63 protein-coding genes are annotated in these 54,084 nt (G+C 60.9%); 13 read left to right on the top strand and 50 right to left on the bottom strand.

Features of this window, described 5'->3' with window-relative positions; translation table 11 throughout:
• Window positions 1–31 precede the first annotated feature (31 nt).
• The 6 genes from panD to pcnB all read right to left on the bottom strand — a co-directional run bounded on the left by panD (window position 32) and on the right by pcnB (window position 4,775).
• Window positions 32–412 (bottom strand): aspartate 1-decarboxylase, encoded by a 381-nt coding sequence (gene panD, locus B0T39_RS07610; RefSeq protein WP_081545533.1) that lies wholly within the window; start codon window positions 410–412, stop codon window positions 32–34.
• 22 nt (window positions 413–434) lie between these two features.
• Complete coding sequence (gene panC, locus B0T39_RS07615; RefSeq protein WP_081545534.1) at window positions 435–1,268, bottom strand: pantoate--beta-alanine ligase; 834 nt, start codon at window positions 1,266–1,268, stop codon at window positions 435–437.
• Between the two features lie 25 nt (window positions 1,269–1,293).
• On the bottom strand, window positions 1,294–2,085 hold the full coding sequence (panB, locus tag B0T39_RS07620; RefSeq protein ID WP_081545535.1) for a 3-methyl-2-oxobutanoate hydroxymethyltransferase: 792 nt from the start codon (window positions 2,083–2,085) through the stop codon (window positions 1,294–1,296).
• A 192-nt stretch (window positions 2,086–2,277) separates the two neighbouring features.
• Window positions 2,278–2,913: a deoxynucleoside kinase gene (locus tag B0T39_RS07625; protein WP_081545536.1), complete on the bottom strand. Its 636-nt coding sequence runs from the start codon at window positions 2,911–2,913 to the stop codon at window positions 2,278–2,280.
• 14 nt (window positions 2,914–2,927) lie between these two features.
• Window positions 2,928–3,416, bottom strand: a complete 489-nt coding sequence (gene folK / locus B0T39_RS07630) for a 2-amino-4-hydroxy-6-hydroxymethyldihydropteridine diphosphokinase (RefSeq protein ID WP_081545537.1) — start codon at window positions 3,414–3,416, stop codon at window positions 2,928–2,930.
• Window positions 3,417–4,775 carry a polynucleotide adenylyltransferase PcnB gene (gene pcnB / locus B0T39_RS07635; RefSeq protein ID WP_081545538.1) on the bottom strand — a complete coding sequence of 453 codons (1,359 nt, stop codon included), beginning with the start codon at window positions 4,773–4,775 and terminating at the stop codon, window positions 3,417–3,419.
• 204 nt (window positions 4,776–4,979) lie between these two features.
• Here pcnB and B0T39_RS07640 point away from each other — a divergent pair, with 204 nt between their 5' ends.
• The 5 genes from B0T39_RS07640 (at window position 4,980) to B0T39_RS07660 (ending at window position 9,606) form a co-directional block, all read left to right on the top strand.
• Entirely contained in the window at window positions 4,980–5,738 is a 759-nt protein-coding gene (locus B0T39_RS07640; RefSeq protein ID WP_081545539.1) for a hypothetical protein, read from the top strand.
• A gap of 328 nt (window positions 5,739–6,066) precedes the next feature.
• Window positions 6,067–6,366, top strand: a complete 300-nt coding sequence (locus B0T39_RS07645; RefSeq protein WP_081545540.1) for a hypothetical protein — start codon at window positions 6,067–6,069, stop codon at window positions 6,364–6,366.
• Window positions 6,367–6,515: 149 nt separating this feature from the next.
• Complete coding sequence (locus B0T39_RS07650) at window positions 6,516–7,922, top strand: MATE family efflux transporter (protein ID WP_081545541.1); 1,407 nt, start codon at window positions 6,516–6,518, stop codon at window positions 7,920–7,922.
• Window positions 7,919–8,944, top strand: a complete 1,026-nt coding sequence (gene murB, locus B0T39_RS07655; protein ID WP_081545542.1) for a UDP-N-acetylmuramate dehydrogenase — start codon at window positions 7,919–7,921, stop codon at window positions 8,942–8,944. Before B0T39_RS07650 ends, murB begins: the two co-directional genes overlap by 4 nt.
• Before the next feature lie 44 nt (window positions 8,945–8,988).
• Window positions 8,989–9,606 carry an HAD family hydrolase gene (locus B0T39_RS07660; protein ID WP_081545543.1) on the top strand — a complete coding sequence of 206 codons (618 nt, stop codon included), beginning with the start codon at window positions 8,989–8,991 and terminating at the stop codon, window positions 9,604–9,606.
• Window positions 9,607–9,608: 2 nt separating this feature from the next.
• Here the strand turns inward: B0T39_RS07660 and B0T39_RS07665 are convergent, their stop codons facing one another.
• Together B0T39_RS07665 and B0T39_RS07670 are read right to left on the bottom strand one after the other, a co-directional pair.
• The gene (locus tag B0T39_RS07665) at window positions 9,609–9,989 is read right to left on the bottom strand and encodes an MAPEG family protein (RefSeq protein WP_081545544.1); all 381 of its coding nucleotides are present in this window, start codon (window positions 9,987–9,989) and stop codon (window positions 9,609–9,611) included.
• Between the two features lie 316 nt (window positions 9,990–10,305).
• Window positions 10,306–10,980 (bottom strand): energy-coupling factor ABC transporter permease, encoded by a 675-nt coding sequence (locus B0T39_RS07670; protein WP_081545545.1) that lies wholly within the window; start codon window positions 10,978–10,980, stop codon window positions 10,306–10,308.
• A 100-nt stretch (window positions 10,981–11,080) separates the two neighbouring features.
• Between B0T39_RS07670 and nadC the strand changes: the two genes are divergently transcribed.
• Both nadC and B0T39_RS07680 read left to right on the top strand, forming a co-directional pair.
• Window positions 11,081–11,926, top strand: coding sequence for a carboxylating nicotinate-nucleotide diphosphorylase (gene nadC / locus B0T39_RS07675; RefSeq protein WP_081545546.1), 846 nt, complete (start codon window positions 11,081–11,083; stop codon window positions 11,924–11,926).
• Window positions 11,927–12,016: 90 nt separating this feature from the next.
• Window positions 12,017–13,897, top strand: a complete 1,881-nt coding sequence (locus B0T39_RS07680) for a sensor domain-containing diguanylate cyclase (protein WP_081545547.1) — start codon at window positions 12,017–12,019, stop codon at window positions 13,895–13,897.
• Here the strand turns inward: B0T39_RS07680 and B0T39_RS07685 are convergent.
• The 3 genes from B0T39_RS07685 to trxA all read right to left on the bottom strand — a co-directional run bounded on the left by B0T39_RS07685 (window position 13,875) and on the right by trxA (window position 16,445).
• A complete protein-coding gene (locus B0T39_RS07685; protein ID WP_240937482.1) occupies window positions 13,875–14,573 on the bottom strand; it encodes a CoA pyrophosphatase in 699 nt (232 codons plus the stop codon). The genes B0T39_RS07680 and B0T39_RS07685 overlap by 23 nt on opposite strands.
• 165 nt (window positions 14,574–14,738) lie before the next feature.
• On the bottom strand, window positions 14,739–15,995 hold the full coding sequence (gene rho, locus B0T39_RS07690; protein WP_081545548.1) for a transcription termination factor Rho: 1,257 nt from the start codon (window positions 15,993–15,995) through the stop codon (window positions 14,739–14,741).
• Between the two features lie 123 nt (window positions 15,996–16,118).
• Complete coding sequence (gene trxA / locus B0T39_RS07695) at window positions 16,119–16,445, bottom strand: thioredoxin TrxA (RefSeq protein WP_081545549.1); 327 nt, start codon at window positions 16,443–16,445, stop codon at window positions 16,119–16,121.
• 226 nt (window positions 16,446–16,671) lie between these two features.
• Between trxA and fabI the strand changes: the two genes are divergently transcribed.
• Complete coding sequence (fabI, locus tag B0T39_RS07700; RefSeq protein WP_081545550.1) at window positions 16,672–17,460, top strand: enoyl-ACP reductase FabI; 789 nt, start codon at window positions 16,672–16,674, stop codon at window positions 17,458–17,460.
• A 260-nt stretch (window positions 17,461–17,720) separates the two neighbouring features.
• Here the strand turns inward: fabI and B0T39_RS07705 are convergent, their stop codons facing one another.
• Window positions 17,721–18,116 (bottom strand): nuclear transport factor 2 family protein, encoded by a 396-nt coding sequence (locus tag B0T39_RS07705; protein ID WP_081545551.1) that lies wholly within the window; start codon window positions 18,114–18,116, stop codon window positions 17,721–17,723.
• Between the two features lie 289 nt (window positions 18,117–18,405).
• Between B0T39_RS07705 and B0T39_RS07710 the strand changes: the two genes are divergently transcribed.
• Window positions 18,406–19,161, top strand: a complete 756-nt coding sequence (locus B0T39_RS07710) for an AraC family transcriptional regulator (RefSeq protein WP_081545552.1) — start codon at window positions 18,406–18,408, stop codon at window positions 19,159–19,161.
• A 124-nt stretch (window positions 19,162–19,285) separates the two neighbouring features.
• On the opposite strand, the gene B0T39_RS07715 is transcribed toward B0T39_RS07710, so the two are convergent.
• Entirely contained in the window at window positions 19,286–20,689 is a 1,404-nt protein-coding gene (locus B0T39_RS07715; protein WP_081545553.1) for an NAD(P)/FAD-dependent oxidoreductase, read from the bottom strand.
• A 102-nt stretch (window positions 20,690–20,791) separates the two neighbouring features.
• On the opposite strand from B0T39_RS07715, the gene B0T39_RS07720 reads away from it, so the two are divergent.
• Window positions 20,792–21,358: a GNAT family N-acetyltransferase gene (locus B0T39_RS07720; protein WP_081545554.1), complete on the top strand. Its 567-nt coding sequence runs from the start codon at window positions 20,792–20,794 to the stop codon at window positions 21,356–21,358.
• 152 nt (window positions 21,359–21,510) lie between these two features.
• Window positions 21,511–23,100, top strand: coding sequence for a hypothetical protein (locus tag B0T39_RS07725; RefSeq protein WP_081545555.1), 1,590 nt, complete (start codon window positions 21,511–21,513; stop codon window positions 23,098–23,100).
• Between the two features lie 33 nt (window positions 23,101–23,133).
• Here the strand turns inward: B0T39_RS07725 and B0T39_RS07730 are convergent, their stop codons facing one another.
• The 13 genes from B0T39_RS07730 to B0T39_RS07790 form a co-directional block, all read right to left on the bottom strand.
• Window positions 23,134–23,433 carry a putative quinol monooxygenase gene (locus B0T39_RS07730; RefSeq protein ID WP_081545556.1) on the bottom strand — a complete coding sequence of 100 codons (300 nt, stop codon included), beginning with the start codon at window positions 23,431–23,433 and terminating at the stop codon, window positions 23,134–23,136.
• 481 nt (window positions 23,434–23,914) lie between these two features.
• A complete protein-coding gene (locus tag B0T39_RS24895; RefSeq protein ID WP_141111120.1) occupies window positions 23,915–24,745 on the bottom strand; it encodes a hypothetical protein in 831 nt (276 codons plus the stop codon).
• A gap of 194 nt (window positions 24,746–24,939) precedes the next feature.
• Window positions 24,940–25,488 (bottom strand): GNAT family N-acetyltransferase, encoded by a 549-nt coding sequence (locus B0T39_RS07740; protein ID WP_081545558.1) that lies wholly within the window; start codon window positions 25,486–25,488, stop codon window positions 24,940–24,942.
• 655 nt (window positions 25,489–26,143) lie between these two features.
• Window positions 26,144–26,542, bottom strand: a complete 399-nt coding sequence (locus B0T39_RS07745; protein WP_081545559.1) for a hypothetical protein — start codon at window positions 26,540–26,542, stop codon at window positions 26,144–26,146.
• A complete protein-coding gene (locus tag B0T39_RS07750; protein ID WP_081545560.1) occupies window positions 26,542–27,063 on the bottom strand; it encodes an N-acetylmuramoyl-L-alanine amidase in 522 nt (173 codons plus the stop codon). The genes B0T39_RS07745 and B0T39_RS07750 overlap by 1 nt, the downstream gene beginning before the upstream one ends.
• A gap of 66 nt (window positions 27,064–27,129) precedes the next feature.
• Window positions 27,130–27,405 (bottom strand): phage holin family protein, encoded by a 276-nt coding sequence (locus tag B0T39_RS07755; RefSeq protein WP_081545561.1) that lies wholly within the window; start codon window positions 27,403–27,405, stop codon window positions 27,130–27,132.
• The gene (locus tag B0T39_RS07760; protein ID WP_081545562.1) at window positions 27,402–27,782 is read right to left on the bottom strand and encodes a putative holin; all 381 of its coding nucleotides are present in this window, start codon (window positions 27,780–27,782) and stop codon (window positions 27,402–27,404) included. Before B0T39_RS07760 ends, B0T39_RS07755 begins: the two co-directional genes overlap by 4 nt.
• Window positions 27,783–27,797: 15 nt before the next feature.
• On the bottom strand, window positions 27,798–28,085 hold the full coding sequence (locus B0T39_RS07765) for a DUF5658 family protein (RefSeq protein ID WP_141111121.1): 288 nt from the start codon (window positions 28,083–28,085) through the stop codon (window positions 27,798–27,800).
• The gene (locus tag B0T39_RS07770) at window positions 28,082–29,698 is read right to left on the bottom strand and encodes a tail fiber domain-containing protein (RefSeq protein ID WP_081545564.1); all 1,617 of its coding nucleotides are present in this window, start codon (window positions 29,696–29,698) and stop codon (window positions 28,082–28,084) included. The genes B0T39_RS07765 and B0T39_RS07770 overlap by 4 nt, the downstream gene beginning before the upstream one ends.
• A gap of 214 nt (window positions 29,699–29,912) precedes the next feature.
• Window positions 29,913–30,269, bottom strand: a complete 357-nt coding sequence (locus tag B0T39_RS24900) for a hypothetical protein (protein WP_141111122.1) — start codon at window positions 30,267–30,269, stop codon at window positions 29,913–29,915.
• A gap of 4 nt (window positions 30,270–30,273) precedes the next feature.
• Window positions 30,274–34,026 (bottom strand): host specificity protein J, encoded by a 3,753-nt coding sequence (locus B0T39_RS07780; RefSeq protein ID WP_081545565.1) that lies wholly within the window; start codon window positions 34,024–34,026, stop codon window positions 30,274–30,276.
• Complete coding sequence (locus tag B0T39_RS07785) at window positions 34,026–34,592, bottom strand: tail assembly protein (protein ID WP_081545566.1); 567 nt, start codon at window positions 34,590–34,592, stop codon at window positions 34,026–34,028. The genes B0T39_RS07780 and B0T39_RS07785 overlap by 1 nt, the downstream gene beginning before the upstream one ends.
• Window positions 34,585–35,292 carry a C40 family peptidase gene (locus tag B0T39_RS07790; RefSeq protein WP_081545567.1) on the bottom strand — a complete coding sequence of 236 codons (708 nt, stop codon included), beginning with the start codon at window positions 35,290–35,292 and terminating at the stop codon, window positions 34,585–34,587. The genes B0T39_RS07785 and B0T39_RS07790 overlap by 8 nt, the downstream gene beginning before the upstream one ends.
• Before the next feature lie 124 nt (window positions 35,293–35,416).
• Between B0T39_RS07790 and B0T39_RS07795 the strand changes: the two genes are divergently transcribed.
• A complete protein-coding gene (locus B0T39_RS07795; RefSeq protein ID WP_081545568.1) occupies window positions 35,417–35,905 on the top strand; it encodes a surface-adhesin E family protein in 489 nt (162 codons plus the stop codon).
• 5 nt (window positions 35,906–35,910) lie between these two features.
• On the opposite strand, the gene B0T39_RS07800 is transcribed toward B0T39_RS07795, so the two are convergent.
• The 24 genes from B0T39_RS07800 to B0T39_RS07910 all read right to left on the bottom strand — a co-directional run bounded on the left by B0T39_RS07800 (window position 35,911) and on the right by B0T39_RS07910 (window position 53,572).
• Window positions 35,911–36,600 carry a phage minor tail protein L gene (locus B0T39_RS07800; RefSeq protein WP_081545569.1) on the bottom strand — a complete coding sequence of 230 codons (690 nt, stop codon included), beginning with the start codon at window positions 36,598–36,600 and terminating at the stop codon, window positions 35,911–35,913.
• Complete coding sequence (locus B0T39_RS07805; RefSeq protein WP_081545570.1) at window positions 36,597–36,938, bottom strand: phage tail protein; 342 nt, start codon at window positions 36,936–36,938, stop codon at window positions 36,597–36,599. Before B0T39_RS07805 ends, B0T39_RS07800 begins: the two co-directional genes overlap by 4 nt.
• A 2-nt stretch (window positions 36,939–36,940) precedes the next feature.
• The gene (locus B0T39_RS07810; protein WP_081545571.1) at window positions 36,941–39,619 is read right to left on the bottom strand and encodes a tape measure protein; all 2,679 of its coding nucleotides are present in this window, start codon (window positions 39,617–39,619) and stop codon (window positions 36,941–36,943) included.
• 2 nt (window positions 39,620–39,621) lie between these two features.
• Window positions 39,622–39,966, bottom strand: coding sequence for a DUF1799 domain-containing protein (locus B0T39_RS07815; protein WP_081545572.1), 345 nt, complete (start codon window positions 39,964–39,966; stop codon window positions 39,622–39,624).
• Window positions 39,967–39,974: 8 nt separating this feature from the next.
• The gene (locus B0T39_RS07820) at window positions 39,975–40,355 is read right to left on the bottom strand and encodes a hypothetical protein (RefSeq protein ID WP_081545573.1); all 381 of its coding nucleotides are present in this window, start codon (window positions 40,353–40,355) and stop codon (window positions 39,975–39,977) included.
• 9 nt (window positions 40,356–40,364) lie between these two features.
• Window positions 40,365–41,294: a phage tail tube protein gene (locus tag B0T39_RS07825; protein WP_081545574.1), complete on the bottom strand. Its 930-nt coding sequence runs from the start codon at window positions 41,292–41,294 to the stop codon at window positions 40,365–40,367.
• A 61-nt stretch (window positions 41,295–41,355) separates the two neighbouring features.
• Window positions 41,356–41,742, bottom strand: coding sequence for a hypothetical protein (locus tag B0T39_RS07830; protein WP_141111123.1), 387 nt, complete (start codon window positions 41,740–41,742; stop codon window positions 41,356–41,358).
• A gap of 107 nt (window positions 41,743–41,849) precedes the next feature.
• Window positions 41,850–42,311 carry a hypothetical protein gene (locus B0T39_RS07835; RefSeq protein ID WP_141111124.1) on the bottom strand — a complete coding sequence of 154 codons (462 nt, stop codon included), beginning with the start codon at window positions 42,309–42,311 and terminating at the stop codon, window positions 41,850–41,852.
• A gap of 62 nt (window positions 42,312–42,373) precedes the next feature.
• Window positions 42,374–42,784 carry a tail completion protein gp17 gene (gene gp17 / locus B0T39_RS07840; protein WP_081545577.1) on the bottom strand — a complete coding sequence of 137 codons (411 nt, stop codon included), beginning with the start codon at window positions 42,782–42,784 and terminating at the stop codon, window positions 42,374–42,376.
• Window positions 42,785–43,258: an HK97-gp10 family putative phage morphogenesis protein gene (locus tag B0T39_RS07845; RefSeq protein ID WP_176219512.1), complete on the bottom strand. Its 474-nt coding sequence runs from the start codon at window positions 43,256–43,258 to the stop codon at window positions 42,785–42,787.
• Complete coding sequence (locus tag B0T39_RS07850) at window positions 43,251–43,571, bottom strand: phage head closure protein (protein WP_081545579.1); 321 nt, start codon at window positions 43,569–43,571, stop codon at window positions 43,251–43,253. Before B0T39_RS07850 ends, B0T39_RS07845 begins: the two co-directional genes overlap by 8 nt.
• A 2-nt stretch (window positions 43,572–43,573) precedes the next feature.
• Window positions 43,574–44,107, bottom strand: coding sequence for a head-tail connector protein (locus tag B0T39_RS07855; RefSeq protein WP_081545580.1), 534 nt, complete (start codon window positions 44,105–44,107; stop codon window positions 43,574–43,576).
• A gap of 18 nt (window positions 44,108–44,125) precedes the next feature.
• A complete protein-coding gene (locus B0T39_RS07860; protein ID WP_081545581.1) occupies window positions 44,126–45,337 on the bottom strand; it encodes a phage major capsid protein in 1,212 nt (403 codons plus the stop codon).
• 4 nt (window positions 45,338–45,341) lie between these two features.
• Window positions 45,342–45,869: an HK97 family phage prohead protease gene (locus B0T39_RS07865; RefSeq protein WP_081545582.1), complete on the bottom strand. Its 528-nt coding sequence runs from the start codon at window positions 45,867–45,869 to the stop codon at window positions 45,342–45,344.
• Entirely contained in the window at window positions 45,853–47,094 is a 1,242-nt protein-coding gene (locus tag B0T39_RS07870; protein WP_081545583.1) for a phage portal protein, read from the bottom strand. Before B0T39_RS07870 ends, B0T39_RS07865 begins: the two co-directional genes overlap by 17 nt.
• Entirely contained in the window at window positions 47,091–48,716 is a 1,626-nt protein-coding gene (locus B0T39_RS07875; protein WP_081545662.1) for a terminase large subunit, read from the bottom strand. Before B0T39_RS07875 ends, B0T39_RS07870 begins: the two co-directional genes overlap by 4 nt.
• An 86-nt stretch (window positions 48,717–48,802) precedes the next feature.
• Window positions 48,803–49,306 (bottom strand): P27 family phage terminase small subunit, encoded by a 504-nt coding sequence (locus B0T39_RS25800; protein ID WP_254894512.1) that lies wholly within the window; start codon window positions 49,304–49,306, stop codon window positions 48,803–48,805.
• 237 nt (window positions 49,307–49,543) lie between these two features.
• Window positions 49,544–49,921: an HNH endonuclease signature motif containing protein gene (locus tag B0T39_RS07885; RefSeq protein ID WP_081545584.1), complete on the bottom strand. Its 378-nt coding sequence runs from the start codon at window positions 49,919–49,921 to the stop codon at window positions 49,544–49,546.
• A gap of 708 nt (window positions 49,922–50,629) precedes the next feature.
• The gene (locus B0T39_RS07890; protein WP_176219514.1) at window positions 50,630–51,388 is read right to left on the bottom strand and encodes an ATP-binding protein; all 759 of its coding nucleotides are present in this window, start codon (window positions 51,386–51,388) and stop codon (window positions 50,630–50,632) included.
• On the bottom strand, window positions 51,372–52,253 hold the full coding sequence (locus tag B0T39_RS07895; RefSeq protein ID WP_081545586.1) for a hypothetical protein: 882 nt from the start codon (window positions 52,251–52,253) through the stop codon (window positions 51,372–51,374). Before B0T39_RS07895 ends, B0T39_RS07890 begins: the two co-directional genes overlap by 17 nt.
• A 21-nt stretch (window positions 52,254–52,274) precedes the next feature.
• Window positions 52,275–52,532: a hypothetical protein gene (locus tag B0T39_RS07900; RefSeq protein WP_081545587.1), complete on the bottom strand. Its 258-nt coding sequence runs from the start codon at window positions 52,530–52,532 to the stop codon at window positions 52,275–52,277.
• On the bottom strand, window positions 52,522–52,662 hold the full coding sequence (locus B0T39_RS25590) for a hypothetical protein (RefSeq protein ID WP_176219515.1): 141 nt from the start codon (window positions 52,660–52,662) through the stop codon (window positions 52,522–52,524). The genes B0T39_RS07900 and B0T39_RS25590 overlap by 11 nt, the downstream gene beginning before the upstream one ends.
• A complete protein-coding gene (locus B0T39_RS07905; RefSeq protein WP_141111126.1) occupies window positions 52,662–53,276 on the bottom strand; it encodes a hypothetical protein in 615 nt (204 codons plus the stop codon). The genes B0T39_RS25590 and B0T39_RS07905 overlap by 1 nt, the downstream gene beginning before the upstream one ends.
• Window positions 53,277–53,341: 65 nt before the next feature.
• Entirely contained in the window at window positions 53,342–53,572 is a 231-nt protein-coding gene (locus B0T39_RS07910) for a hypothetical protein (RefSeq protein ID WP_081545589.1), read from the bottom strand.
• On the opposite strand from B0T39_RS07910, the gene B0T39_RS07915 reads away from it, so the two are divergent.
• The gene (locus B0T39_RS07915; RefSeq protein ID WP_081545590.1) at window positions 53,571–54,077 is read left to right on the top strand and encodes a helix-turn-helix domain-containing protein; all 507 of its coding nucleotides are present in this window, start codon (window positions 53,571–53,573) and stop codon (window positions 54,075–54,077) included. The two genes, B0T39_RS07910 and B0T39_RS07915, sit on opposite strands and share 2 nt — an antisense overlap.
• Window positions 54,078–54,084: the final 7 nt, after the last annotated feature.

Raw genomic sequence — 54,084 nt, forward strand, 5'->3', positions numbered from 1 at the left:
GCGGCCGCTAATGGGCGAAACCGGAGACGGATCAGGCCGCCTGCGTCGGGGTTGCGCCCTTGACCTCGGTCATCTGATTATCGGCGTCGACGAATACCAGCTTGGGCTGGTGATCTTTCAGCTCCGCGGCCTCGTACTGGGCGAAGGAGGCGATGATCAGCAGATCTCCCGGCGCGGCGCGGCGCGCGGCGGAACCGTTGACCGAAATGGTTCCGGAACCACGCTCGGCCTTGATTGCGTAGGTGGCGAAACGCTCGCCGTTGGTGACGTTCCAGATCTGCACTTCTTCGTACTCCAGAATGTCCGCCGCTTCCAGCAGGTTCTCGTCGATCGCGCAGGAACCGATATAGTGCAACTCGCTGTGGGTAGTGGTTACCCGGTGGAGCTTGGATTTGAGCATATTACGCTGCATGATTGCATCCTTCGTCCGCTGATCAGCGGAACACTTCGATGTTGTCGATCAGGCGGGTGCGCCCCAGTCGGGCAGCCGCCAGCACCACCAGGCGTTTTTCGCCGGCGTGCGCCACCGCCAGGGTGTCGGCCTGGCGAATTTCCACGTAATCCACTATCCAGCCGGCTTGATCCAGATCGTCGCGCGCGGCCTGCTCCAACGCCGCGTAGTCATGGTCGCCGTCCTGCAGCCGCTGCCGCACCTGCGTCAAATTGCGGTACAAGCGCGGCGCCTCTGCGCGCTCTTCCGCGCTCAGATAACCGTTGCGCGAGGACAGCGCCAGACCGTCGTCGGCGCGGCCGGTGTCCACCGGCACGATCTCGATCGGCGAATTCAGGTCGTCCACCATTGCGCGGATCACGTGCAGCTGCTGGAAGTCCTTCTTGCCGAAGCAGGCCAGATCCGGCTGCACGATGTTGAACAGCTTGGTCACCACGGTGGCGACGCCGCGGAAGTGGCCGGGCCGGAAGGCGCCGCACAGCTCATTCTGGATATTTGGCGGCTCCACGTTGAAGTCCTGGCGCACGCGCGGATATAGCTCCTGCTCCTCGGGGAAGAACAAGGCATCCACGCCGGCGGCGCGCAGTTTGTCGCAATCGGCGTCGAAAGTGCGCGGATAAGCGCCGAAGTCCTCACCCTGGCCAAATTGCAGCCGATTGACAAAGATGCTGACCACGACCTTGTCGGCGCGTTCGCGCGCCGCCTTGACCAGAGCCAGATGGCCGGCATGTAGATTGCCCATGGTGGGCACGAAGGCGAGCTTGCCCGCCTGGCGACGCCAGGCGCGCATCTCCGCCACGGTACGAATGATTTCCATTGTTTGATGTCCTGGGCAGAGCCGATCAGAAAGTATGTTCCGCCGCCGGGAAAGACTTGTCCTTCACCGCCTGCACATAGGCCTGCACCGCGCCTTGGATACTGCCGGCCTCAGCCATGAAGTCCTTGACGAAACGCGCCTTTTTTCCCGGATACACACCCAGCATGTCGTGCAACACCAGCACCTGGCCGGACACGTCGACGCCGGCGCCAATGCCTATGGTGGGGACGGAAATCGACTCGGTGATCTCACGCGCCAGTTCCGCCGGCACGCACTCCATCAGCACCAGGCTGGCGCCCGCAGCAGCGTGCGCCTTGGCGTCGTTGACGATGCGGCGCGCGTCTTCCTCGTTCTTGCCCTGCACTCGATAGCCACCGAAGGTGTTGACGAACTGCGGCGTCAGGCCGATGTGAGCGCACACCGGCACGCCGCGCTCCACCAGGAATCGGGTGGTGTCGGCCATATAGGCACCGCCTTCCAGCTTCACCATGTGCGCACCGGCCTGGATGATGCGGGCGGCGTGGGCGAACGCCTGTTGCGGGCTTTCCTGATAGGCGCCGAAAGTCATGTCGCCCAGCACCATAGCCTGCTTGGCGCCGCGCGCCACGCAACGCACGTGGTAGAGCATTTCCTCTTCAGCCACCGGCAGCGTGGAATCTATGCCCTGCACCACCATGCCCAGCGAATCCCCCACCAGCAGAATTTCCACCCCGGCTTGCTCCAGCAAGGCGGCGAAGCTGGCGTCGTAACAGGTCAGCATGGCGATCTTCTGCCCTTCCTGCGCCATTTTCTGCAGGGTGTTGACGGTAATTTTCATGCCCGTTCTTCCTCGTTCAGTCGTCCATATCAACCGGCGGGGCGCTTAAAACCTGTTTACGATCTGCTGGGCATCAGCGATACAGCGTTGAAAACGGTGACGCACCCCTTGTACATTCCGTTTTCTCAGCCGCAAGGCCTTGTCTCGCTCTAGCTCGCTAAATCGGAAAACAGGCTCCGAACGCGCGACGGCTCAGACGCTCTTGTTGAAATAGTTGCGCTGGCCTCGCGCCTCGCTGATGCAGCGGATCAGCAGTTCGAAGTCCTCGTCGCCGTCGACCAGATTCAGATGATCGGTATTGACGATCAGCAACGGCGCGGCCTCGTACTGATGGAAAAACTCGCTATAGGCCTGATGCACGCGCTTCAGATAACCTTCGGGGAAATTGACTTCGTACTCCGCCGCCCGCGCGGCCACCCGGCTCAGCAGGTTCTCTTCGGAAGCCTGCAGATAAATCACCAGATCCGGCACCGGATGCTCGGGCATCGCCAGCCCCGCCAGGCGCTTGTACAGCGCCAGCTCGGCCTCGTCCAGATTGATCTTGGCGAACAGCGCGTCTTTTTCGAACAGGAAGTCCGACACCAACGGGCTGGCCAGCAGTTCGCCGTCCAGCATGCTCTTGGCCATCTCGGCGCGTTGCAGCATGAAGGACAGCTGGGTGGACAGGCCGTGGGCCGGCAAGTTGCGGTAGAAGCGCGGCAGGAAGGGGTTGGCGGCGGGATCTTCCGCCAGCAGGCGCACGCCCCAGTATTCCGACAGTCGGCGCGCCAGAGAGGATTTGCCCGCGCCGATCGGCCCTTCGACCACGACATAACGCAATTGACTCATCACTCGCTTCCTTATTAGCTAGTTGTTTTGAGGCGCTCCACGCCCTGATCGGCCAGCCCTGCGGCCAGTTCGCCGGCCGTGCCCAGCGCCGGCAGCGCCAGATCGGGAGCGATCTCCGCCAGCGGGATCATGACGAAGCCGCGCAGATGCATGCGCGGATGCGGCAGGGTCAGGTCTTGGTCGCTCTGGGCGACGCCGCTGTAATACAGCAGATCCAGATCCAGCACCCGCGGCGCGTTGCGGAAGGTGCGCACCCGGCCGAACTCGGCCTCTATCGCCAGCAGCCTGCGCAGTAATTCGCGCGGCGCCAATGCGGTGTCCACTTCCGCAACGGCGTTGATGAAATCCGGTTGATCGGCATAGCCCACCGGCGCGGTGCGGTACAAAGCGGATTGCCGCGTCAGCTCGGTATCGGGCAAGGCGGCGATCGCGGCCAGCGCGGCGCGGATTTGCGCCGCCGGCTGTTCAAGGTTGCTGCCCAGCGCGATGAAAGCCTGCGCCATTTAGGCCTCTCCGCCCGATTCGCCCGCGGCTTTGCGGCGATTGGCGGGACGGCGACGGCGGCGTTTCTTGGCCGGGTCCGGCTCGCCGCTGGCCTTGGCGATTTCCAGCAGCTGCTCGCGCTCTTCCTCGTCGGCGCGCTGGAAGTCGTTCCACCAGCCCACCAACTTCATATCCACCTCGCCGGCTTCGCCGCGCAGCGCGAAGAAATCGTAAGCGGCGCGGAAACGCGGCTGCTCCAGGAAACGATAAGCGCGCTGGCCGCTGCGGCTGTCGAAACGCGACTGCAACATCCAGATTTCGCGCATGGTCACGCTGAAACGGCGTGGGATGGCAAAGTCGTTATCCTGCTCGGACTCCACGTCGGCAATCGCTTGCGCCAGCGCGTACACCGCGCGGTCGCCGGCGTTCACACGCTTCTGCCAGCGCTGATGCACCTGCTTCCACAGCAGGGTGGCCAGTAGGAAACCCACCGACACGGGCTTGTCGGCGCGGATGCGCTGATCGGTGCTTTCCAGGCCCAACTTCAAGAACAAATCGTCGCCCTTGTCGTCCAGCACCGCGTCCAGCAGCGGGAACACGCCGCGCGCCATGCCTTCTTCGCGCAGCTTCTTCAGGCAGCCGTAGGCTTGGCCGGACATCAGCAGCTTGAGCATTTCATCGAACAGGCGCGCCGGCGGCTCCTTCTTCAGCAGATGAGCGTGGGTGCGGATGGGCTTGCGGGTGGCGTCGTCGATATCGAAGCCCAGCTTGGCCGCCAGACGCACCGCGCGCAGCATGCGCACCGGATCTTCCTGATAACGGCGGGCCGGCTGGCCTATCATCACCAGCTTGCGGGCGCGCAAGTCCTTGACGCCGTGGTGATAGTCGATGACGGTTTCGTCGGACGGATCGTAGAACAGCGCGTTCACGGTGAAGTCGCGACGGTGAGCGTCCTCTTCCTGGCTGCCGAAACTGTTGTCGGCCATGATGCGGCCGGTTTCATTAGTGTCGTCCACGGAGCCGCCGCGGAAGGTAGTCACCTCGATGGTTTCCTGCCCCATCATCACATGGACGATGCGGAAACGCCGGCCGATGATGCGGGAACGGCGGAACACCCGGTGCACTTCCTCCGGCGTCGCGTTGGTGGCCACGTCGAAATCCTTCGGCGACACGCCCAACATCAAGTCGCGCACGGCTCCGCCCACCACATAGGCGGAAAAACCAGCCTCCTGCAGTCGGGTGGTGACTTTCAGCGCAGCGGAGCTGAGCTGGTCTCGGCGGATGCCGTGTTGCGGCAGAGGAATCACGCGCGCCTTGGTGCGGCGCTTGCCCATGCCGGCGGGCAGGTCCAGTACTTTACGGATAAACTTGCGGATCATTATGAGAAAGATAGTCGACTTGGAATGCCAGGATTCGCAAGACTAGTAGGTAGTCAAGCCGGCGATTATATCCCTATTCTTTGCAGAAAATACAATTCGCCGCCATATACCGCCCCATAGCCGCCTCCACGGCCGCCAATTGCCCCCTATCGACGATAGGCATACAATCGCTGCCGATTCGCCGACTCCGACAAGACCCCTCCCGTGCGCCCTACTCTCAGCTTCCATCTTCAGACCATTCCCAACGTGCCCGCCATCCGCCAGCTCTATGAGCTGGACGGCGAGATCGGGGAGGCCGACGTCGCCGATTTCGTGCTGCAGCGCTGCCGCGCCCAAAGCGGCACCGATTTCATCCCCTTCCATTTGCACCGCGTGGTCGCCATCGCCGGCGTACTGCAGCAGGATGGACACACCCGCCTCTTCCAACGGCTCGCCGTCGATGCCGGCGACGAAGCCGCGATGCTGACGGACTGGCTAACCCTGCTGCGCGACAGCCGGGCGCAGTTGATCAGTTGGGACGGCTCTCGGCTGGAGCTGCCGGTGTTGCTCCATCGCGCGCTGGCGCTGGGCTTGCATCTGCCGGAACAGCTCCGCGCCGGCCGGACGCCGGACGCGCATTGCGCGCTGAGCGAGATCCTGAGCGGCGGCCATGCCGAACTGGCCACCCCTTTGGGCGAGCTGGCCCGTCTGTGCGGCCTGCCCGGAGAAACCGAACTCAACGGCCCTCGGCGCTGGGAACTGTACCGCGCCGGCAACGCCGGCGCGCTCGCCGAACACAATGCGCGCCAGGCCGCCAGTTGCCATCTGCTGTGGCTGCGCCAGCAATGGGTGGAGGGCGCGCTGGCTCCAGCCACCTATCAAGCCTGTAGACAAAGCTTGCGCGCCGCCGTCGCCGCGCAACCGGAACCGCACTGGCGCGGCTGGCTGGCCGACTGGCGCGCAGAGGCCGCGCAAGGGGATTGACAGCCAAAAGCCAAAGGCATAGGCTGACATTCATGCGCCGATTTGACACAGCTTGCGGGCGCTTAACAAATGCCAGCTAAAGCGTCAAACCGGTCAACCCGCTTGCGCTCTTAAGTCGTAGGCGGGTTTTGTTTTACCCGTACAGGCAGTTAAGCAAACCAATCGCTTCGGATCGATGCATGAGCCGCGCCCCGCTATCCGTTTCGGGCATGCGCGGCAGGCGCCGAGTTAAAGACAACTTGCAGGGCGCCCAAAAATCCTGCTAAAGCGTCGCCGGCGAAACCCAGAACCGGCGCGCCAACCGCGACCGAACCAACTGGAGACCGCCATGTACGACTGCCTGCAAGATAGCTATACCGATTTCTCTTTTGCCAATTTCGACGCCGTGGGAAGACCTCGCCCCCTTTGCGGCAGCCTGAGCGCCTCTCCGCTCACGCCGGCCGACGCCCCCGCTCTGCAACAGCTGGCGGATTTCGCCCATGAACTGGGCTACGAACTGGAACGCAACGGCGAACAGCTGACCGTGCGGGATATTTCGCTAGTGGACGCGCTCAGCATCAACGCCCGCTTTGGCGGCGAACTGCTGATCAGCTGCGATCTGCGCCGCGACCCGCCCGCGCGCTTCTGATCTGACACCACCGCCCGCTCCCGCTCCGCCGGGAGCGCTCCGCGCGTCCGTCCCGCTCCTTGCCGCCCCATTGTCATGGCGCGACAAAGACAAGCCCGCCCCGCAGCCGGTATAATGGCCAGTTCTCCGAGCCATCCCGCCCTACTCCCATGCTGTTTGAAATCAATCGCGCCCCGCGCGGGGCCGTGCTGCTGGAAGCCCGTCAAATCAGCCGGCTGGCCTTGCCGATGATGATCGCTCAGATCGCGCAGGTGGCCACCGCCTTCGTCGACACCGTGATGGCGGGCCGCGTCAGCACCGACGATCTGGCCGCCGTCTCCCTGGGCGCCAGCGTTTTCATCACCTTCTACGTCACGCTGATGGGCATCGTCACCGCGCTCAATCCCATCCTGGCTCACCAGCTGGGCGCCGGCGAGCACGACAAATTCAAGGACACCGCGCGCCAGGGCCTGTGGTTCGGCCTGCTGATCGGCCTCTTGGGCGCGGCGATGATGGTGGCGCTGGAGCCCGCGCTGCGGCTGTGGCTGCACCTGCCGCCGGAAGTGATCGACAAGGTGATGCTGTTCATCACCGGCGCCGCGGTGGGCATGCCGGCGGCGATGACCCACCGCGCGCTGCACGCCTACGCGTCCAGCCTGGGCCGCCCCAAGGCCATCATGGTGGTCAGCCTGCTGGCGCTGGCGCTGAACGTTCCGCTCAACTACATCCTGATCCACGGCCTGTTCGGCCTGCCCAAGCTGGGCGGCGCCGGCTGCGGCTGGGCCACCGGCATCGTGTTCTGGTTCAATTGTCTGGCCCTGCTCGCCTATGTCAGCTGGCACCGCAATTTCCGCCAGTTCCGGCTGCTGGAACGCCTGCGCGGCCCGGACTGGCGCATGTACCGCGGCTTCCTCAAGCTGGGCGTGCCCATCGGCCTGTCCTTCTTCGTGGAAGTCAGCCTGTTCTCCTTCATCGCACTGCTGATTGCCGAACTGGGCACCGTGGTGGTCGCCACCCACCAATCCGTGCTCAATTTTTCCAGCATCATCTACATGCTGCCGCAGAGCGTGGCCACCGCGATGTCCGTGCGCGTCGGCCATCATGTCGGCGCCGGCGACTACCGCGCCGCCCGCTTCAGCTCCGGAGTAGGCCTGCTGCTGGGTCTGAGCATGGCCTTCTGCGCGATGCTCGTGGTGCTGCTGTTCCGAGAACCCATCATGCGCATGTACACGCCGGACCCGCGCGTGATCGCGATGGGCTCCACCCTCTTGCTGTTCGCCGCTGTCTACCAGCTAACCGACGCCGCCCAAACCATCGCCTCCGGCGCCTTGCGCGGCTACAAGCTGACCACGGTGCCGATGGTCATTCACATCCTGTCGTTCTGGTGCGTAGGCCTGGGCCTAGGCATCACCCTGGGCCTGACCGACTGGCTGACCAAGAAGCCCATGGGCGTGTTCGGCTTCTGGACCGCGCTGGTCATCAGCCTGAGCGTGGCCGCGCTGTTCCTGACCCGCTACCTGGCGGGCGAAAGCCGCCGCCGCCTGCATCGACAACTTCAAACGGAACCGGCGCCATGAGCCTGAGCTACAGCCACCATCATCCGCTCAAATCGCTGAACACCTTCGGCATGGACGCGCGCGCGCGCGACTTCTGCCTACTGGACGCGCTCTCCGATCTGCCGGCGCTGCTGGACAGCCCGGCCTACCGCGCCGGCCCGGTGCTGTGGCTGGGCGGCGGCAGCAATCTGCTGTTCACCCGCGACTATGCCGGCCTGGTGGTCAAACTGGGGCTGCGCGGCATCCGCCTGCTGGAGGAAAGCGGCGACGACGTGATCGTCGAAGCGGCCGCCGGCGAAAACTGGCACGGCTTCGTGCTCCACACCCTGAGCCAGGGCTGGTACGGACTGGAAAATCTGAGCCTGATCCCCGGCACCGTCGGCGCCAGCCCAATTCAAAACATCGGCGCCTACGGCGTCGAGGCCAAGGACTACATTCATCAAGTGGTCTGCGCCGACCTTGATCACGGCGGCGCCGAACTGACGCTGGACAAGGCCGACTGCCGCTTCGGCTATCGCGACAGCGTGTTCAAGCACGAGGCCGCCGGCCGCCTGCTGGTCACCGCGGTGCGCTTCCGCCTGTCGCGCGCGCCGCGGCTGCGCACCGGCTACGGCGACATCCAGCAAGAACTGGACGCCGCCGGCATTGCCGCGCCCACGCCGCAAGACGTCAGCGACGCGGTGATCCGTATCCGCTCGAGCAAACTGCCCAATCCGGCCGAGCTGGGCAACGCCGGCAGCTTCTTCAAAAACCCGGTGCTGCCGGCGGAACAGGCGCAGGCGCTGCTGGCGCGCCATCCAGCGATGCCGCACTACCCGGCTACCGACGGCAAGGTCAAGCTGGCCGCCGGCTGGCTGATCGACCAATGCGGGCTGAAAGGCCATCGCGACGGCGACGCCGGCGTGCACGCGCGCCAGGCCCTGGTGCTGGTCAACTACGGCGCCGCCAGCGGCGAGCAGATGCGCGCGCTGGCCGACAAGGTGCGCGCGGAAGTCCGTCAACGCTTCGGCGTGGAACTGGAGCCGGAACCCATCATTCTCTAAACAGCCGGCGCGAAACTCTCGCGCTCTCGACAAAAGGCGAAACGATGAATTCAAGCGTAGATGTGCTGGTATTCGATCTGGGCGGGGTATTGGTGGACTGGAACGGCATCGATCCGCTGGTGCGGCTTTCTCAGGGCAAGCTGAATCCGGAACAAGCCCGGCGCTTCTGGATGGAAACGCCGTGGATCGCCAAGCTGGACACCGGCGCCTGCACGCCGGAAGCGTTTAGCGCCGCGATGGCGGAACACCTGGGACTGGACATCGACGCGGCGGAAATGACCGCGCAACTGGACAGCTGGCTGCGCGGCGCCTTCCCCGGCGCGGCGGAAATGCTGGCCCAGCTTGGCCCGCGCCATCGCCTGGCCGTGCTCAGCAACAACAACGCGCTGCACTGGGACAAAATCGAACGCGAATTTGATCTGCTGCACCATTTCGACCGGCTATTCGCCTCCCATCTGATCGGCCTGCGCAAGCCGGACGACGAGGTATACCGTCATGTACAGCAGGAACTGGACGTGGCCCCGCAACGTATCGCCTTTTTCGACGACAACATAGAATGCGTGGACGCCGCCCGCCGCGCCGGCTGGCAAGCTTTTCACACCAAAGGCTTGGACCAGGTGCAGGCCGCGCTGCGCGCCAACGGCTGGCTGAACGCCGTCTAGCGCTAGAACAGGCCGCCGGCCTTGCAGAAGATCGCCACCACCGTCAGCAGTCCAATCAGCCAGGACAGCGAGCGCAGGCTGGCCTGGTCGGCCAGATAAAACAAGCCGTGCGCCACCCGCGCCGCGATGAACACCGCGGCGGCGGCGTCCAGAAACGCCGACGGCGCATGCATGCCCCACCCCACCAGCACCGCGGCGGCGAAGGTTGGGAACGCCTCCCAGGCGTTTTGCTGCGCCCAATTGGCTCGCTGCCGGTAACCGCTGACTTGGGCCATCGCCTCTCGCGGCCTGTGGTTGTCCACCCGCGCGCCGGCCTTGGCCACCCCGGCCCAGATCAATGGCAGCAAAGCCGCCAGCAAGATGCTCCATAACGCAAACGGCATAACATTCTCCTATGTTGATCCAGCATCTAAGAACCTGTTCATAGCCTGCTGCACTTCAGCGATACGACGTTGAAAGCGGCTTCAAAATGCTCATATACCGTGTGTACACTCCGCTTTTTCAGCCGTTTTTGCCTTGTCTCGCCCTAGCTCGCGAGACTTTGAACAGGCTCTAACAGAGGCTGCTTACGAAATTGCGAGCCAAGCGAGACAAGGCGTTGCGGTTGAAGAAGCAGAATGCGCAGTTGGTTCATCAGCACTCTGAAACCGTACTCGCCGTATCGCCGCTCGCGACGCGCAGCGGATGGTAAACCCCTTCTCACGGCGCGCGGCGTCTATGTCCCAGATAGCGCCCGTCGTCGAAGGTGGCCACCCATTCCGGCCGGTAAACCACCAACACCGCCGCCAGCAAACCAGTGGTGAAGGCCTCCGACCATGACAATAAAAAATAGAACGGAAGCGTCTCTTCAAGCAACTGGTCCCAGGGATAGGCGCCGGCCAGCCCCAAGGCCAACAAGCCGGACAGGCCGGCGGCGAACATGCCGGCGCCGCCGGCGAGGAAGCCGTTGACGAAGACATAAACAAACAGATTACTGGGCAAAACGCGCTGACTCAAGCGCAGCGCCGCGGCGGACAGCGCCACCGGCGGCAAGATCATGGTCAGATAATTCAGGCCCAGCGCCGGCAAATCGGCCTGCCCGCTCAAGGCAAGCGCCAGCAAGGGTAGCGCCAAGGCCAGCAAGGCCAGCCAGGGCCCCATCATCAGGGTGAACAGGCCGGCGCCCAGCAAATGGAAGGACAGGCCCGGCGCCACGCCGCCGCGCAGCAGCCACAAGGCCAGCGCCAGCACGCAGGCGCCCATCCAGGCGTTGCAAGCCGGCAAGGGCAAGCCGCGCCAGGCCACCCGTCGCGCCGCCAGCGCCAACAAAGACAAAGCCGCGCCATTGCTCAGCCAAAGCGCGGCGTCGGGAAAAAACGATGCGGGCAAATCCATGACCTACCTATCGGCTTGATTATCCATTTCGAATGATACCAGAGCATGCGCACCAACCCGTCTCCATTGGGTACAATGACGTTTTATTGGAGAGTTCCGCATGCCCGCTTTGCCCGCCCCTCACCTGATCGCCCAGCACGTCGCCGCCGCCCTGACCGAAGACATCGGCCGTTGCGACTGGACCGCCCTGCTGATTCCCGAACACAGTGCCGGCGCGGCGCGGGTGGTCGCGCGCGAGGCGGCTACCTTGTGCGGTCAGGCCTGGTTCGACGAATGCTTCCGGCAGGTTGACCCTGATTGCCAGGTGGAATGGCTGGCCGCCGAAGGCGAGCAAGTGGCCGCCGGCGCGGTGCTGTGCAATATCTCCGGCCCGGCGCGCGCGCTGCTGAGCGCGGAGCGCTCCGCGCTCAACTTCCTGCAAACCCTGTCCGCGGTCGCCAGCGAAACCCGCCGCTACGTCGACGCCGTGGCAGGCACCCGCGCCCGGATTCTGGACACGCGCAAAACCATGCCCGGACTGCGACTGGCGCAGAAATACGCGGTAACGGTGGGTGGCGGCGACAATCAGCGCATTGGCCTGTTCGACGGCATCCTGATCAAGGAAAACCACATCATGGCCGCCGGCGGCATCGCCGCCGCGCTGCGGGCCGCGCAACAACTGGCTCCCACCGACGTCAGCCTGCAGATCGAGGTGGAAACGCTGGAACAACTGGAGGAAGCGCTGCGCCATGGCACCAAGCTGGCGCTGCTGGACAATATGTCGCTGGAGCAAATGCGCGAGGCGGTGCGCTTGACCGCCGGCCGCGCTCTGTTGGAGGCCTCCGGTGGCGTGGACTTCGACACCGTGCGCGCGATTGCGGAAACCGGGGTCGACCGCATTTCCGTGGGCAAGCTGACCAAGGATATCCTAGCCGTCGATCTCTCGATGCGATTCACCGCAGCCTGACGCCCCCGGACCCGCCTGCTGGCGGCGGGTTCCTGTCATACTTCGCCGCCTAGCGCTATAACTGGTTCATAACCCCCAATAACGAGCGTCATGGACTTCAACCTCCGCAAACGGAACAAACGCCCGGCACGCTATGCGATCTGGGGCTCCATTTTCTTCCTGCTAGCGACTCTGGCGTTGGTGGCTCTGGAACTGCTCAACACCTACCAACAGGAAGAGGAAAACGCGCTGCGACAGGCTAACGGCCTCAGTCAATTGCTGGCCGAGCGGCTGGCCGCCGGCGTCAGCGAAGCCGGGCTGATCCTGCAAAACACGAGTCAACTGCCGCAAGTCCAAACCCTGCTGCACACCGGCAAAAGCAGTGAAGACGGACAACAAAAACTGTATCAACAGCTGCAACAGCAACTGCAGCTGGCGCCCTATCTAAGCCGAATCGAAATCATAGACAGCGCCTGTCAGGCCATCTTCACTAGCCGCCAGGCCGCCATCGTGCGGCAGCCGCACAATGAATTCTGCCGCTGGCTGCATAGAAACGAAGACCCGGAAAACAGTTACACCGCCGCCCAACACAACCCCGAGCAACACGGCATCGTTCTGGCCAGCAAGCTGCGCGACGACAGCGGAAATGTCATAGGCATGGCCGCCGGCATCATCGCCAACAATTTTTTCCAGGACGAAGTCTCTCGCGTCACCGTAGGTGAACACGGGGAAATCCTGGTGCTGGATCAACGCCAGCTGATGGTGGCGCGCTGGCCCAAACCGCCCAAGGGGCTGGAACGGCAGTTCCGGCCGCTCCAGCCGGCCAAACTACTCAGCCGCGACGGCAATCAGGCGCAATTCAGCGCGCCGTCCAATATCGACGGCGTCACCCGCCTGTACAGCCAAAGCCAGACGGGACGCTACCCGTTTCAAGTGGCGGTGGGCATCGCCCGCAAGGATTTCACCCGTTCCGTGCAGGAAAAGGCGACGCTGGCGCTGCTGGGCTGGCTGTTCATCGCCGGCATGACGCTGCTGGCCTTGCGCAATTATCTGTCCAATCTGCGTCAGCACACGCTGCTGAGCCGTAGCACGGACCTGATCCGGCAAAGCGAGGAAGAAGCCAAGCTGATCCTGGACACCGCGCCGCTGGCGCTGCTCTTGGTCAACCCCAAAACACGCCGCATCCAGCGCGCCAACGCGCTGGCGCGAGCCATGCTGCAGTTGCCGCCGCGCGCGCCGGGGACCAAGGAAGATTCGGACATTCTCAACCTGCCTTTTCGACTGCAGCCGCTGGAACAGTGGCTGGAAGCCGGCCAGGAAATCGAGAATCAGGAAATAGAGCTAGAACTGGAGGACCACAGCCGGCTCTGGGTCATTGTCTCCCTGCGGCCCTTGGGCGAGCGCACCCCGCCGTCCACGCTGGTGGCGCTCTACGACATCTCCAGCCGCAAACAGCTGGAGGAGCAATTGCAGGAAAGCAACCAGCAGCTAAGCGAAATGGCGGCCACCGATCCGCTGACCCATCTATACAATCGGCGCTACGCCGACATGATGCTGAAAGACGAAATCAGCCGCTGCGAACGCTACGGCCAATCAATGACCATAGCGGTATTCGACATTGACCACTTCAAGCAATTCAACGACCGTCATGGCCATCAGGCCGGCGACAACGTACTGGTGGCCGTGGCCAACGCGCTGACCGACACCACGCGCAACACCGATATCAGCGCGCGGGTGGGCGGCGAAGAGTTTCTAGTGATTTTCCCCTGCACCAGGCTACGCGACGCACAAAAAGTGATGGAACGAGTGCAAGTGGTATTGAGTCAGACACGCTTCCCGCTGGTGGATCAGAGCGTGACCTTCAGCGGCGGACTGACCGACTGGCGGCCTCACGACACGCCGGAACTGATGCTGGCGCGCGCCGACCGCCTGCTTTACGAAGCCAAGGTCGCCGGCCGCAACATTCTGTTCAATGATCTGGACATGACCTGAACGGCGGCCGATCCTGCCCCGCCACGCCCAAGGCGTCGGACAACAGCCACAGCATCGCCGCGGTGGCTCCCCAGATGCGGTGGCTCTGCCAGTCCAGCGATAGATAAGCCCGCAGCTGGCCGTCGTCCCCCTGATGGCTGTGGCGCTCATAGGCCCCGGTATCCATCAAAAGCGGCAGCGGCGCTTCGAACACCTCGGCCACCTCGCCCGGCTCTGGGCTGAGCTCGAACGGCGGCAACACCAACCCCACCACCGGCGTCACCACAAAGCCGGTAATCGTCACATAGTCCGGCAAACGCCCCAGTAGCCGGACATGGCTCTCCGCCAGCCCGGTCTCCTCCCGCGTTTCACGCAGGGCGGCGCGCTCGGCGGAACCGTCGTCCCGCTCCAGCTTGCCGCCCGGAAAGCTGACCTGGCCGGCATGCGCCGGCAGGTTTTCCGCGCGCCGGGTCAACAACACCGTCGGCCCTTCGCTATGCCACACCAGCGGCACCAGCACCGCCGCCGGCCGCAGCCCGCCATCGGCCGGCCGGAAACTGAAATCGCCCACCCTGCCGGTAAAGTCATAAGCCGAAAGCCGACCGGCAATCCAGTCGGCCGCTTCTCCCGCCTCCATCGACCACATATTATTGTCCCCTGCCGTCATCCACTCGCCGGGCCAACGCTCCGGCGACATCCTTGCTCCATCTTAGGCCAAATCATGGCCTCTCTGTCGGCGCCGCCATCGCTATTAACAAAAAACCCGCGCGCCAACCGCCTAAGCGGCGCCGGCGAACGCGGGCAAAAAAAATGCCAGGCGGCGAGCCTGGCACATTGCTGAGCATTTCTGCTTGAAACACTCTTAGCGGCGCATCGAGTCGAAGAACTGCTGGTTCGACTTGGTGGCCTTGATCTTGTCCTGCAGAAATTCCATCGCTTCCAGATCGTCCATCGGGTAGAGCAGCTTGCGCAGCACCCAGATCCGCTGCAACTGATCCTGCGGAATCAGCAGTTCTTCGCGACGAGTGCCGGAACGGTTGATGTTCAGCGCCGGGAAAATGCGCTTCTCCGCCATGCGACGCTCCAGATGGATTTCGCTGTTGCCGGTACCCTTGAATTCTTCGTAGATCACATCGTCCATGCGGCTGCCGGTATCGATCAGCGCCGTGGCGATGATGGTCAGGCTGCCGCCCTCTTCCACGTTGCGCGCAGCGCCGAAGAAGCGCTTGGGACGCTGCAGCGCGTTGGCGTCCACGCCACCGGTCAGCACCTTGCCCGAAGCCGGCACCACGGTGTTGTAGGCGCGCGCCAGACGGGTAATGGAGTCCAGCAGAATCACCACGTCCTTCTTGTGCTCAACCAGGCGTTTGGCCTTCTCGATCACCATCTCGGCCACTTGCACGTGGCGGGTGGCAGGCTCGTCGAAGGTGGACGACACCACCTCGCCCTTGACCGAGCGTTGCATCTCGGTCACTTCTTCCGGACGCTCGTCGATCAAGAGCACGATCAGCACCGCGTCCGGATGGTTGGCGGTGATGGCGTGGGCAATGTGCTGCAGCATCACGGTCTTGCCGGACTTGGGCGGCGCCACCAGCAGGCCGCGCTGGCCCCTGCCAATCGGTGCGATCAGGTCGATGATGCGGCCGGTAATGTTTTCCTCGGCGCGGATGTCGCGCTCCAGCTTGAATTGTTCGGTCGGGAACAGCGGCGTCAGGTTCTCGAACAGAATCTTGTGCTTGGAGTTCTCGGGCGCCTCGCCATTGACCTTGTCCACCTTGACCAGCGCGAAATAGCGTTCGCCATCTTTCGGGGTGCGGATCTCGCCTTCGATCGAATCGCCGGTGTGCAGGTTGAAGCGACGAATCTGCGACGGGCTGACATAGATGTCGTCCGGGCCGGCCAGATAGGAGGTGTCTGGGCTGCGCAGGAAACCGAAACCGTCCGGCAGCACTTCCAGGGTACCTTCGCCGAAAATGCTCTCGCCTTTTTTGGCCTGGTTTTTCAGCAAGGCGAAGATCAAGTCCTGCTTGCGCAGTCGATTGGCCCCGTCGATCTCGTTGGAAATGGCCATTTCAACGAGTTCGGAAACATGAAGATGTTTTAGATCAGATAAGTGCATAGCAGCCGTAGGTCGACTCGGTAACGATTTAGCGGAACGCTGAATTCGGAGGGTGGCGTAAAAATGGAACGGGCAACGCGTCAATCGCTACCCGTTTTGAGATTTTGCTGGAGAATAGACGCTTTACAGTTGGCTGTCAATGAAGGCGGTCAACTGGCTCTTGGCCAGCGCGCCCACCTTGGTGGCGGCAACCTGACCGTCTTTGAAAATCATCAGCGTCGGGATGCCGCGAATGCCGAATTTCGGCGGCGTCAGTTCGTTTTGGTCAATGTTCAGCTTGGCCACTTTCAGGCGGCCTTCGTATTCCTTGGCCACTTCGTCCAGGATGGGAGCGATCATCTTGCACGGACCACACCACTCGGCCCAGTAATCGACCAGTACCGGCAGGTCGGCTTTCAGAACATCGGTATCGAAACTGTCATCGCTTACGTGGTGGATGAGATCGCTCATGGTTTCCTCGCTAAATATTTTGGTGGTGCATCTACTGCAATTGATGTGTGATGGTAGCAAGCGCGGAGTGCCGGAGCAACCGGAAATCCGGAGCGCGCGACCGGGCCCGCCCTTCGCTCTTTCCTTATATACCACCTGGAACCACTTGGCCTGGCCGACAATGCCGCTGCTGAAACGCCCAGGCTTCGGTATAATGCGCAGCTGTTTATTCCGAGAAGGACTCCAAATGGGCTTTCTGCAAGGCAAAAAGATTCTGATTACCGGCATGATCTCCAACCGCTCCATCGCTTACGGCATTGCCCAGGCCTGTCATCGCGAAGGCGCGGAACTGGCGTTCACCTATGTGGTGGATAAACTGGAAGACCGCGTGCGCGAAATGGCCGCGGATTTCGGCTCCAAGCTGGTTTTCCGCTGCGACGTGCAGAACGACGAAGAAATCAATAAATTGTTCGCCGATCTCGGCAAGGAATGGGACGGCCTGGACGGCCTGGTGCACGCCATCGCCTTCGCCCCGCGCGAATCGCTGGAAGGCGACTTTTTGGATACGCTGAGCCGCGAAGCTTTCCAGACCGCGCACGATGTGTCCGCCTATAGTTTCCCGGCGCTGGCCAAGGCCGCGCGCCCGATGATGCAAGGCCGCAACGCCGCGCTGCTGACCCTGTCCTACCTGGGCGCGGTGCGAGCCATCCCGAATTACAATGTGATGGGCCTGGCCAAAGCCAGCCTGGAAGCCTCGGTGCGCTTCATGGCCGCCAGCCTGGGCAAGGACGGCATCCGCGTCAACGGCATTTCCGCAGGCCCGATCAAGACCCTGGCCGCCGCCGGCATTTCCGGCTTCTCCAAATTGCTGGCCATGGCCGCCGGACAGTCCTGTCTGCGCCGCAACGTCACCACCGAGGAAGTGGGCAATACTGCCGCCTTCCTGTTGTCCAATCTGTCCTCCGGCATTACCGGCGAAATCACTTATGTCGACGCCGGCTTCAGCATCAACTCGCTGAACGTTCCGGAAGCCTGATTCAATCGCCGCCATATCGAAATGGACCCGTCGGGTCCATTTTTTTTATCCTTGCAGATAAACCGCTGCGCCGTCATTCCCTCCAAGATTCATCTCATTGGAAATAGATAAGCGGAGTGCCATTGCATTCAAAACAATACGGCCGAGATTCAAGGAACGCGCACACCTGAATTAAAAGTCATGCGGCCAAGTAACATTGAATATCGATAACCGCCGCTCCGAAAGTGACCGGGCTGCCATATACCCGGCCAAATCCGTCGTCAGTAACGAGAACCCAGATCCCTATCCTCGGCCGCCCCGCCCAGCATATGGCTTAGTTCGTCGCAAGAGCGCACCACGCCGTCGCGCACACGGAACTCGGCGATGACCAGCATCCGCACCTGACCGCCGTTCCGCTTGTCCGCGGTAACCAAATGGCGGGTGAACAGCCGCTCTCCCTGCTCTGCCCAACTCAGGATTTCAAGGCCGACCCGGCTGCACTCCTGCTTCAGATGGCGCAGGTGTTTGACGAAATCCGCGTAATCCAGCTTGCGGCCGTCCGCCTGTTGGCGGTAGTCCGGGTGCACTAGTCGCGCCAAGCGGCTTTCGTCCAGTTCCGGGCACAGCAATGCGCATTCAAATAATTCTCTCACCACAGAGATGGCGGTGTTTTGCATGATTTTGCTCCTTAAGCCTGTTTACGATCTGCCGCGCTGCGTGAGACATCGCACGGTGAATACCCCTTCGAAATGCTCATGCACCACCGGTACACTCCGCTTTCTCAGCCGCAATGCCTTGTCTCTCTCATGTTCGCGAGATCGTGAGCACGCTCTTTTAAGTGGGGACATGATGTCGACAAAGGGCGGCGCGACCCATGCCTCGCCGCCACAATGGCCAGTATCACGCCCTGCTGCGGCGGCGCGTTATCGCTACAATGACAATAAATAGCTCAAACAGGCCAAAATCATGCTGCTCGCCGCCAACCGTATCCTTCACGACACCGCCGACCCCGACGCCTGGCACAGCCATGACAGCGGCCAGCTGAGCTTGCTGCGCCACGGCGTGCTGAGCATCGCCACCGACGGCGGCCGGTTCTGGCTGCCGCCCGGCCACTTGGTCTGGATTCCTCCCGGCGTGCGCCACGCCTCGCACCGCCACGGCCTGATAGACGGCATCAGCCTGCGCTTTGCCGCGGCGGTCTGCGTCCGGCTTCCTGCCTGCGCGCAAGCCATCGCCTGCGATGCGCTGCCCCCTGCCATCATGCGGCGCGCGCTGGACTTCGCCGTTCCGCCCCTTCCCAGAGAGCAGCGGCTGCTGGAAGTCTTGCTGGACGAATTGGAACAATGTCCGCCCTTGAGTCTGAGCCTCCCGCTGCCGCAAGACCGGCGCGCGCGCCGAGTCGCCGACGCCTTGACGGAAGCGCCAGATGACCCGCGCTCGCGCGACGACTGGGCGCAATGGGCCGGCCTCAGCGGGCGCAGCCTGAGCCGCCTGTTTCCGGAACAAACTGGGCTCAGCTTCCAAGCCTGGCGCCGCCGGCTGCGGCTATTGAAGTCGCTGGAATATCTGTCGGCCGGCCAAAAAGTCGGCGTCGCGGCCTGGCGCTGCGGCTACGACAGCCCCAGCGCCTTCATCGCCGCCTTCCGCCAGGCCTTCGGCCAGACGCCAACCCAGTTGCTGGGCGGGTACGCGGACGCCTTCAGCGATAACAATGGTTCTTGAACCGACGGAACAGCCCGGACAACGCATTGATCAACAACGCCCTCAACCGAGAACGCCTGACGGCAGACCCAGACAACGGGCAGTGCGTCGCGACATGAACGGCGGCCATATCGCCTTCCCGCCCTCAAGCCAGCAAGGACTCCATCGCCGCGGCCAACTTGCCCACGCTCCGTTTGACCCATGCCGGCGCGGCGCCTCCGGCGCACAAGCTCTCCTCCAGCGCGTAGGCGCTGCGCACCAGATGATAGCCCAGCCAGGGAACCGGCTCCGGGGCCCAGCGGCGCACCTGCTCCAAACCCCCTTCCGACATGACCCAGGGCATGGAGGTCAAATCGCCGTCCCGCTCCAGGATCAATTCCGCCAGCGTGCGCCCCATCAAATTGGCAGCCCCCACGCCCTCGCCGCCGTAGCCGCCGGCCATGGCGATGCCGGCCCGCCGGTCGTAAAGCGCATAGGGCGTGAAAGCGCGCGCCACGCCCAAGGTGCCGCCCCAGCGGTATTCAACCTCCGCAGCGCCCAGCGCCGGGAACAACTGGCGCAGCAGACGCTCGCGCCAAGCGAACTCAGCGCTGCCCGGATCGAAATCCCATTGCTCGCGGCCGCCCAGCCGGTAACCTCCGCGCGCGCCGAACACCAGGCGGCCGTCCGCGCTGCGCTGCCCGTAAGTCACCATCCGGCTCAAATCGCCGAAAGCCTGCCGATCCGTCAGGCCTATCTCGTCCCATTGAGCTGGCGACAACGGCTCGGTGGCCAACAGCAGGCTCTGCATCGGCAGCAGACAACGCCCCAAGCGCGAAAACTGCCCGGCCGCGCCTTCCAGCGCCGGCACGATGACGTCGGCGCGCAACTCGCAGCCGTCCAGCCCCGCCACGCCGGGAACGAGCCGGCGCACCGGGCTGCGCTCATGAATCCGCCCCCCCAGCCGCGCCACGGCCCGTGCAAGTCCTTGCGCCAGCCTGGCCGGCTGGATCACCGCGCAATGCGGCGAAAACACCCCGCCGCGCACATCGCGCGCACCTAGCTGCTCTTGCGCCTCTTTGCGGTCCAGCCATCGAAAGTCGGCTTCGCCGTGCCCCACCCGCCGCAACTCGCGCAGCCAACTCCGTCCCATGGCCTCCTGCTCCGGGTAGCGCGCCGCCGCGTACAACACCCCGCCATGGGCAAAGTCGCAATCGATGCGCTCCCGCGCCAATATCTCAGCCACTTCGTCGACGATGCCGAACAGCCGCCGCCGCGCTTGTTCACGCTGCTCGCCGTCCAGGCTGAGCAAATGGGCATCCTGATTGGCCAGCCCTCCGATCAGCCAGCCTCCATTGCGCCCGGACGCGCCGTAGCCGCAAGTTTCGGCCTCCAGCACCGCCACATCCAGCTCCGGCGCCATCCGCTTGAGGTAGTAAGCCGTCCAAAGACCGGTATAGCCGCCGCCGATCACCGCCACATCGCAGCGCGCCGATTGCGTCAGCGGCGGCCAATACGGCTCGGCTGGGCTTTGATCCAGCCATAAACAGGCTTGAGACCGTGAGGACATGTGCTCTCCTTGTTGCGGCCAACCGACTCAGGCTCGGCCGCGTCGCCAACGCTGTTATCATGAAGGTCGACCATACCCGTCCATTGCGAGGAGAGCCAGCCGATGGAGATTTTGATCTTTCCCGAAACGGAAGTGCCCGCCGAACTGCGCATGCAAGTGCTGGAGCTGCAAAATCTGGCCTGGCCCGGCGAGCCGCCGACCAGCCCCGAGCCTATCCACGATCCGGCGCTCGCCCCGCTCTCGCTGTTGCTGGTGGAGAGCCGCCGGGTACTGTCGGCGCTGGACATCCTCAGCAAGCGGCTAAGCCACGCGGGAGAAGACTTCCAGGCCAGCGGCATCAGCTGCATGGTCACCCAGCCCGAGGATCGCAGCCGCGGCTTGGGGCGATTGCTGGCCGCCTCCGCGCGCGAAACCATGCAAGCCAACGGCGCCGATCTCGGCATCTTCACTTGCGACCGGCCCCTGCGGCGCTTTTACCAACGTTGCGGCTGGAGCGAACTGCCTGGCGCCGTATTGATCGGCGGCACGCCGGCCTCGCCGTTTCCCAGCAGCCAATTCGACAAAGCGACGATGGCCAGCTTTTTCAGCGATAAGGCCAAGCGAATGGCCGCGCGCTTCGAGCATTGCGAGATTGCGCTTCATCCGGGGGACATCGACAGGCTTTGGTGAGCCGCGAGACGCCGCCGGGCCGAAGCAAACGACGATCCGACGCGATCAAAACATCAATGAGGAGCGGTAGAATCATTCCTTCCGCGGCAACCCCAGCCTCAGGCCCCGCCGGAGCCCTGCTCGGCCCAATCCGCAAGCGACCCAACCCCACCATGATCGAAACGCCCGACATCATCGAAATCGAGTTATCCGCGCCCTACCGAGTCCAGGGCGAGGCCGCTCGCGGCCAGTCCGTTTGGCTGCTGGCCCGGCTCTGGCATGCCCACCATTTCGGCGACGGCTCGGTGTCCGCCGCCGCCTTGCGGCTCGGCTTCCCTGGACAAAACAATATCCGCATGCTGATCTCGCGCGCTTTCGCCGATTTCGCGCGCTGGGGCGTGCAAGCGGGCTGGGGAGCCGCGCACGGCCAGCCCATCTCAACCCTGCCCTTGAACGGGCGCAGCCGCGGTCCGTTCTGGCTGGCGGCCGGCATGGCGTCGCGGCTGCGCTTCCGCGCCGACGGCGCCGAGGTGGAACGGGATTGGCTGGAACACTTTCTTGGCCTGCGCCGGGAGAGGCCGGAAAGCTCGGCCGGCGACCTGTCCTACCTGATGCGCGATATGCGCTTCTGGCAACAGATGGCGCAAGCTATCCGCGATGAATACGACGGTTTCGGGCGTCGTCCCAGCCGTCAGGTAGCGGAATCCTTCCACGTTGCGCGCCAATTCGCCGGCGACGATTTTCAACAGGCGCTGGCTTTGATGAAGGAAAGCCTGGCCTGGCGCCGCAGCGCCCAGTTGGACGGCAGCCGCAGCGCACTGAAGCGACTGGACCGCGTGCTGGACGCCGGCAGCGTCCACCACGCCCACCCGACTTTCGCCGCAATGGCATGCATCGTCAGAGCCTGGGAACGCTATACCCACGGCGACGCCGAAGCGGCCCAGACCATGCTGGAGCATCTGCAAACCTCGCCGGAGCTGCAACCGGTATTCCGCTACAACCCGCGGGTACGTTTCGAATGCCTGAATCTGATGGCGCTGTTGCACAAGCACGCCGCCACCAGCGGCGCGGGCATAGCGCGTCAGCAAAACGAGGCCGGAGCGGCCCTGCAAGCGCTGAGCGGCGCGCTGGAGGCGGCTTACGAGGCGGATTCGATCGACGCCGCCCAACATGTGGCCGCCAATATCGGTTGGTGCTTGTGGCTGTTCTGGCAGCAAGGTTTGATCGACCCGGAACGAGAACAGCAGGTGGGCGCGGTGCAACTGCAAGCCATGCGCTGGCTCGGGCTGTCCGAATGGATTTGCGACCGTTTCGGCTACGGCAGCGGCTCCGCCTGGAACCTGATTTTCATCCTGCGCATCGCGCGCGGCAACTGCCCGCCGCCGCGCTCGCGCAGCCTGGCCGCCTTCCGTGCACAACAACCGCTGGCGCTGGAAACCGCCATCGCTGCCTTGCACCCCCTGCACGCTTCGCTGTCCCCGGCCAAGGGCTTCAGCCGCTGGTCCTCGGCGGCAGTCCTGGCGCTGGACGAGCAGCTAGCCGGCAACGCCGCCTTCCCGCCCTTGCAACAAGCCAATCTATTGCTGGAAGCCGCCTGGTTCCTGCTGCATGAACAGGGCGCCGGACGGGAAGCCGCCGACGCACTCTCCCGCCTCCAAGCCTTACTGCCCTCCTTGCGCCGCGGCGAACGCAGCTTTTTCAACGGCGAGTTGCAACGGCTGCCCATAGAAGCGCCGCTGGCCGAGCTCCGCCCAAAAAAATAGCCGGCAAAGCCGGCTGAGGACGAGTATGCCCGGCTAGGCCGGGTTCAACACATGCACGGACAGTCCGGCCACCGCGCCCTCGGTCGCGGCGATGAAGGCCCGCAGCGCCGGTGCATCCAGATGCAGGTCCAACGCAGCCTTGCTGGCCCACTTCTCTATCACCACCAAGCTGTCCGCCCCAAACGACTGCGGAGAATCCGCATGGTCCAGAGCCGGGCCGTATTCAATGCAGCCCTCTTCCTCGCGCACCAGGGGCACGATCGCATTCAGCTCGCTCAAAATCGCGGCGCGCTGTCCCGGCTTGGCGGTAATCACGGCAACTACATGCAACATGGCAATCCTCACATAAAGTCGGCGACACGCCGCCGCGCGCATCCGCGGCGGCCACAGGAATACGGCAGGCGCCGAAACAAATGGTTCGCCGCCGTCTATCGGGCAATAAAAATCGCCCGCCGAATTCGACTCATTGAAGGGGATGGAATTAGAAGGATTTCTAATATTTGGAGGGGAAAATAAAAAAAGCTCTGCAAATGCAGAGCTTTAAATATTTGATACTTTTGGAATTCTTTGGTCGGGGCGAGAAGATTCGAACTTCCGACCCCCTGCACCCCATGTAGATAGGCGCAGAAAAACCAAAGATAAAACATTAAAAAACAATCAGTTACAAAACCACCGCTTGCCGCTACAAGCCAGGTTTTGGCATTACAGGGCATTACTCCGACCCCAAGTCCCCGCGAAAGTCCCACACACTCTAAACCATATGGACTCTTCAAAAATGATTACCGCCTCTGCACTACAAGTGCTAGTTCAACAGCTAAACAGCGTCACTAACATAAAGACGATCTATCTCACCATTCTTCACAATTGCCTTAGCCTTGACAACAATAGGTATCCCATGAGCCAAGCTCTCTAAGTATCGATTGTTAGGCAAAACAAAAGCAGGGTCTGTTACATCCGCACGTATCCTTGAACCTGAATCATCCCCCACGATACGCACCTTACCAGCTTGCGCCTCTTTATCTAGCTCAGTAAAAATGACTTCCCAGTCTTGAATCCCTGTCAACTGAGCATCTTCGTCTGCCGATAGAATTGCGTCTCTCATCGGCTTGTCAACAACAACTACATTTTTCTCCGCCTTATGTCCTATTGTCAGAGTATTACACTCCACCCCAACCGGCTCTACAGCAGAACGAACTGATGGGCGCAGGGAATCAGCCATTCTGTCAATCGTCGACAATAGGCGGTCTACAGTTTTTTGATCACGATTGCCCAGCTCCTGAATAGCCTGCTCCAACCGTTCACTTAAAAGTTTCATTTCTTCACGATTTCCACTTGCCCTAGTCACAACGTAGGTAACAATTACACCTAATAAGCTGCCGGCAAATCCACTGAAAATCTGACTTTGCTTTGCAAACTCAATGAGAACTGGCAACTCAAAGCACTTAGCTTCAGCCTCTTTAGCGTAGACTTTAACAGAGTGAGTTCCAAACTGTTTAGCATACTCCCCCCCAGTTACGCAAAAGTGAGAAACCACCGCCAGAATACGAGCCACGCCTTGTATCGATCCTCCAAGAGCAAACAAGTCCATCTTATGCTCTTCAGCGGACTTCCCATCATAAGTAATAGGTAAACAAACAATTTCCATACAAAGGCCCCTTGTGTTCACAAAAATATGACATTGTACACTTTGCAGGGGTGGCTCACCGGGATGATTCTACGGCCTTGAAAAATTAGCTATACTGGAAAAACCATTCTCGCCAACAAAAAAGCCCGCCTTGATCGACGGGCTTCGCTCAGCCTTGCTCCAAGCATGGACCAATTCAACCACAAATCACTCCATCAAGGCGCAACATACAAGTCCTTAAACATTAGGATTGATTGACGATTTTTCTGCTGCCTTTTTTGCCTCTCTTCATGCTCACACCTAGCGAAGCCATTACTTGTATAGAAACTTAGAACACGTTCTTCTGGCAATGAATCAAGTGTAAGAAGTCTCACAGCAGACATTCCCTTTGCTGCAAACACCATACCCTCAATATACTTCATCAGTTCACGTCCAAGACCAGTTCTTTGATATGCTAGAGACACGGCAAACTTTGTCAATTTGACCGCAGGGAAGTCCCTCGTGACAGGCATGAAAGGCAAGCCCAACTCCCCTGCCTCACCCCCAGTCAGTCTAACAACATCATTGGACAGAGAGAAAAATGCAGATGGGCTGGCCATGTCACCCTCAACCCACACTACTGTAGTTGTAGTAATGCCATGCTCAGCATAGTCTCTCGCTTCTCGCTTGAGGAACTCATCCAACGACGCATTTCCACAAGAGAAACCAGCTAATTGAGCATCATTAGCTCCAATTACAGGCACGAAAACAAAATCAAACGACATAATGGCCAGTCCGCTACATAGGCAAGACTGGCCATTTTACAAAAAAAAGACACTGGTGTAATCATGAAAACATCATGAAAACCATTTTCTCAATGATCTACTTGCTATAGTCACCACCCTTTACAAACGCTTGCTGAGCAAGCTGGGCGTACTTTGTTAGATCATTTTGACGCGACTCAGACAGCCGATTGTTCTGAACAGCACTAACCAGCCGCTGACTCGCACCCTGGCTTAATACAGGGGTACGTTCAAACACTCTTGGCTTCGCTGCCATGATAATCTCCACTCGGTCAAATAACACAAAACGGTCAATGCTACTGCAACAAGACGCTGCTGTAAACAAAAAGGCCAATCAAAACATCAACTTCCACAGAAATCGCTCGATTCAGCCATCAGAGTATGGACTTACATACTCTAGCCAACAAGCAATTATGCGCACTTGCCACATATGATGTTGCATCATGCATACACCATAGTTTCATCGACCGTACTCAGCTTCCACTGCAAGTATGCCTACACTATAGGTCCTCCATCAGTTGACAAAGTTCATTTTTTCTCACTTTCTATCACATCAACCAGAGCCCGCTCCCTCAACACGCATTGCCCATACTGCCGCGCCAGCTGCAAGTAACTCACGGCCAGATCATCCCAGTTGTCAGTTAGCGACGGGTCTATCTGCGGCGCTGGCGCGGTCAGATTGTGCGGCAGCGATGGCCGCGTTGACATCGGCAACGCCGGCGGCGAGCTGGCGCAGCCGCTCAGCATCAATACGACAATCAGCAGGCAAGGGAACCAGTTTTTCATGCGTTCGATACTCCACGATTCGAGTTTGAGTTTTACCCGCCAGGGCGTCGGCTTGTTGCTGGATGCGCCCGGCCAGGCCGTCCAGGCGCGCGGCCTCGGCGGCGAAGCTGGCCAGCGCCTGGCGCGCTGCGGTTAGTTCGCGGCCAGCCTGCTTGCGCTGCTCAGCGTCGCCACGCGCGTCCCAGCCCAGCCACCAGGCAAGCGCCAGCGCCGCCAGAACGGCCAGCGCCTTGAGCAGTAGCGCACGCATTAGCGGGCCTCCAGCAACACCGCCGCTACCGCCCGCGCCAGATCCATTTTTTTAGTCTGGTATGCCGCCAGCTCCACCGGATTGCTGATGAAAAACAATTCGACGATCACGCCGCCGGCATTGACGAATGCGAGCCGGCCACGCGGGGTTTTGCTTTGGTCTATCCAACCCTGCTCACCCCGCAGCGGACTGCCCAGCACGGCGGCTATGGCGGCGCTGATGCGCCGGCTGACGTCACGCTTACCCGGCAGCGAGATGGACTCCACGCCGCGCGCTTGCGGGTTTACTGCGGCATTGCAATGGAACTCAACAGCCAGACCGACACCGCCGGCCAGCTTCACCGCCTCCGACAGCGGCTTGTTGTCTTTGCCTTCGCCATCGGTCAGCACGTCCGCGCCGGCCTGGCGCAGTTCGTGCGCAACTAGGTTGCGGAATTCGGCGGCTATGTCGGCTTCACGATAGCCATTAGCCACTGCGCCCGGATCAACATTGCTATGGCCAGCAGATACGAGAATTTTCATGTTTACGTCCTCTAGAAATGACAAAGCCCCGCATTGCGGGGCTTGGATTGAATGGATAGAAAGCGGTTAGCGGTAAGGCTGCGGCCGGCGGAGCACGTCGCAGACATTGCCGCGCGAGCGGAACACCGCTACACAAAGAAACAGGTTGATTACCAACCCCGCAGGGCCGACTTGAGCGCGCCCTACCACACCCTCAAAACCGGCCCAGGCGCTGGCCACAATAAGCGCGTAGGCGAGCCAGCAGGCCCATAGACGATGACGCGCGCCATCGCGGCGGAACATCAGCAGCCGCCAGCAGATCGCGGCGCAGATAACGGCGTTTACAGCTGCGATTGCGGTCATTTTTTCATCCCCAATGGCACGGACAGCGCGCCAGCCTCTGCGCGTCTAATCACGAACTGCAACAGCTTGACGGAGCACGCGCCAGCGGCCAGCGCGCCCACCGTGTCCGGGACGGTCAAATCACGTTGCGTCAGCGCATCGACAATGACGTCGATAATGCCCGCCGTCAGATGCCCGCCAAAGGTGCCGCCGGCCACCGAGGCCACCAGGTAAATCACACGTTCGACAACGCCACAATCGCGCACTCCCACAACAAACACCGCGCCGCCCGCAAACGCCGCAAACACAACGCCGTCACTGAAATACGGCAGCAGCGAGGCCAGCCACAACGCCACCGCCCCACCGACCGCGCCCACGCTCGAAACAGGTTCAGACATAGATTCCCCAAAAGATTAGGGCCGGTTTTGCCGGCCCTTTTTGATTTGATAAATATTGCTGCCCACGATTACGAGATACATCGCGCACAGCAGCGCGTAAGCCGGCCAGGGCGGCCGCAACAGCACGCAGCCCAGCAGCAGCGCCAGCTTAGTCAGCAGCAGCGCCGGCAGTACGCCCAGGCGCTGCATCAGCCACGCCAGGCGGCTGTTAAGCTCACGCGCGCCCAGGCGCTTGAGCGCGTACACCGTTGTCGCCACGTCCAGCAGCTGGAGCAGCGCCGCCAACACCATTAAAACCGTCATTGCTTACGCCCCTCCAGTTCTATGACTCGATGCGACAAGAAATCAACTTGCGCGGATAGTTCTTTTATTGCCTCCACAAATAAGCCCGCCAAATTTCCATAAGCTACCGACAGCGTTTTATCATCATCCGCTGTTTCTATTACCGCCTCCGGCAGCACCCCTAAAACCTCTTGAGCAATCAAACCTGTTTGCCGACAGTTCATATCTAACCGGTTATAGGTATATCCGCCCAATTGTTTGACCTTACCCAGCGCATTATCAATGCGATGAATATTGGTTTTCAGGCGAATATCCGACAACCCCGTCACACTGCCCGCCGCCGTCATATTGCCGGAGCGGGAATCAACCATCCAACGCCACGCCCCGGCACTCCACCCACCCAATCCGAACACCCCATCACCGCGCAAACCAAGCTTAACTGCCCAGTGGCCCGGCACATGAAATGCCATGGCGGCCATTTCCGTGCTACTGCCACTACCGCCGTAAGCGCTACCCACTTCTAAACTACTTTCACCATTACCTCCCATATCCGAATTGAGGTAGCCAGCTGTAATTTTCTTTCTCGCAGTGATGTTGCCAGGCGCTTCATAATCACCACCCGACCACGAGTGGCTATACGTCGAATCGCCACTTCCCGCCAGATGCATTACGGCAGAGACAATCCCTGTGTCACTCGAATTTGCATGCACATCAAACGCAGCTAAATGGCGCGTACCATGCTGAACAGCACGCCAAACCGCATAGGCCGCCGCATTACTTGGACAAGACAACAAAATTGACGCCTGCCGCTCCCTCCACTCGGCATAAGCTCCACCGGCAATTGAGGAGAGAATTGAACCTGCAAATGACTTTTCCCCCCTTATCACCTGCGCCGTATCTATAGTTACTGGATCAAGATTCCCGTAATGCCACAGGTCATACCATGGATTCCATTTCTTCGCATCAGAATCATGCGTTCGAAAACGCAAAACATTCCCACCGACATACGACGCATTCAGCTGACATTGATATCCATTACTAATTCCCAATCCGCCAAATGACAAAAACGGCCCATAAACATCTGAGGAGGTTCCATAATTAAACCCCATCTCTCCCGCATAGATATCATCAAGCGTGACTTTATCATCGTAATGAAGTCGTCCCCGACGCTTGCGGATAAAGTCCCCATCATTAGAACTATGCCAAATCCTATTTGCCTTGGCCTTCACCCCTCCCCATTTTGTTTTGCCATCAACAGCCACGCGGAAATATAGTTCGTTTGTATAGTGGGAAAAAATCTGCAAGCGACGGGTGCTACCGCTCTCCATAGAGAAGTCAAGCATCATGTCCGAATACCCCGGACGATATACCTGATACACTCCAGGCGGTAAATCGCCATCCTCCTTACCATCGTCGACTTGCCCACGCACAACAAAACTATCCGCCTTTATTCGCGCAACAGTACCACTCAACGCCCGCCAGCTTGGCACCTCGCGCGCCACGCCATCCTCGCCAACAATTTGCGCCGTGTCGCTATCGGGATTGAACACCGACTGGAATGCCTTAATCGTGACATAGTGGATGCGCTGATATTTGGATAGCTCCGCCGCCAAGCTCGCCCAGTCCGTAGCCATTTACTACCCCCCACAATGGAAGAAGCCCCGCTAGAGCGAGGCTTCGGATATTTTGATTTGATTTGATTGATGCACGTCAGCATGTCGGCCACTTCCGGAGGCGCACCAGGGAACGCGGCCACGAATTTCCATAGCGCATCCAGCTGCTCGCAAACGTCAGGATATTCCACCGCTCGCAGCGGGACATGATCCGGCGTAAAGTGAATTTTCTTTTTCATGGCCACGTCACCATAAATACCGCCGCTTGCAAAGGCCATGCCTGCACCTCGACGCAATATTCACCAGGAGCGCCAAACGAAAGCGCGCATTCTTTTTCAAGGCAGGTATACGACTCACCATTGATCACAATACGGCACGGCGCTGGAAGCCCACGCAATTCAAACCCAACCAGCCGCGCCGGATTTCCAGGCCGAGATACAACTTGCCCTTGCCAGACATATTGCGTATGCGGGTCCGCCACACCTTGAATAATGCACTTACCGGCGGCAATATCGATGGCGATGTTTTCCGGGCGACTGGTCCCAAATTGCAAAACCCGGCCATTGGCCGGGTCATATTCAATTACATCCACTTAATTACCTCCTGAACAGCACGCAGCCATATCGAATACTAGCGAATGATTGTGATTGCGGCACGCCACGACACCCCACCCGCACCGTTTCACCCGCGCTCACATTCAGCACAATCAGAGCGCTTTGGCCCTCGCCACTAATTGTCCTATCCCTTGCATACAACAAGCCGCCTTTATTCAGCGGCGGCGGCAATTCGGCAAACACCAACATCGTCCCAGAGTCGGAGCAATAGAAGTTGAAACTGTAATCAAAGGAGTTCACCCAGCCACTACTTGAAATGGTTCGGGTATCCGCCTTAGTCACGGCTTCACCCTTAATCTGCATAGTATCGACTTGCAAGTTTCGGATATACGCCGCGTCCATGCCGGACATGTCCACCACCACCGCGCCGGCATCGTTTTTAATCGTCATCCCGCGCGTGTCGATTTGGCCAACAGTCAACAACCCCTTAATCCATTGCGCCCCCATGCCTCCAAGCCCAACAATGACATTGCCGGCGGCATCCTTTAGCTCAAGCCCCTTGCCATCAATTTTGTCCGCTGTCACGCTTTTGCCGATTAATGCATTCCCAGACAGCGAACCATCAATCAGCAGATCACCGGCCAGCCCCAGCGCCGGCCGCCCGTTTACACTCCCCAGGACAAACACCTGGCGCGAGCCGCTGCCGTCCGGCAATGAAATGGCGAAGCGGTCAGCGAGGATGTCAAAAGCGCTACCATGCTCATCCGCGCGCAAACCGAAGCCCGCGATTTTGCCGCCGGCAGTAACCTTTACCACCTTCTCCGCCAGCACGCCGTCAACAACGCGCGACACCTCCTTAATCGTTGATGTCTGGCCGCTTACTGTGGATGTGAGCGCGGATACGGTTTCCGCCATCGCCTTGTTCTGACTCGTCCTAACGGTCGACTCACCCAAGATCGCCGCCTTGTTTTCGCCGGTTTCCGCCTTCAGCGCCGATACATCGCGCGCCAGCGCCTCAACCGCCGTTGCCCTAACGGTTTTCTCTTCCGCAAGCCCCGCCTCGTTTTCGCCCACCTTCGCGGCCAGCAATAGCCTGTCCGTCGCCTCTTGCTTCAGGCCGTCACTCACGGCCCGCAGCTCACGCTTGGCGAATGCGTAGTTTTCGCCTTGCGTTTTGTGCAACTCGTCGGCTGTCAGCAGCTGGTGAAGATTGGCTTCAATCAGCGAGTCCACGCCGGATTGAATGTCCGGCAGGCGCTCCAGCGGCTCGCGGATGCTGGCTTGCAGCTCGGTGGATGTGATGCTGTTTTTCAGCTGCTCCAGCAGCAAGCCGGGGTCTTTCAGCGTCTCGGCGCTGGCGCGGGCAAAGGGCGACACATTGCCCCAGCTATCGACTACCCGCAGCCAGTAATGGCAGCGAACGCCGATGCTGCGCCCGGTATGCGCATAGCTGTTTGTTGGATAGGCGATGTCCGCCAGCAGCTGCGACTTGCCGTCGTTCTCCGTTTCGCTGAAATACAGTTCCGCGCGCAGCAGGTCAGGCACGCCAGGCGGATAGCGCCAACTCAGATTGACCACCATCGCGCCGCCTTGCGCCGCCAGCGAGGGGGCCGGCGGCGGCGTATGATGGCCTTTTGCGGTGACGCTGGCCAGCGCCGGCACGCTGCGCAAGCCGGTAACTGACACGCTGGATACGCGCACCTGCCACGCCCCTGGCTCAATGCCTTCAATCTCCGCATGATTGGCGGACACCTCCGGCAGCTCGCGCCAGTTGCCGCCCTCTTGCCGTAGCCCCACCACATAGCCGCGCAAATAGGGATGCGCCACCGCTGGCCAATCCACGTCTAGGCGCACGGCGCGGCGTCCGTCGCCAGTCAGGTAGGACAGTTCGCGCACACTCACCGCCGCCACCGCCGGGATATGGGTCGGGTCCGGCAAGCTGGAGTCCGGCGGCGGCTCTATTCGAATGCCGCTCTCTACCGTTTCCCATTTGCCGGGGTTGTGCTGCAAACCCTCCACTTGATAGACGCCCGGCTCTTTTTCTACGCGAGCGGTACAACGCCAGATAGTTGGCTGCAAGCTGGTGGCAATCAACGCCCAGGTAGCGCCGTCAACCGGCTGCGCGGAGAACGGCGTCACCAACTTAAGCGAGGCGAACTCACCCGGCACCACCACCACGCCGCGCCGCTCTAGCCGGCCATCCGGCAACGGGCATTCCAGGCTGTACGCCTCCCCCTCCGCCAGCGTTACCGGCGCGTCCAGCTCCACGCTTACGCCAGCCACTCGCACCAGCCTGCCACCAATGCGCCGGCCGGCCACCACCGGGTCAAACACCGTGAATAGTTCGCCCGGCATCAGATCGCAAGCATACAAGCCGGCGCTGAACGCTATCAACTCGGTTTCAGTCTGCGCGGTTTCGAGGATGTAGCGCCCCAGCTGCTGCGCTTGCGCGCGGCTGGTGCAGCCCACCGCCACCACTTGCGCGGGGTTGTAGCCATAACGCACCAGGCCGGACGGATGCTCGACGTATTCAACTGAGCGCTTCCAGCCGTCCGCCGGGTCAACAAAGGACACCGAGGCAACACTATGCCGGTCCCCCTCCTCCGTGCTGGAGTAATTGAACTCACCCCCAAGCACATTGCCGGGCATGAAGTGCTTGGCCGCCGCGTCGCCGGGCATGTCGGCCATGACTCGCACACCGCCGGCAAAGGGCACGACCTTGCCGCAGAACACGGACGCGATGTCTTGCAAGGCCTTCCACGCATCCGCGCCGTCCGAGTGGTAAGCGTTCATCTCGAAGCGGCGGCGGGTGCCGCCCTGGCCATCGCTCACCAACTGATCGCACCAGCGCGCGATGCGATACAAGTCCCATTTCCACGCGCCATCCGGCGGCAAATTGACGTTGTAGCGCTTATCCGTGCCGAAGGTATACAGCCACCAAGCCGGATTACTGCTGCGCGCCGGCTTGAACGTGCCGTCCCACGCGCCGGCATACTCGCCCGTAACCGGGTTGTAATTGCTCGGCACTTGCAGAACCGCCATATCCCATTCGCTGGCGATTTCCGGGAATGAGCTGAAGGCCTTAGCGTCGAAGGTTAGCCCCAGCATCGCGTAATTGGGATATGACAGCTTTAGGCTTTGCAATACCGTATAGCTATCCCAGTCCGTGACGTTGACTAGGTTTTGCGTTGCACTGTCGCCCGTCACGCGCCGGACACGCACATCCCAGGGGCCGGACTCGGGCAGCTCAACGCGCACAGCGCGCTGATATTTCCCGCGCGTCTTGCCGCTGATATTGATAGTCCGCGCCTCGCGCCATTGCTTGGCCCCTGCTGGCCTCACATCCACGGCAAGATCAACACTAGTCGGGTTGGTATCGCCATTCTCGGAATTGACCGCAAACAAGCCGCGCACGGCCACAGTAACGCGGATGGCGCTAGCGTCCAGATTGTCGATATGACGCACCAGGCCCGGCCCGGCCTTGACCTCAACGCCCACCGAATACTCGGTTTCAATTTCATCAAAGCCGGCAAGCGGAGCCTGTGCCGCCGTGCCCGCGCGGGATTCAACACGCACGCGCTCAAAATTCCGCGTGCCGTCAACATTGAGCAAGGGGACGCCATTGAAAAACACCGACTTTTCGCCGTCCACCAGGCCGCCCCACTCCCCCAGCCCCACCAGCATCAACACCCTGGCCGTGGCGCTGGACTGGAGCGTATCGGGAGCCTCCACCGGGCGGCGCGTCTCTCCTCCGCCGCCACCGCCGCCCGCTCCGATAATCGGCATGTGCTGCATTACAAATCCTCCACGCTCACCCCGGCGGACACCACGATTCCGCCGACACGATGGCGGCCACACCCCCAGGGCGCGGGCATGCCCTGCGCGCTGGAATTGGCCGCTCCATTGAACAGATAAGACGGCTTGTTTTCCTGCCGCTCCCCCTGGCCGTAACCCATTTTGGGAACCGGTGTTAGCAGCATCATGGCCCCGCCCAGCATTAGCCCCGCTCCCACCGCCATCAGAGACGTGCCGCCCATATACCAAGTCAAAGCGCCGGCAACGATCAACACCGCGCCAAGCAGCTTATTCGCCGCGCCGCCGGCTCCAACAATCTCCGGCATGATCAAGATGTCGCCGGATGAAACCAGATTAAGCTCTCCCTCGCTGACGTCACGATCCGCAACCGTCACGCGGAACATCAGCCCGGCCTCATCCGCCGCGCGTAGGGCGTTGTTAAACCCCGGATACAGCGCATTGAGCGCCACCACCGTTTCCCCCACGCTACGCACGGCCAGCCTATGCTCGCCGCCAAAGCACCGCCCCAGGTCGCCGCCCAGGCGGACTGTCCGCAATTCACTCATGCCCATGCCTCCAAACGCCCACCGCGCAACGCTCCCAATAACCGCCAAATAGATGCGTTTCCGACTGGCGGTCGCGCAAGTGATGCAATATCGCCCCGTCGCCCAACCACAGCGCGACATGATTCGCCACGCTGGCGCGAATCTGCATCATGATGATGTCGCCGCGCTGCGGCGGCCCGGACACGCGCGCAAAACCAAAGCGGGCGGCGTCACGCTCCAGCACGTTTTCCCCGCGCTCCCACCAGCCATCTAGCGCCGCCGCCGGGGACCGCCCCAGCGCTTGGCCGCGCTCCGCCGCGTACCAGTCCCGCACCAACTCCCAGCAATCGAACACGCCATAGCAATAGGGCCGAGCCAGGTAGGGCGCGCGCCAGCCGCTTGGCTCGACATAGCGGTAATCCCCGCCGGGATGGCTGACGATGTGCCAGGGCAAGGCGGTACGCTCGCACATAGCCAGATCAACCAGGGACGGGTCCGCCGTCGCGTCCGGGTGGCTGTGCCAGACCCCTACCACGCCGCCTAGGCGCTCCGCCGCCGCATAGTCCACCGGGTCTATGCGAAATTGCGTCAGCGGGTCCGCCGCCAGATTGCGGCAGGGATAAACGCGCCCGGTATCCAGCACCAGGCCGCATGCCTCGGCAGTTCCCGCAGATGCGGCAAAAGCCAACATCAGGCTAATTTGATCTGCGCTTGCTCTCATGGATCACCCATAAAAAAAGGCCGCATAAGCAGCCATCGAAAAAAACAATCAACTAGTGATATGATTACCGCTGAAATGACATAAACATTTCCAACTTACAATCACTCACTAAAAGAGAATATAGATGCGTAAAATTATTGCCCTTAGTCTTCTCGCCCTATCTACTACAACCCTCGCATCCAGCTGGGACTTAACTTACTTCAGCCCGAAAACCGGCACCTTATTCATTGACAAGGACAGCATCACTGATGGCCCAGGTGGCTCAGTAAAATTCTGGACCTTGTTTGCCCCCCGTTTCGAAATAGGCAAGCCCGGCGAAGACTATGCATACAATCAATCCATGCATCTCATTAACTGCAAAGAACGAACAGCCGCCCTGAAAAAATCCACCTACTTTGACGAAAATCGTATTCCCCACGATGCCAAGGTAGCCGACGATAAGCCACAGGACATCACACCCGATTCCGAGAATGATTTCTTGTGGACTTATATTTGTAAGCCTGAATCTCGAAAAGAAGTTGCAACATCCCTCAAAGGCGGAATCAACGAGTTTATTCAATCTCAACTCAAGTACGCCCGAGAGAACAAGGCCTATCGCCAAAATAGAAACTAATAACCTCAGCTATAACGCCGCATGCCAGGGCAGCCGGCGTAATTGCTCAGATTGTCGCGCAAGCGGCAGGCCTGCACCGTCTTGCAGCAGGCATCCAGCCGGATGTCTGTAACCGGCTTGTTATGGGCGTCAAACATGGCTGCGCCCTGATAGCCGCAGTCCGGCCCGCGATAGGTCACATGGGCCGGACAATAGCGCGTCACCAGCACCCCCGGCGCGGCGCGCCCGGCCATGTCCAGCGCGCTGCGCAGTTCGAACACAATCACGCTGCCGTTATCAGAAATACGGCGATTGATAATCCAAATTTCTTCCGGGTGCATCTCCGGCGCGCCTTCCAGCTCGCCGCCGGCCAGGAACTTGGCATAGGTCAAACGCCGTACCACGGTCCAGCCCACCAGGCCTTGATGCTGGCGCACCAGGGCGGTAAACACGCCCCGCACTTCCCGCCCGTCCGGCAGCTGCGCCAGGTTGCTGATACTGAGCTTGGGGCGCGGCGCACCCCGGCTTTTCGACTCATAGCCGCGCCCCTCCACCGCCCAGGCCTCATACAGCAGGCCTTGAAAAGTCAGCGGCTGGCCGTTGCCGCTGCCGGTGAAGCGCATGGATTGCATGTTGACGCTGGCCGGCGGCCGCAGCTCATAGAGTTCGATTAAGGCATCCGGCACCAGCTTTTGCATTTCTGCTGTAATCATCATTCCCCCGGATCAAATACTTGTTCAAACGCGCAGCTAATGGTTTCGTCATTGTGGCCGTGAGGAACCCAGCTCCAGTCCTCGCACACCACCTTGATTCGCCCCTTGCCCGGATACTGAAACCAGAACCAGCGCGCCCCGCCATGGCGCAACAAAAACGCCTCAATGCGCTCAATCTCGGCGCTGTCGTACTGGAACACCAGGCGGCGACTAACGGGGGCGTTGTTGATACCGTCACGCACCCGCTGCGCGTAGCCATCGCCAAACCCCGCCTTGCGCACCCGTGGCCGCCGCGCCGCCTCGCCGCCAAAATTAGGCACCCATTCAAACACCTCCGCCATGTCTACCCCTTCACAAACTGATAAATCGAGCCGTCCGGCATCATTGAGTCGTGGATTTTGCTATCCACCACCGACTCAATCAGCACCAGAATCTCACGCCCCCCGCCCGGCTTTTCGCGCTCCTCAGCACGGGCAGAAACATTGGGCGCGGAGCATTGAACCATCACACTGACCTCAACCGGCTTGCCGCCACCGGCCTCCTGCTGATTCATGCGCTGCAAGTAGGTCTTCAGGTCAGCATTGGTGCGGTTGTCGATAACCCGCTCACCCTTCTGCAGCAACCACGTCCCCTCACGCGGCACGCTATCAATGCCGTCATGCGCCATGCCGGTTAAATTGGTGCTGGTGATGGAGCTAACCAGGCCGGCAGTAGCGGACACCACGGTCGCCATCGCGCCCAGGTTCGCCGGAAATGGGCCGGATGCCGCAGCCGCCGCCACGGCCTGCTGAATCTTGATAATGGAATCCGCGATGGCAAACGCCTTGCTCGCGGCGAACATGGCCCGATAGATGGCCGAATTCTTACCTTTGAACGAGGCCGCCAGGCCGGCCAGGTTGTCGAATAGTTGCGAGGTGCTGGACAGCATGGCGGACGCCCTGTTTCGCTCCAGGTTCAGCATGTCCGCGTTCAAGCGCTCTTGATTCATGCGGACATAGTTGGCGCGCTCGGTTTCCGTTAGCGTCGTGGCCTCCATAATCAACTGCCGGCGGCGCTCGTACTGATCGCGGATTTGCTGTTCTTCCGGGTCCAGGCCGATAGACTGCCGTTCGCTGCTGCGCAGATCGTCAACCGCCCGCTCGTGCCGCCTATCCTCCAGCCGGCCATATTTGGCCTTTTCCTCATCGCTCAAACCGTCATTCGAGCTGATATCTAGCGAGCGCTGCGCATGCTCTTGATCCAAGCGCTCTTTCGAGTTGTTGTACTCGCCACCGCGCAGCCGCTTGGCGACATCGCGCTGATGCGCCTCGAACACCTCGACGTCACGGTTAAGCTCGGTCAGGAATTTCTTGTTCTCCTGTCGCAGCTGGCGCACCGAGTCCAATTCCGCCGCCAACGTCATTAGGCGTTGCTGGGAAGCCGCGCTCATCCCGGCATATTTGCCCTCGGCAATTTCAAACCGCACTTTCTCCGCCGCCGAAAGCTTTTCAACGCCCATGATTTCGCGCTGAATCGCATCAATCGCACCGTCTTCTTTTCTTGCCTGTGCGCCGGCTTTGCGCCGCTCCGCTGCCTGCGACTTGTCGAACTTCTCCCGCATATTGGCTAAGGCGGTTTGGTGCGCGCGCTCCACCTCCTTAACCGCCTCGCTACCCTCACCCATCCCCAACGCCTTAAGCTCTTGGATGCGCAGCTTGTAGGCATCGGCCTCTTTCTTTACGCTCTTGTCGTACTTGTCACGATCTGACAGCCGGCTATCGTCTTCCGCATAGATTTTGACGCGCGCCTTGGCGTCCTTGATCGCGGCTTCACGGGCCTCGGCCTGGCGCTGGGCCGTCATCGTGTCCGCCCCTACCGTCTTGGTTTTTTTCTCCAGCTCGGCGAGTTCGGCGCGCATTTGCGCCAACACCTGTTTTTTTGACTCCAGCGAACCCGATACCGAGAAATCCGTCAGCGTTTTTTCCTGAGCTACAATCTTCTGCCGCAGCTGCGCCATGCGCCCCTCGGTGGAAACAGCTTTAAACTGGCCATTTAACGTAGGTGTAAATGCCTTGAGCGCCACCCAGCCACCCGACCCCATCTGCCCCCAAAAGCCAGCACCCTGGGCCCTGGCCTCTCGAATCGCCTCCGCAATACCTTTAAACTTGTCAGCCATCATTGCCAATTGGCTGGACACAAATGCGCCCAGTCCTGACTGAGCAACCTCGGTTTTCATTTCGCCCCAGGCATTGGTAAAGCGCGCGCTGGCCTTTTGGGCTTCACCACCAAAGTTTGCAGCGTCGGCAGACATCTTTTGCAGCTCCGCCGCAAACTTGGGCAGGAAGTCGGCGGCAAGTACCTGGCCGCTTTCCAACATCTTGGTAAATTCGCCCGTCGTCACATTCAACGCCCGCGCGGCGGCTTGCGTCGCCACCGGCAAATGCTCCGCCAGCTGCTGCTTAAACTCCTCGGACTGGACAACGCCCTTGCCCGCCATTTGCACCAGGGCGAGCATTGCGCCCTGCGCAGAACTGGCGGACAAGCCAAAGGCGCTAGTCGCAGTCGTCAGGGACTCGAACACCTGGCGCGCATGCGCCGCCAGCGACGTCCCCTTGACCGCTCCGGCGAACTGGGCGTAAGACCCCGCCGCCTGCTCGAAGTCCGCGCCCAGGCGATTGGACAGCGCCCGCAGCCAATCTATATCTTGCGCGATGGCGCGCAGATTGCCGCCATTCGCGTAAAACAAAGATTTCTGCAAGCGCTCGCTGGCAATCTGCGCTTGATTCAACGCAGCGGCCACATTGAGCACAATGTCCTTCACTACGCCCAAGCTGAAGCCGGCAGCGATTGCGCCGCCGGCCTTGGCCAATAGATTGGCGCTGCCGGCGGTTTGCTCCAGGGCATTGGCCGCGCGGCGGCTGTCCTTCTCAATGCTGTCCAGCGCGCCGCCCACCTCGCGGCGCGTTGCCTGCATATCGGCGGACAGCTTGGCCACATTGGCCTCTAGATTGATGATGAGCGAGCCAACCGTCTGCGCCGCCATCCTTACCCCCTTTTCTTAGACAAACACCGCAGCGCTTCAAACTCCATGCCCAGCAGCCACTCGAAGCGCTCCGCGCCCAGCTCGACGCCCAGCGCCCTCTCCACCACCGGCAGCGCCGCATAATCCAGGCCCAGCACGCCGGCAGGTCCGGCACGCCATTGGGTTTGCATGCCCTGCCAGACCCGCCAGACCGGCAGGCCCTCCGCCATTAGCTCAAACACCTCCGGCTCACGCTCGTCCGGCAAGGCGGCGTCCGCCGCCTCCGGCGACATGCCGGCGTCTATCAACGCCTGGCGGTCGTCGGCGCGGCTGACCAGGGCGGCGCGCTCACCGTATTGCCAGCGCACCGCCGCTATCAGTTTTTTGCGACGGCCCCGTAACGCAGCTCATGCACCGCACGCGAAAGCGCCTCGTTGATTTGCGGCCCATACACCGAAAGCAAGGCGGCCTCCAGCGAGGCGACAGAGAAGGCCAGCGGCTGGCCGTTTTCATCGGCCACCCCCTCCCAGCTGGTAAACACCTCGGCGAACATTTGCGCGTTGGCGCGGTAGACCCCGGACACTCCGACGCCCACGCTCTCTCGCTCGCTGTGGCGTTCGAAAAACGCATCCCAATCCGGCTGCGACATCAGCCGGCCCGTCAGATGAATGGTCACGGCAACTAGGGCGCCAGATTCGGCACGGGCTTGAAACTCGGCTTTAACTTGAGCCTTGCCGCTGGTGGATAGCTTGAACATGAGGTTTCCTTATTTGACTGTGAGTTTGATTTCGTCGTCGCCGGCAGTCGGCAACAGCGCAAGCGGCAGGGTTGTCATGCTGATGTTGTCGCTATCGGCGTAATCGGCATTGCCAATGCTGACCGTGGCGTCAATCTGGATCACATTGCCCGGCGTTATGCCATGCACCAGCTTGAGCGCGCCGGCCTGGCCGGCCTTGGCGTGCGCGAACCAATCCTTTTCAGCCATCTTGCTGGACTCAACTTGCGCGGAGCCGCTGGGCTTGCGCCCGGTAATCAGCACGCGCTCAACGCCGCCAGGCAGGGAGCGGTGTTTAACCTCATTGGCCATATCCAGGCTCAGGCTTTCCACGGAGGGACTGAAACCAAACAGCGCGAAGCTTTCGACATTGGCGGCGTCGAAAGGGACCGGGGTTTTAAACTGGGTGAAGGCCAGCGCCGGCGCTTTGGCGTCCACGATCCCGCCATGCACCCCGGTGAAGGTGAATTTCATTTTCGGGAAGGCCTTGTTCTTGAGTTCAAACGAGACATTGCCGCGCGCGCCCAGCAACTTGTGTTGCACTCCGTCCAGCACGTAATAAATTGTCAAAGACTTGTGCCCCTCGGAAATGGGCGAATACTCCACCGCCGTATCCTTGGCCACGGTTTCCGCAAAGCCGCAGCCTTGCAGTAACACCCCCCAGCCGGGAGCCTGGCCCAGCACGCCGGAGCCGGCCAGCTCCACCTCGAACTCCGCCTTCATACGCACACCCGTTACCACGGACTCGGCATTGCCGAAGTAAGGCCGCACCACATCGCGCTCAGCCTTGTCCGCGTCCAGGGGCGTGACTTTGGGACTCGATACCAGGATGGCGTTAGCCGCGCCCGTCGGCACCGCGTCCACGCCCTCCTTGGCTTCCACCTTGGCCACGACGGCCACCCGCTTACTATTCAGCGCCACAACGCTCTCCCAAAATGAAAACGGCCCGCCAAGGCGAGCCGTTATTTGCAATTACACCGACCTACAGCGCGCCGGCTTGGCGGCGGTAGTCAATCCAGTATTCAGCCTGGCACAGGCCAAGCTCCGCGTTTTCCTCGTCAAAGTCCCAGTCCACCGCCCCGGACTCGATCGACAGCCCAAGCTCCGCCGCTGTCCGATGCAGCAGGCTATGCGCTTGAGCACGCACCGGCTCGCATACCTCGTGTGGCGACACCTCCACCGCCCCGCGCGGGTCGCCCTCCGCCGACACTTCAACCACCACTTGCAAGCGGCGGTACTCGAAGCCAACCGGCGCACCCGGCACCGGAATATCCCGTTTTTGATGCAAGAGAATGCAAGGAAAATCTGTGAAACTCAGCACCCGCCCCAAGCTGCGCGTCACCCTGTCGCCGGCAGCCGTCGCCCCCATAAGCGCGGCCTTGAATGCCGACACAATCCGCTCCGCCTCCGACATACGCCCTCCAGAAATGCGAAACCCGCCTGGCGGCAGGTTTTTGGTGAGATGGTATTTGAACGTCAGGCGCTGATTTTTTCAGCCAACAGCTTTTTAATGCTCTCGCTCTGATACAAATCGGCGAACTCCAGCGCGCTGCGGTATTGCTCCGGCCTCAGCGGCTGAGCAAGCAAGCGCTCAGCCTCAGCCGTCTGGCCGGCGCGGATGGCGTCACGAATCGCATTTAAGCGCGCGTCCTGCTCCTCCGGTCGCTGCTTCAACGTCTCTTTCCCAGCCTCAGCCAGGGGCGTCAAAGCAGCGTGGCAATGCTTGCAGCGGCGCGCGTCCATGCGCACCAACTCGCGGCACTCAGGACAACGCACATGCGTTTCCGGCGAGGGCACCGGCTCCGCTTTCAGATTGGGCAGCACCAGCACAAACACCACGCCCAGCCAAGCCAGCAACCACCACCAACCGCTACGCCCTCGGCTTTTTGCTGCCAGGTAAGCGAGAACAGACCCCAACACAATCACCAGCAATTCCATACCACACCCGCGTTTAATGAAAGAAAACCATAAAAAATGCCGTTTAGGTTAGCACCCCAGCACTACCCCGCCAAGGGCGGGCGCTCGCGCCAGTGAAACGCCCAAGTCTGCGCCACTACCGCCGGCATGCCCTCGGCCACATCATGCTCACTCTCGAACACAACGCGCCGGACCTCGTAACCCGTGCCGCCACTACCGGCCAGCCCGCCCCGCCAGCCACTCAGGCCCCGGCGGATCGCAGCGGCCACGCTGCAAGCCGTGTCGTAATCCTCCGCAACAATGGATAGCTGCACCTGGCACGCCTCCAGGCCAGCCACCCCACCCGCGCCCAGGCGCTCACGCTGCGCAATGCGCTGATACGCAACAGCGGGCAAGGCCGGCTCCGGTGGCAACTCGCCAGGGTAGACCCGGCCCGCCAGCGCGCCCGCCGCCGGGCCAGCCGCCAGCAAAGACACAATGATTTCGCCCAGCATTTAGCCCCCTTGCGTCAGCTCGCCGCTGACCAGCGCGCGGCGAACTTCATCGCCCACCACGCCCAGCGCCTGCGGCAGCTTGCCCGCCGCCGGACGCATGAACGGATAAGGCGGGACAAATTGCCCCGCCCCCTTGAGCACTTCGCGCGCCGCAGTCCGCCGCCTCTCGCCGCCAGCCAGCTTTTGCCCCTTGCCTCGTTTGACGTGTCCAAATTCGACAAACCGCCCATACCAGGCACGGGAACGCAAACCGACCTTGTACGCGATGGACCCGCGCCGCCTCGTGCCGCGCGAGCTGGCCACCACGATTGATTTAGCCAACAAGCCGGAACGCCGCCGCACCACCCGCCGCGCCTCATCCCGCACCAGGGCGGCCCCCTTGCGCAGCCCGCGCCGCAGCACCTTATTGCGCAGCTTGACCGGCACGCCGTCAAGATTGCGAAACAGCGCCTCCAGGCCTTGCACGCTATCCATTGCCATCATCCCTTTCCAGCATCAGCACCAGATAGCCGCGCTGTTTATGCGGCTCCACGGTCTTTACCTTGAACGGCCCGCCCTCCAGCTCCACACGCCAGCCATGAGCCACCGGCCGCCGCCGCACCGTCGCCCGCACGCTGCACCCGGTTTGCTCGGCCAGCGCCGCCGTGTACGTGCGCGCGCCCAGGTACTCCACTTTGGCATGCGCCGGCTTGGCGTCGGACCAGCCCGTTTTTTCCTGGCCGCTGGGCAGGCGGCGCTTGACGGGCGCACGCAACCGGATGCGGTCTTTTAGTTGGGTGGCGTTCATCCTTACGCCCTCCAAGGGTCAAGCAAGCCGTCCACAAACGACCGGGGGAGCGGCTGCAACTGCCCCTCCAGCAGCGCCTCGCGCAGCGCGTATGCCGTGGCAACGCGCAACAGCACCCATTGGCGCACCCCTTCCGGCACTAGACCAGGCTCACGCCAAGCGCCGCAGCGGAAGCGGACCCGAACCGCCACCGCGCCGGAGGGCCGGGCGCAGATCAGGCGGCGACCGCGCTCTAACCACCAATCCTCCTCCACCGGCTGTTCTCCGCCGCGACGATCCAGCGCCGCCACCCGCTCAACGTCCAGCACGTCAGGACGCAACGGCACCACCCCATCCGCCCCCCACACCGTGCGCTCCCAAACCTGCGGCAAGATGCACCGGCCAAGCGCATGCTCAGCCAACGACACCGCCGCCGCCAGGTAAATGGCAAGCAAGGCGTCGTCTTCGGTCAGGTCGTCATCTATGCGGCACTGCTGCCGCACCAGGGACAAGCCGTCAAAAAGAGGAGGCGGGGGCGTTATCAAGATTTCATCCATGCATGACGCCCCTTTCGCTTACTTCTTGGCCGCGCCGATCTTCATCAGCTTGATGGCGTTGGAGTCCATCACGCCGCCGCCCACGCGCTTGGTGGTGTAGAAGCCGACATAGGGCTTGTTGCTGAACGGGTCGCGCAAGACGCGAACACCACGAACATCGGCGATGGTGTAGCCGCGCTTGAAGTCGCCGAAAGCGATAGCCAGCGCATCCGCGCCCACAAGCGGCATATCGTCGTTTTCGGAAATGGGCTTGTTCAACAGCGTGGACACTTCGCCCGCATCGAGGCCAGGCTTCCAAAGGTAATTGCCTTCGCTGTCCTTCAGCTTGCGAATCACCGGCAGCGTCAGGCCGTTTAGAACAAACGTGCCGTTACGGCGATAGCCGCGCTTGAGGCTGTAAATCAGATCAAGCAGGGCGTCCGCAGTCAGCGATGCCGCCGCGCCGGAACTCACGTATTGCAGCGTCCCCAACTTACGCTTGTCGTCCGTCTCATCGCTTGCCCCATAGGCCAGAAAGCCCTTGGCCTTTTTCAAGCCATCACCGCCCGTAAATGCGGCGTTTTCCTGTTCGGAAAACTCAATTGCCACCTCACCCGCCAGCCAGGCCTCAGCATCGAAAAACACGTCATCCAGCATTTTTTGCGTGGCTTCCGGGTTGGCGTACAACTCGCCAAAGAACGGCGCCACCTGCGCCAATTGCGGCGTACCGGTGGCCGTGCGCGGGTCCGTTTCGCCCACCCAACCAGATTTTGCCTTGCCGGTGTTGATGAGGCGCTTGTACTCCTCATTGCCAACCGTAATGACATTGCAAATGTCGCGCATCGGCACATCGCGGCGCTCCAACTGGATGATGTTGCGGTCCAACTCCTCCGGCACTGCATAGCCGCCATCCGGCTTATCGCCAAGGTTTAGCGCCTTGGCCTCCAGCTCGGCCAGGCCATCGTCAACACCCTTGCGCATGAAGCGGCCAAAGGCCTGCTTGTGTTCGACTTGATCGCCGCTCAGCTCGCCATTGCCGCCCAAGCCGCCGCGCGCGGCCTTCTTGCTCAAATCGTCTATGGAGCGCTTGACGTTCTCCAGCTCGGTGATTGCCTTGTCCACATTGGCCAGCTTGGCCTCAAGGTCGCCAGTCGACAGCCCTTTCTCCACACGCTTCAAGCGCTCGTCATTGGTCTTTTTGAATTCTTCAAACGCGCCGCCCAGGTTTTGAACCAGTTCTTTCACTTCCATGTTATTAACTCCGCATACTGTTAATGAGCGCCTGAATGGCGTTTTTGGTTGCCGCGCTGTCGCGGCTCTTGATTCCCGTCAGCCTGGCCTGTTCGTTCGCCGGCATGGTGACGGGGGAGACTTCCCACAGATCCACTTGCTTCAAGGTCCGCACGTCCGTTACCCGGTCGTAGCTGTCCTCTCGCGTCACATAGCCGATGGACAGGCCGGACACCGCGCCGATTTTCATCAGCTCGTACACCTCCGCCCCACGCTGGACTTTTTGAGTCAACCGGCCCTCTACGTACAAGCCCACATCGTCCTCGCGCATCACCGTCCAAACGCCGATAGGCTCATCAAGCTTGTGATGCCACAGCAGCGAGGGCAGCCGCTTCTTTACCGCCCATGCCTCCAGCGAAGCGGAAAACGCACCCTTGGCGACAATGTCGCCGTGGTTGTCCACCACCCCGAACACGCTTGCATAGCCAGAAAAAAAGCCGTCATCGTTGACGGCTTTGATTTCCAGGCTGAAGCTCTTATGATCCAGCGCCACTACCTCCCCCTTTCCTGATTGCCGCGTCACGCGCCATATCCACCGGCACCATATTCAACGGCACAAAGCGCATATCGCCACCCTCATACGTGTCCATGTCCTCCATCTCCAAAATATCGTTTGCCGACAGCGCCCCTACGCCATGCAGGCTCCGGTAAAACTCGCCCCGCGTCTTGGTGTCGCCGCGCAGCAGGTTGTTGAACAGGAAAGACGCATAGAAGTCCTGGCGCTCTTGCTCCGTCAGCACATCACGCGCCAGCGCCTGCTCCCAGCGCAGCGCCCAGGGGAGCAAGGTATCCGTCACATACTCTTGGGATTGGTTTTCGATATTGGAGAACGTGGCCTTGTCCATGATGCCGACCTTGTGCGGCGGCATACGGTAGAGTCTGGCCACCTCCTCCCCCTGATACTTGCGCGTCTCAAGAAACTGTAAGTCACTCAGCTTCAGGCCCAGGGATTCCCACGCTAACCCCTCCTCAAGAATGACGGGGGCGGCAGCGTTCTCCAGCCCGCCGTTTTCACGCCAGGACTCTTGCAGCCGCTTAAACGCAGGGTCCGACAACTTGCCCGGATGCTTCAAAACACCCGGCCCCGTCACCCTGCCGCCGAACATGCGGGAGCCGTGTTCCTCCGCCGCCAGGGCCAGGCCGAAGGCTTCGCGGGCGTACTCTATCGGCGTCACCCCAACCACGCCGTCCAGCGTCAGGCCGCGCAGGTGCAACACGTCCGGCGGGTCCAACTGGATCACTCGACCGCGGCTATCGGCATAGCCATAGCTGAGTTCGAAATTTTCCAGCTGCTTTACCTGCATCCGGCCTGTTTGCAAGGGCAACAACTCCAGCACCCTGCCGCCATAGCCGCGCACGATTCGAGCGTAGCCATTGCCGCGTAGCAACATATGCGCGGTCAGCATCTGGACAAACTCAAACGAGGTTTGCCAGCTGTTAGGCGTGGACCGAAGCAAGGGATATAGCGGATGCTTTACCGCCCGCTCTTTTCCGCGCGGTAAGCGCTTGTACAAGTGCAGAGGCAGCTTTGCCATGTCCTCGCTGATGTTGCGGACACATGCAAAGCATGTGCTAACCCGCATCACCGTGGCCGGCGTGACCACTGCGCCAGTTTGTGACGCATACCCTTTCAAGAACCCCGCCACCAGGGCGGCGTTAGCATCCGCAATGGCGTTCTTTCTCCCGAACGGCCACATGCTTTTGAAACTCAGGCTCATAGCGTTCTCAATCCCCCTTCTTCGTAGACAGAGGCCTCATCCTCGATATGCGCCACCGCCCGGCTTGCCGCCATCGTTAAGGCCACAATCGGATCAATGCGACCTTGTGAGCGCTTTTTGTCAGGCTTGATGTTTTCATTGCTGTCCAATAGCAATGTCACGTTGCCGGCGCACCAGTGCAAAACCGGATTGCCGCCATGACGCAACAGCCGGCTATACACCAGGCGCTCAAGCTGCTTTGCACCAGGGGACAAGCCGGCAAAGGTTTGTGGGATTTTGACCATCGGTATTTCCTTCTCCAGCAACTTGTTAGAAACCTGCTGCGCGTTCCATCCATCGAACGCGACTTCTTGCAAGTCGTAATCAAGCGCCGCCTGCTCAATGACTTCCATCACCGGGTCGTAATCCGTGACATCACCAGGCGTCACGGTCAGGAAACCGCGCTTCGCCCAGGACTTGTAATCGCTGCCACCGTCCTGCTCCGCCGCGTCCACCTTGGCTTGAGGCACCCAGCACCAGGCCAACACATACCAATCGCCATCTTCATCCCCATCCTCCGGCGGGAACAGCAATACGAACGCAGTAATGTCGCGCGTAGACGCCAGGTCCAGGCCGCCAAAACAGCGCCGACCCTTGAGCATTTCCGGGTCAAACTTCTTGCCGCCCTTGCGCCATACCTCCATGTCAAACCAGCTAAGCGCATCGCCGACAAATACGTTCAAGTCCTTGGTCAAGAAGTTGGCGCGGGCACTAGGCAAGACCCTGGCCATGCTGGCGTTCGAATGCATGTATTCATGCCGCTTGGCGGAGCCTAGCGAGGGATTGGCCTTGATCCAGACAGCGGAATCGAATGGGTCGTCCCCCTCGTCTATCGTGTAAACGACGCCGAAAAACGAGTCATCCTCGATTTCGCCGCGTAGGACTTTGACAAGGTACGTCCGAATCTCCACGCAAATACCGGTCAGAATGAAACCCGCCGTGGTAATTGCGTTGATAAGCGGCTGCGCCCTCGCGCCCAGAGCCGACACCATCACATCCCACACTTCACGGGTTTTATGCGCATGTAGTTCATCGACCAGGCAGGCATAAGGGTTTAAGCCGTCCAGGCTTTCGGCGTTGGCCGGCAAAGGCTTGTAGACCGATTCGCCAAGAACCATCTTTTCCTGATTCGCGCCATCAAACACCCGGATCGACCGGGCCAGGCCCGGCGAGCGCTTGCGCCAGCGCTTCACGTTATCGAACGCGGGCTTGAAAACAGACATGGCTTGCTCGCGCGTCGTCGCAATCGTGTAGACCTCCGCGCCGCCCTCGCCGTCCATCATCCAGAGGTACGCGCCGATTGGCCCCCACCATGTGGACTTGCCATTCTTCCGCGCGACTTCCTCATAACCGGTGCGGAAGCGTCGCAACCCGTCCGCCTCACGCCGCCAGCCGATAAACACCGCAGTCCAAAACAACTGCCAGCCATCCAACAACAAGGGCTTACCGGCCAGCGGCCCCTTGATGTGAACAAAGCGCGTTTGCACAAAGTCTATGCAGTGCCAGGCATGCGCCGGGCTAAAAAAAAGACCGCGTTTCGCGGCCTGCTGCAAATCCCGATAATGTCGCTCGACTGCCAGCATGGTGAGCTGGCCAACCACAATTTCACCGCGTAGGACGGGCACCCCATACACCCGGTCCCACTCCTGCCACTTCTCCTCCGGCGGAATCAGCCGTAAGCGGCTGACGGGTGGCTTCTTCCGTGATTTAGCATTTCGTCGAACAGGTCGTCTTGCGGCGCTTTGTCCCCCATCTTCGCCTTGACCGCCGCCACGGATGGAATCGTTAGACATGACTCCGGCAGCCATTTAAGCAAATCCCCCTTAAGCTTCGCCGCTACATAGAACGCCGCATGCGGCTGCTGGTGGCCGTTCGGCGATGTGACAAAGTACGTCCCGTTTTTCTGCTCTACTTCGGACAGCTTGATTTCCGCATCTAGCCAGCGAACATAGGTTTTGGAGATCACGCTTACCGCAAGCCCCGCCGTCAGATGTTCCAACCCCGCATCTCGCAGATTCGAACAGATGTAATCCCACACCTTCCGCTCGCGCGGCGTCAGCTGCGCGCCCGGCGGCGACGGCGGGCTTTTCAAATCTTGCTTACCAACCGGCAATTTACCGCCGACCCCCGCGCCCCCCTGAACCACCGTGAACGGCGGCCTTGTATCGCTCATAGCGCCCCTCCAGGGCCTCAGCCCATGAAAAAAGCCCCCGAAGCGTCCTAAAACGCCTCAGAGGCTCTCTATTTTTAACCCCCCCCTCTCCAAAAACAGGAGGCCATAAAAAAGCGTGGCTAAGCACGCGGTCTTGGCCGACCGCCGCCAGACTTTTGCCCCGCCCCTCCCCCTGGCCGGGGGCCATCTCGCCCCCGGCCACTCGCCGGCCCGCCCGCGCCGTCCGGCCTTGCCGAATCAACCCGCGCGGCGGTTGCCAAACCCTCCGTCCTCACTCGCCGTTTTCCGCGAATGGCACGGAGCGCATAAAGCCTGATGGTTGTCAGGCTTCCAGAACAAACGATGGTCCCCGCAATGCGGCGTGATGTGGTCAACCACCGAGGCCGCAACGACATAGCCCAACTTTCGGCACACAACACACAACGGATTCGCCCGCAGGTATTTCAACCGGTACTGCTGCCAGCGATAGCCATAGCCTCGCTTACTCGCCGACTCTCGCCGGCCATCCACTTCTTTGTGTCGCTCTTTCCGGTGTCGCTCGCAATAGCCCGAGCCATCGCGCACCAGCGCCGCGCACCCTCTAGCCCGGCAAGGCGTCGGAGCCGATACCGCCATATCCCACCCCACAAAAAGCAACGCCCCGGCGAATCGCCAGGGCGCTGAACCAAAGGAAATGTCATGCCGCAAACCAGAAATGCAAAAAGCCCAAGCGCGTTAACACTTGGGCTTTTGTCGGATGGGGTCGCGTGAAAAGTGGCCTACGCCACTTGTTTCGCTTGCCATCCCGGCAGGTCAGATTGCTGACGGCTGGATACTGCCACAGATTTACCACGCCTGCAAGCAATCATTCTCGCGTGCTGCTCAAGCTCCCTACTGCCACGGAGCAGCAGATACCAAAACTGATCACGCCGAATACCATACTTACGAATAACCGCGCGAGGAGGAGACGACCAGATGAAATGATCCCGCAACATCCGCCGCTCAACAGAGCCAACCCCAAGCATTACCCATGCCGCTTCAATCAACTCCGCATCCTCAACATCCAGCACACGGCAATTAGACCGATACACCCGGCACACCTCGCAAGGGTCATCACTTTCATAGCAGTCCGGGCAACGATTAGAGCGAAACCGCGACTCCACAGTGCCACCCCTGCCGCCCCCACCATTCGAGCGGGAGCATGCGCCCCAATTCTGCAAGCGCTGATATAAATACTCCGGGAAGTCCTCCCGACGAACAACATCAAACGACATAACAATTCCCCTATTGACCGAGGGAATCCCTAGCCCGGTCTTGCCGGGCTTTATTTGTGCTGAGATTTTATCATGCCTTGCGGGCCCGGTAGTCCTCCCAGGGGCAATGCATGATCAAAGCGTTTTCAAACATCCGGCTCACCGCCCGCCGCCCCAGCAACTCTTGAAGCGAGGTTTGATCCTGATTCGAAATGAACACCGTAGGCCGCTGCTCCCCGCTACGCTTGTCTATTACCGAGTTCAACACCCGCAGCCCCGGCCCCCTCTCGTCCAGAATATCCACCTCGTCCAGCACTAGAACGGGATAAGCGCCGTAACGCTCCAGTACCCGCGACTCCGACTCACCGCCGCCGCCCCAGCTTTCACACACCTCCCTTTTTACCTGCTCAGACGTCACATAGCGGGCCCGAATGCCGCAACCTCGAATCAGCGCCAGCACCGCCGCACAAGACATGTGAGTTTTGCCCGTTCCCGTTTTGCCCAATAAAACCGCATTCGAGCAAACCTCCCCACGGCCCACGCCGGCCACCCAGCGCTTAAAGCTTGCGATAACAGCGACCTGCTCGTCGCAGACTCTTTCCAGCTGGCTGAACGTCGCCACAGAGAACCTACCGGGAACGCCCGCCAGTCGAAGCATACCCGCCCGCCGTCGCTCAACTTCCTGCTGACGCTCTTTTTCCTCAGTGCAGCGCGGGCAAACCGGACGACGACCAGCCGGCACAAGCGCCTCAAACGGCCCATGAGCATCACAGAGACCGGGAACAACAGCCAGGCCGAGCCGCGCGACAGCCCGTGGGAAATACTCCACAACCTCATTCAATCCAGTCATCCCCGCCCCCAGCCGCTTCCGGCGGCAGATTGCCGGATACTGGCGGCAGCCCATCGAACGCGCCATCCGGCGCCACCTTCACCCAACGATTCCCCGGCCTCGCCGGCTTGCCGGCACTGGCCGATGGCTTCGCAGTCGGACGGATAGGCCTTTCCCGCCCTTCCAGCGCAGTCTCCAGCGCAGTCTCCAGCGCGCGCGCCAGATAGTTGGCGGGAATCCGCCGGGGTAAATGGATATGCTCTCTACAGCGCAATACGGCCAGCTTCAAGACTGCCGGCGTTACCCCTGCCGCTACCCAGCCGGAGACGTCACCGGACACCCTCAATTCATCGGCCACCGCCGCAAGCTCGCTCACGCGAGCGCACGCGCGGGGTATATCTATATCAACAGATATCTCAGATATGTCCGCCTCATGATTAGATGTGGCGTCCAATTCATCAGGCCCCGCATCGCCGCCAAACCCTTGCGGGGGCTTGCTGTTTGGTCTTCCGTTCATGTCCGGCTCATTATTCCCGCTCATGCCCCCTTCCTCCTGCGGACGCAATAAGACCAAGGGCAGCCTCAAAACCAATTTCTTGACCTCATGCACCGTTGAAACCCGCTTAGCCAGGCCCTCGCGGGTCAACTCGTCCACCAACGCATCCAGTTGCTTGAGAGATGGCTTCCATGGCGCCCGCTGGCTTCCACGCGGCGGCGCAAACTGGATATTGATAGCCAGCTGCGCGCGGCTAACCGGAAAACCTCGCCCCACCAGGCCGGTGCGGATATCCACCACCGGCCGCAGCCCTAGCACATACAGCCGGAACGCCTCCAGACTGCAAGATGCAAGCGCCCCTTGCTCGTCCTCAGACAGCAAAATATGCATACATTCACCCTCTATCGCTTGTCACTTGTTCAGCATTGCCAGCGCCTCATTACGCCCGCCGTTCTTCATCTCCGCCGCCAACTGGGGCGCATCCCCACTCAGCGCGCGCTCAACATTCATCTTGTAGCCGTCGCCATAGACCAATTTCAGCCGCTTCATCTCGCGCAGCCTTAGCGCCGCGCCGCCGTGACTGCCTCGCAGCGAGTCCAGATAAGCGGCGTCCCTGTCCGGGTCGCCACTCTCAAGCACCCACTCCACCAGCCCGCTGTCAGCCCCCACGGCGGCGGGCCTCCTCGGCCCGATCCCGCGCCAGGCCATCCAGCAACGCCAAGGCATCGGCCAGCATCCGGCGGCGCTCGTCTTCCTTGAGACGGGACGGCGCGTGCCGGAAGCGGGCGCGCTGCTGCATCAGCCGGCGCTTTTGAAACTCGCGGGCCGACACTTTTCAGTTTCCTCGGCAATGCAGCCCAGCACTGCGGCGATGGCCTCTTGATGCGCCGCTTCCGACTCCCTCAACTCGATGAGCGCAGACTCCAGGCGCTCCAGCGTCGGCCGCTCAACCGTCATCGAAAATGCCGTCAAGCCCTCCCCCGTTTCCTTGATAAGCGACGTCAATAGCTCAACGTGGGAGGAGCTGGCCTCCTGCGTTTTTGACAGCGCCACATCCAAACCAACCGGACGCGCAATTTCCGTCATCGCCAACAGCCGCAAATCCACCGGCAGCACCTGCAAAGCCACTTGCATGAGCTCAACGGGCAGCTGGCTTGTTGCCTTGGTTTCCACTTCCAGCCAACGATTGAGGCGCTGCCCATTTGTACGCATCACCCGTGCTGTGTCTTTTCCTGCTCCAGGGCGCTGGAACTCGAACGGCAGCACATGAGCCAGGCCCATCGCATCGAATCGCTCGACAAACTCCTCTGCCACCGCCTCCCACGACTTTTCAGAACGCTGGCGATACGTTGTGAACGCATCACGCAAAATGCGAATGGGCGTCTTGTGTGGCACACGTTGCATGATTTTCATTTTTCTGGTCGCTATAGTTACTGCGGCTGCCAGTCACAGCCACACACGGAATAAAAAAGCCGGGGTCAGCCGGCAAAGCTCGCCGGCCCGGTCAGTGGCCGCCGAGGGGGAAAACTAAAATTGCGGTACTTGGGCTTATGTTCTTTCAAGAACAAAGCCTCTATCCGCTTACCAAACGTGTACGAGGTATCTTTATGCTGGCCTGCACGCAGGCGGCTGATAGTGGGCTGAGGAATACGCGTCACGCGGGCCACCTCGGTATCAGTGAACCCCTTACCGCGCAGGAAGATAAGCATGTCTTTGATCGAGTCCATGCCCAATGGTAATGTGCAAACACATTTAACACAATCAAAAAATGTGTTTGCGCATTTTTGTGGTGAGGGTACGTTGTCGTATAGTTTTGGGATGGAACTAAAAGATCGACTGCAAAGGCTCTTGGACGAATCGGGAACAAACGCCACCAAGCTGGCCGAGGCGACAAAATTAAATCAGCCCACCATCCATAGAATCCTGACTGGCGAGAGCAAGGACCCCAGGCACTCCACGCTTGAGCCTATTGCAAAATTTTTTGGCATCAGCGTCGCCGAGCTCCGCGGAGACACACCAACCGGATACTACGAATCTCAGCCCATCACACGAGGCGACCGGGGCGATATTCGCATCGCAGTTGGCGAGGGGGCCGCGGTCCACTACACAAACCGCGAAGTACTGTTTAAAGACCTAATCAGGCAACTGGACCACAACGAGGTCACACAGCTAATCCACATGCTGGTTGACTCACTCAATAAAAAAAGCGGCTGATTAAGCC

This window comes from Chromobacterium haemolyticum (genome assembly GCF_002081825.1).
Taxonomy (GTDB): Bacteria; Pseudomonadota; Gammaproteobacteria; order Burkholderiales; family Chromobacteriaceae; genus Chromobacterium; species Chromobacterium fluminis.

Coding starts and splice junctions, on each gene's coding strand:
- panD (WP_081545533.1), bottom strand. CDS start 412: ATGCAGCGTAATATGCTCAAATCCAAGCTCCACCGGGTAACCACTACC.
- panC (WP_081545534.1), bottom strand. CDS start 1,268: ATGGAAATCATTCGTACCGTGGCGGAGATGCGCGCCTGGCGTCGCCAG.
- panB (WP_081545535.1), bottom strand. CDS start 2,085: ATGAAAATTACCGTCAACACCCTGCAGAAAATGGCGCAGGAAGGGCAG.
- B0T39_RS07625 (WP_081545536.1), bottom strand. CDS start 2,913: ATGAGTCAATTGCGTTATGTCGTGGTCGAAGGGCCGATCGGCGCGGGC.
- folK (WP_081545537.1), bottom strand. CDS start 3,416: ATGGCGCAGGCTTTCATCGCGCTGGGCAGCAACCTTGAACAGCCGGCG.
- pcnB (WP_081545538.1), bottom strand. CDS start 4,775: ATGATCCGCAAGTTTATCCGTAAAGTACTGGACCTGCCCGCCGGCATG.
- B0T39_RS07645 (WP_081545540.1), top strand. CDS start 6,067: ATGTACGACTGCCTGCAAGATAGCTATACCGATTTCTCTTTTGCCAAT.
- B0T39_RS07650 (WP_081545541.1), top strand. CDS start 6,516: ATGCTGTTTGAAATCAATCGCGCCCCGCGCGGGGCCGTGCTGCTGGAA.
- murB (WP_081545542.1), top strand. CDS start 7,919: ATGAGCCTGAGCTACAGCCACCATCATCCGCTCAAATCGCTGAACACC.
- B0T39_RS07660 (WP_081545543.1), top strand. CDS start 8,989: ATGAATTCAAGCGTAGATGTGCTGGTATTCGATCTGGGCGGGGTATTG.
- B0T39_RS07665 (WP_081545544.1), bottom strand. CDS start 9,989: ATGCCGTTTGCGTTATGGAGCATCTTGCTGGCGGCTTTGCTGCCATTG.
- B0T39_RS07670 (WP_081545545.1), bottom strand. CDS start 10,980: ATGGATTTGCCCGCATCGTTTTTTCCCGACGCCGCGCTTTGGCTGAGC.
- nadC (WP_081545546.1), top strand. CDS start 11,081: ATGCCCGCTTTGCCCGCCCCTCACCTGATCGCCCAGCACGTCGCCGCC.
- B0T39_RS07680 (WP_081545547.1), top strand. CDS start 12,017: ATGGACTTCAACCTCCGCAAACGGAACAAACGCCCGGCACGCTATGCG.
- B0T39_RS07685 (WP_240937482.1), bottom strand. CDS start 14,573: ATGTCGCCGGAGCGTTGGCCCGGCGAGTGGATGACGGCAGGGGACAAT.
- rho (WP_081545548.1), bottom strand. CDS start 15,995: ATGCACTTATCTGATCTAAAACATCTTCATGTTTCCGAACTCGTTGAA.
- trxA (WP_081545549.1), bottom strand. CDS start 16,445: ATGAGCGATCTCATCCACCACGTAAGCGATGACAGTTTCGATACCGAT.
- fabI (WP_081545550.1), top strand. CDS start 16,672: ATGGGCTTTCTGCAAGGCAAAAAGATTCTGATTACCGGCATGATCTCC.
- B0T39_RS07705 (WP_081545551.1), bottom strand. CDS start 18,116: ATGCAAAACACCGCCATCTCTGTGGTGAGAGAATTATTTGAATGCGCA.
- B0T39_RS07710 (WP_081545552.1), top strand. CDS start 18,406: ATGCTGCTCGCCGCCAACCGTATCCTTCACGACACCGCCGACCCCGAC.
- B0T39_RS07715 (WP_081545553.1), bottom strand. CDS start 20,689: ATGTCCTCACGGTCTCAAGCCTGTTTATGGCTGGATCAAAGCCCAGCC.
- B0T39_RS07720 (WP_081545554.1), top strand. CDS start 20,792: ATGGAGATTTTGATCTTTCCCGAAACGGAAGTGCCCGCCGAACTGCGC.
- B0T39_RS07725 (WP_081545555.1), top strand. CDS start 21,511: ATGATCGAAACGCCCGACATCATCGAAATCGAGTTATCCGCGCCCTAC.
- B0T39_RS07730 (WP_081545556.1), bottom strand. CDS start 23,433: ATGTTGCATGTAGTTGCCGTGATTACCGCCAAGCCGGGACAGCGCGCC.
- B0T39_RS24895 (WP_141111120.1), bottom strand. CDS start 24,745: ATGGAAATTGTTTGTTTACCTATTACTTATGATGGGAAGTCCGCTGAA.
- B0T39_RS07740 (WP_081545558.1), bottom strand. CDS start 25,488: ATGTCGTTTGATTTTGTTTTCGTGCCTGTAATTGGAGCTAATGATGCT.
- B0T39_RS07745 (WP_081545559.1), bottom strand. CDS start 26,542: ATGCGTGCGCTACTGCTCAAGGCGCTGGCCGTTCTGGCGGCGCTGGCG.
- B0T39_RS07750 (WP_081545560.1), bottom strand. CDS start 27,063: ATGAAAATTCTCGTATCTGCTGGCCATAGCAATGTTGATCCGGGCGCA.
- B0T39_RS07755 (WP_081545561.1), bottom strand. CDS start 27,405: ATGACCGCAATCGCAGCTGTAAACGCCGTTATCTGCGCCGCGATCTGC.
- B0T39_RS07760 (WP_081545562.1), bottom strand. CDS start 27,782: ATGTCTGAACCTGTTTCGAGCGTGGGCGCGGTCGGTGGGGCGGTGGCG.
- B0T39_RS07765 (WP_141111121.1), bottom strand. CDS start 28,085: ATGACGGTTTTAATGGTGTTGGCGGCGCTGCTCCAGCTGCTGGACGTG.
- B0T39_RS07770 (WP_081545564.1), bottom strand. CDS start 29,698: ATGGCTACGGACTGGGCGAGCTTGGCGGCGGAGCTATCCAAATATCAG.
- B0T39_RS07780 (WP_081545565.1), bottom strand. CDS start 34,026: ATGCAGCACATGCCGATTATCGGAGCGGGCGGCGGTGGCGGCGGAGGA.
- B0T39_RS07785 (WP_081545566.1), bottom strand. CDS start 34,592: ATGAGTGAATTGCGGACAGTCCGCCTGGGCGGCGACCTGGGGCGGTGC.
- B0T39_RS07790 (WP_081545567.1), bottom strand. CDS start 35,292: ATGAGAGCAAGCGCAGATCAAATTAGCCTGATGTTGGCTTTTGCCGCA.
- B0T39_RS07795 (WP_081545568.1), top strand. CDS start 35,417: ATGCGTAAAATTATTGCCCTTAGTCTTCTCGCCCTATCTACTACAACC.
- B0T39_RS07800 (WP_081545569.1), bottom strand. CDS start 36,600: ATGATGATTACAGCAGAAATGCAAAAGCTGGTGCCGGATGCCTTAATC.
- B0T39_RS07805 (WP_081545570.1), bottom strand. CDS start 36,938: ATGGCGGAGGTGTTTGAATGGGTGCCTAATTTTGGCGGCGAGGCGGCG.
- B0T39_RS07810 (WP_081545571.1), bottom strand. CDS start 39,619: ATGGCGGCGCAGACGGTTGGCTCGCTCATCATCAATCTAGAGGCCAAT.
- B0T39_RS07820 (WP_081545573.1), bottom strand. CDS start 40,355: ATGTTCAAGCTATCCACCAGCGGCAAGGCTCAAGTTAAAGCCGAGTTT.
- B0T39_RS07830 (WP_141111123.1), bottom strand. CDS start 41,742: ATGGGGGCGACGGCTGCCGGCGACAGGGTGACGCGCAGCTTGGGGCGG.
- B0T39_RS07835 (WP_141111124.1), bottom strand. CDS start 42,311: ATGGAATTGCTGGTGATTGTGTTGGGGTCTGTTCTCGCTTACCTGGCA.
- gp17 (WP_081545577.1), bottom strand. CDS start 42,784: ATGCTGGGCGAAATCATTGTGTCTTTGCTGGCGGCTGGCCCGGCGGCG.
- B0T39_RS07845 (WP_176219512.1), bottom strand. CDS start 43,258: ATGGATAGCGTGCAAGGCCTGGAGGCGCTGTTTCGCAATCTTGACGGC.
- B0T39_RS07850 (WP_081545579.1), bottom strand. CDS start 43,571: ATGAACGCCACCCAACTAAAAGACCGCATCCGGTTGCGTGCGCCCGTC.
- B0T39_RS07855 (WP_081545580.1), bottom strand. CDS start 44,107: ATGGATGAAATCTTGATAACGCCCCCGCCTCCTCTTTTTGACGGCTTG.
- B0T39_RS07860 (WP_081545581.1), bottom strand. CDS start 45,337: ATGGAAGTGAAAGAACTGGTTCAAAACCTGGGCGGCGCGTTTGAAGAA.
- B0T39_RS07870 (WP_081545583.1), bottom strand. CDS start 47,094: ATGAGCCTGAGTTTCAAAAGCATGTGGCCGTTCGGGAGAAAGAACGCC.
- B0T39_RS07875 (WP_081545662.1), bottom strand. CDS start 48,716: ATGCTGGCAGTCGAGCGACATTATCGGGATTTGCAGCAGGCCGCGAAA.
- B0T39_RS25800 (WP_254894512.1), bottom strand. CDS start 49,306: ATGAGCGATACAAGGCCGCCGTTCACGGTGGTTCAGGGGGGCGCGGGG.
- B0T39_RS07885 (WP_081545584.1), bottom strand. CDS start 49,921: ATGGCGGTATCGGCTCCGACGCCTTGCCGGGCTAGAGGGTGCGCGGCG.
- B0T39_RS07890 (WP_176219514.1), bottom strand. CDS start 51,388: ATGACTGGATTGAATGAGGTTGTGGAGTATTTCCCACGGGCTGTCGCG.
- B0T39_RS07895 (WP_081545586.1), bottom strand. CDS start 52,253: ATGCATATTTTGCTGTCTGAGGACGAGCAAGGGGCGCTTGCATCTTGC.
- B0T39_RS25590 (WP_176219515.1), bottom strand. CDS start 52,662: ATGCAGCAGCGCGCCCGCTTCCGGCACGCGCCGTCCCGTCTCAAGGAA.
- B0T39_RS07905 (WP_141111126.1), bottom strand. CDS start 53,276: ATGAAAATCATGCAACGTGTGCCACACAAGACGCCCATTCGCATTTTG.
- B0T39_RS07915 (WP_081545590.1), top strand. CDS start 53,571: ATGTCTTTGATCGAGTCCATGCCCAATGGTAATGTGCAAACACATTTA.
- B0T39_RS07910 (WP_081545589.1), bottom strand. CDS start 53,572: ATGCTTATCTTCCTGCGCGGTAAGGGGTTCACTGATACCGAGGTGGCC.